General features: G+C 64.0%; 50 protein-coding genes and 1 pseudogene (1 of these 51 only partly in view). 29 read left to right on the forward strand and 22 right to left on the reverse strand.

All coding sequences use genetic code 11. The features are described from left to right. Positions 1–95 precede the first annotated feature (95 nt). Positions 96–743, reverse strand: a complete 648-nt coding sequence (locus XI03_RS13865) for a hypothetical protein (protein WP_038971803.1) — start codon at positions 741–743, stop codon at positions 96–98. A 449-nt stretch (positions 744–1,192) separates the two neighbouring features. On the opposite strand from XI03_RS13865, the gene XI03_RS13870 reads away from it, so the two are divergent. Further along, positions 1,193–2,176 (forward strand): Bug family tripartite tricarboxylate transporter substrate binding protein, encoded by a 984-nt coding sequence (locus tag XI03_RS13870; protein WP_271592438.1) that lies wholly within the window; start codon positions 1,193–1,195, stop codon positions 2,174–2,176. A 21-nt stretch (positions 2,177–2,197) separates the two neighbouring features. On the opposite strand, the gene XI03_RS13875 is transcribed toward XI03_RS13870, so the two are convergent. After that, positions 2,198–2,659 (reverse strand): NUDIX domain-containing protein, encoded by a 462-nt coding sequence (locus tag XI03_RS13875; protein ID WP_271592490.1) that lies wholly within the window; start codon positions 2,657–2,659, stop codon positions 2,198–2,200. A gap of 106 nt (positions 2,660–2,765) precedes the next feature. Between XI03_RS13875 and XI03_RS13880 the strand changes: the two genes are divergently transcribed. Beyond that, positions 2,766–3,893 carry a DUF1236 domain-containing protein gene (locus tag XI03_RS13880; RefSeq protein WP_271592439.1) on the forward strand — a complete coding sequence of 376 codons (1,128 nt, stop codon included), beginning with the start codon at positions 2,766–2,768 and terminating at the stop codon, positions 3,891–3,893. A 48-nt stretch (positions 3,894–3,941) separates the two neighbouring features. On the opposite strand, the gene XI03_RS13885 is transcribed toward XI03_RS13880, so the two are convergent. Next, entirely contained in the window at positions 3,942–4,901 is a 960-nt protein-coding gene (locus XI03_RS13885) for a lytic transglycosylase domain-containing protein (protein ID WP_271592440.1), read from the reverse strand. A gap of 184 nt (positions 4,902–5,085) precedes the next feature. On the opposite strand from XI03_RS13885, the gene XI03_RS13890 reads away from it, so the two are divergent. Beyond that, entirely contained in the window at positions 5,086–6,120 is a 1,035-nt protein-coding gene (locus tag XI03_RS13890) for a L,D-transpeptidase family protein (RefSeq protein ID WP_271592441.1), read from the forward strand. 6 nt (positions 6,121–6,126) lie between these two features. On the opposite strand, the gene XI03_RS13895 is transcribed toward XI03_RS13890, so the two are convergent. The 3 genes from XI03_RS13895 to XI03_RS13905 all read right to left on the reverse strand — a co-directional run bounded on the left by XI03_RS13895 (position 6,127) and on the right by XI03_RS13905 (position 8,683). Further along, positions 6,127–6,402 carry a hypothetical protein gene (locus XI03_RS13895; protein ID WP_018322685.1) on the reverse strand — a complete coding sequence of 92 codons (276 nt, stop codon included), beginning with the start codon at positions 6,400–6,402 and terminating at the stop codon, positions 6,127–6,129. Positions 6,403–6,479: 77 nt separating this feature from the next. Continuing rightward, positions 6,480–7,337, reverse strand: coding sequence for a VOC family protein (locus XI03_RS13900; RefSeq protein WP_271592442.1), 858 nt, complete (start codon positions 7,335–7,337; stop codon positions 6,480–6,482). Positions 7,338–7,480: 143 nt separating this feature from the next. Then, entirely contained in the window at positions 7,481–8,683 is a 1,203-nt protein-coding gene (locus XI03_RS13905) for a urate hydroxylase PuuD (RefSeq protein WP_271592443.1), read from the reverse strand. A 210-nt stretch (positions 8,684–8,893) separates the two neighbouring features. Here XI03_RS13905 and XI03_RS13910 point away from each other — a divergent pair, with 210 nt between their 5' ends. Beyond that, complete coding sequence (locus XI03_RS13910) at positions 8,894–10,228, forward strand: PQQ-dependent sugar dehydrogenase (protein WP_028143135.1); 1,335 nt, start codon at positions 8,894–8,896, stop codon at positions 10,226–10,228. Between the two features lie 44 nt (positions 10,229–10,272). Here XI03_RS13910 and XI03_RS13915 read toward each other — a convergent pair whose 3' ends face one another. Then, entirely contained in the window at positions 10,273–11,073 is an 801-nt protein-coding gene (locus XI03_RS13915; RefSeq protein ID WP_271592444.1) for an SDR family NAD(P)-dependent oxidoreductase, read from the reverse strand. Between the two features lie 248 nt (positions 11,074–11,321). On the opposite strand from XI03_RS13915, the gene XI03_RS13920 reads away from it, so the two are divergent. From XI03_RS13920 to cyoD, 4 genes are read left to right on the forward strand one after another with little or no spacing between them, the layout of a single operon-like run. Beyond that, positions 11,322–12,155 (forward strand): ubiquinol oxidase subunit II, encoded by an 834-nt coding sequence (locus XI03_RS13920; RefSeq protein WP_028143133.1) that lies wholly within the window; start codon positions 11,322–11,324, stop codon positions 12,153–12,155. Beyond that, complete coding sequence (cyoB, locus tag XI03_RS13925) at positions 12,145–14,145, forward strand: cytochrome o ubiquinol oxidase subunit I (RefSeq protein WP_271592445.1); 2,001 nt, start codon at positions 12,145–12,147, stop codon at positions 14,143–14,145. The genes XI03_RS13920 and cyoB overlap by 11 nt, the downstream gene beginning before the upstream one ends. Next, positions 14,145–14,786 (forward strand): cytochrome (ubi)quinol oxidase subunit III, encoded by a 642-nt coding sequence (locus tag XI03_RS13930; RefSeq protein ID WP_038946948.1) that lies wholly within the window; start codon positions 14,145–14,147, stop codon positions 14,784–14,786. Before cyoB ends, XI03_RS13930 begins: the two co-directional genes overlap by 1 nt. Next, the gene (gene cyoD, locus XI03_RS13935) at positions 14,783–15,169 is read left to right on the forward strand and encodes a cytochrome o ubiquinol oxidase subunit IV (protein ID WP_018322693.1); all 387 of its coding nucleotides are present in this window, start codon (positions 14,783–14,785) and stop codon (positions 15,167–15,169) included. Before XI03_RS13930 ends, cyoD begins: the two co-directional genes overlap by 4 nt. Positions 15,170–15,389: 220 nt before the next feature. On the opposite strand, the gene XI03_RS13940 is transcribed toward cyoD, so the two are convergent. Then, positions 15,390–16,178: a thermonuclease family protein gene (locus XI03_RS13940; RefSeq protein ID WP_028143129.1), complete on the reverse strand. Its 789-nt coding sequence runs from the start codon at positions 16,176–16,178 to the stop codon at positions 15,390–15,392. A 200-nt stretch (positions 16,179–16,378) separates the two neighbouring features. Between XI03_RS13940 and XI03_RS13945 the strand changes: the two genes are divergently transcribed. The 4 genes from XI03_RS13945 to XI03_RS13960 all read left to right on the forward strand — a co-directional run bounded on the left by XI03_RS13945 (position 16,379) and on the right by XI03_RS13960 (position 21,327). Then, a complete protein-coding gene (locus XI03_RS13945; protein WP_271592446.1) occupies positions 16,379–17,977 on the forward strand; it encodes a GMC family oxidoreductase in 1,599 nt (532 codons plus the stop codon). A 7-nt stretch (positions 17,978–17,984) separates the two neighbouring features. After that, positions 17,985–18,431, forward strand: coding sequence for a hypothetical protein (locus tag XI03_RS13950; protein ID WP_038946952.1), 447 nt, complete (start codon positions 17,985–17,987; stop codon positions 18,429–18,431). 92 nt (positions 18,432–18,523) lie between these two features. Continuing rightward, positions 18,524–19,543: a S1C family serine protease gene (locus XI03_RS13955; RefSeq protein WP_212476180.1), complete on the forward strand. Its 1,020-nt coding sequence runs from the start codon at positions 18,524–18,526 to the stop codon at positions 19,541–19,543. Between the two features lie 59 nt (positions 19,544–19,602). After that, positions 19,603–21,327 carry an FAD-dependent oxidoreductase gene (locus XI03_RS13960; protein WP_271592447.1) on the forward strand — a complete coding sequence of 575 codons (1,725 nt, stop codon included), beginning with the start codon at positions 19,603–19,605 and terminating at the stop codon, positions 21,325–21,327. Positions 21,328–21,520: 193 nt separating this feature from the next. On the opposite strand, the gene XI03_RS13965 is transcribed toward XI03_RS13960, so the two are convergent. Then, positions 21,521–24,997 (reverse strand): indolepyruvate ferredoxin oxidoreductase family protein, encoded by a 3,477-nt coding sequence (locus XI03_RS13965; RefSeq protein WP_271592448.1) that lies wholly within the window; start codon positions 24,995–24,997, stop codon positions 21,521–21,523. 165 nt (positions 24,998–25,162) lie between these two features. Here XI03_RS13965 and XI03_RS13970 point away from each other — a divergent pair, with 165 nt between their 5' ends. The 3 genes from XI03_RS13970 (at position 25,163) to XI03_RS13980 (ending at position 28,802) form a co-directional block, all read left to right on the forward strand. Next, positions 25,163–26,116, forward strand: coding sequence for a hypothetical protein (locus XI03_RS13970; RefSeq protein ID WP_271592449.1), 954 nt, complete (start codon positions 25,163–25,165; stop codon positions 26,114–26,116). Positions 26,117–26,425: 309 nt separating this feature from the next. Then, entirely contained in the window at positions 26,426–27,124 is a 699-nt protein-coding gene (locus XI03_RS13975) for a cysteine hydrolase family protein (protein ID WP_271592450.1), read from the forward strand. A gap of 10 nt (positions 27,125–27,134) precedes the next feature. Next, positions 27,135–28,802, forward strand: coding sequence for a regulator (locus XI03_RS13980; RefSeq protein WP_271592451.1), 1,668 nt, complete (start codon positions 27,135–27,137; stop codon positions 28,800–28,802). A 52-nt stretch (positions 28,803–28,854) separates the two neighbouring features. Here the strand turns inward: XI03_RS13980 and soxA are convergent, their stop codons facing one another. The 7 genes from soxA to XI03_RS14015 are packed head-to-tail and all read right to left on the reverse strand — an operon-like array spanning position 28,855 to position 34,841. After that, entirely contained in the window at positions 28,855–29,634 is a 780-nt protein-coding gene (gene soxA, locus XI03_RS13985; RefSeq protein ID WP_271592452.1) for a sulfur oxidation c-type cytochrome SoxA, read from the reverse strand. Next, positions 29,631–29,948: a thiosulfate oxidation carrier complex protein SoxZ gene (soxZ, locus tag XI03_RS13990; RefSeq protein ID WP_212429097.1), complete on the reverse strand. Its 318-nt coding sequence runs from the start codon at positions 29,946–29,948 to the stop codon at positions 29,631–29,633. Before soxZ ends, soxA begins: the two co-directional genes overlap by 4 nt. Continuing rightward, positions 29,948–30,415: a SoxY-related AACIE arm protein gene (locus tag XI03_RS13995; protein WP_028143118.1), complete on the reverse strand. Its 468-nt coding sequence runs from the start codon at positions 30,413–30,415 to the stop codon at positions 29,948–29,950. Before XI03_RS13995 ends, soxZ begins: the two co-directional genes overlap by 1 nt. Before the next feature lie 8 nt (positions 30,416–30,423). Beyond that, positions 30,424–30,876, reverse strand: a complete 453-nt coding sequence (soxX, locus tag XI03_RS14000; RefSeq protein WP_271592453.1) for a sulfur oxidation c-type cytochrome SoxX — start codon at positions 30,874–30,876, stop codon at positions 30,424–30,426. After that, positions 30,869–32,140: an NAD(P)/FAD-dependent oxidoreductase gene (locus tag XI03_RS14005; protein WP_271592454.1), complete on the reverse strand. Its 1,272-nt coding sequence runs from the start codon at positions 32,138–32,140 to the stop codon at positions 30,869–30,871. Before XI03_RS14005 ends, soxX begins: the two co-directional genes overlap by 8 nt. A gap of 52 nt (positions 32,141–32,192) precedes the next feature. Next, entirely contained in the window at positions 32,193–34,379 is a 2,187-nt protein-coding gene (locus XI03_RS14010) for a xanthine dehydrogenase family protein molybdopterin-binding subunit (protein WP_271592455.1), read from the reverse strand. A 12-nt stretch (positions 34,380–34,391) separates the two neighbouring features. After that, complete coding sequence (locus tag XI03_RS14015; RefSeq protein ID WP_028135089.1) at positions 34,392–34,841, reverse strand: (2Fe-2S)-binding protein; 450 nt, start codon at positions 34,839–34,841, stop codon at positions 34,392–34,394. Between the two features lie 332 nt (positions 34,842–35,173). Here XI03_RS14015 and XI03_RS14020 point away from each other — a divergent pair, with 332 nt between their 5' ends. Then, positions 35,174–36,790: a B12-binding domain-containing radical SAM protein gene (locus tag XI03_RS14020; RefSeq protein WP_271592456.1), complete on the forward strand. Its 1,617-nt coding sequence runs from the start codon at positions 35,174–35,176 to the stop codon at positions 36,788–36,790. 260 nt (positions 36,791–37,050) lie between these two features. Continuing rightward, a complete protein-coding gene (locus XI03_RS14025) occupies positions 37,051–39,246 on the forward strand; it encodes a hypothetical protein (RefSeq protein ID WP_271592457.1) in 2,196 nt (731 codons plus the stop codon). Between the two features lie 39 nt (positions 39,247–39,285). Here XI03_RS14025 and XI03_RS14030 read toward each other — a convergent pair whose 3' ends face one another. Beyond that, positions 39,286–40,674, reverse strand: a complete 1,389-nt coding sequence (locus XI03_RS14030) for an MFS transporter (protein WP_028143111.1) — start codon at positions 40,672–40,674, stop codon at positions 39,286–39,288. A 172-nt stretch (positions 40,675–40,846) separates the two neighbouring features. Here XI03_RS14030 and XI03_RS14035 point away from each other — a divergent pair, with 172 nt between their 5' ends. Both XI03_RS14035 and XI03_RS14040 read left to right on the forward strand, forming a co-directional pair. Next, positions 40,847–41,908 carry an isocitrate/isopropylmalate dehydrogenase family protein gene (locus tag XI03_RS14035; RefSeq protein WP_271592458.1) on the forward strand — a complete coding sequence of 354 codons (1,062 nt, stop codon included), beginning with the start codon at positions 40,847–40,849 and terminating at the stop codon, positions 41,906–41,908. A 177-nt stretch (positions 41,909–42,085) separates the two neighbouring features. Then, entirely contained in the window at positions 42,086–42,259 is a 174-nt protein-coding gene (locus XI03_RS14040) for a hypothetical protein (protein WP_157158376.1), read from the forward strand. Between the two features lie 11 nt (positions 42,260–42,270). Here XI03_RS14040 and XI03_RS14045 read toward each other — a convergent pair whose 3' ends face one another. The 3 genes from XI03_RS14045 to XI03_RS14055 all read right to left on the reverse strand — a co-directional run bounded on the left by XI03_RS14045 (position 42,271) and on the right by XI03_RS14055 (position 43,385). Next, positions 42,271–42,546, reverse strand: coding sequence for a hypothetical protein (locus tag XI03_RS14045; RefSeq protein WP_028143109.1), 276 nt, complete (start codon positions 42,544–42,546; stop codon positions 42,271–42,273). Positions 42,547–42,560: 14 nt separating this feature from the next. Continuing rightward, complete coding sequence (locus tag XI03_RS14050) at positions 42,561–42,992, reverse strand: pyridoxamine 5'-phosphate oxidase family protein (protein WP_271592459.1); 432 nt, start codon at positions 42,990–42,992, stop codon at positions 42,561–42,563. Between the two features lie 216 nt (positions 42,993–43,208). After that, positions 43,209–43,385, reverse strand: coding sequence for a hypothetical protein (locus XI03_RS14055; protein ID WP_018322718.1), 177 nt, complete (start codon positions 43,383–43,385; stop codon positions 43,209–43,211). 1,034 nt (positions 43,386–44,419) lie between these two features. Between XI03_RS14055 and XI03_RS14060 the strand changes: the two genes are divergently transcribed. From XI03_RS14060 to XI03_RS14075, 4 genes are all read left to right on the forward strand, one after another. Beyond that, positions 44,420–46,006, forward strand: a complete 1,587-nt coding sequence (locus XI03_RS14060) for a hypothetical protein (RefSeq protein ID WP_271592460.1) — start codon at positions 44,420–44,422, stop codon at positions 46,004–46,006. 122 nt (positions 46,007–46,128) lie between these two features. Further along, positions 46,129–47,112 carry a TAXI family TRAP transporter solute-binding subunit gene (locus tag XI03_RS14065; RefSeq protein ID WP_442869720.1) on the forward strand — a complete coding sequence of 328 codons (984 nt, stop codon included), beginning with the start codon at positions 46,129–46,131 and terminating at the stop codon, positions 47,110–47,112. Next, positions 47,109–47,738: a hypothetical protein gene (locus XI03_RS14070; RefSeq protein ID WP_028143104.1), complete on the forward strand. Its 630-nt coding sequence runs from the start codon at positions 47,109–47,111 to the stop codon at positions 47,736–47,738. The genes XI03_RS14065 and XI03_RS14070 overlap by 4 nt, the downstream gene beginning before the upstream one ends. Positions 47,739–47,761: 23 nt before the next feature. Then, a complete protein-coding gene (locus XI03_RS14075) occupies positions 47,762–48,379 on the forward strand; it encodes a DsrE family protein (protein WP_271592461.1) in 618 nt (205 codons plus the stop codon). 60 nt (positions 48,380–48,439) lie between these two features. Here XI03_RS14075 and XI03_RS14080 read toward each other — a convergent pair whose 3' ends face one another. After that, the gene (locus XI03_RS14080; RefSeq protein ID WP_095426400.1) at positions 48,440–49,183 is read right to left on the reverse strand and encodes an SDR family NAD(P)-dependent oxidoreductase; all 744 of its coding nucleotides are present in this window, start codon (positions 49,181–49,183) and stop codon (positions 48,440–48,442) included. 144 nt (positions 49,184–49,327) lie between these two features. Here XI03_RS14080 and XI03_RS14085 point away from each other — a divergent pair, with 144 nt between their 5' ends. The 5 genes and pseudogenes from XI03_RS14085 to XI03_RS14100 all read left to right on the forward strand — a co-directional run bounded on the left by XI03_RS14085 (position 49,328) and on the right by XI03_RS14100 (position 55,490). Beyond that, entirely contained in the window at positions 49,328–50,098 is a 771-nt protein-coding gene (locus XI03_RS14085) for a methyltransferase domain-containing protein (protein ID WP_271592462.1), read from the forward strand. A 198-nt stretch (positions 50,099–50,296) separates the two neighbouring features. Continuing rightward, entirely contained in the window at positions 50,297–51,298 is a 1,002-nt protein-coding gene (locus tag XI03_RS14090; protein ID WP_038946977.1) for a DctP family TRAP transporter solute-binding subunit, read from the forward strand. Between the two features lie 155 nt (positions 51,299–51,453). Beyond that, a pseudogene (locus tag XI03_RS40270) lies at positions 51,454–51,930 on the forward strand (TRAP transporter small permease); the annotation flags it as partial. Between the two features lie 219 nt (positions 51,931–52,149). Beyond that, on the forward strand, positions 52,150–53,430 hold the full coding sequence (locus XI03_RS40275; protein ID WP_038971836.1) for a TRAP transporter large permease: 1,281 nt from the start codon (positions 52,150–52,152) through the stop codon (positions 53,428–53,430). A gap of 128 nt (positions 53,431–53,558) precedes the next feature. Next, entirely contained in the window at positions 53,559–55,490 is a 1,932-nt protein-coding gene (locus XI03_RS14100) for an alkyl/aryl-sulfatase (protein ID WP_271592463.1), read from the forward strand. 183 nt (positions 55,491–55,673) lie between these two features. On the opposite strand, the gene XI03_RS14105 is transcribed toward XI03_RS14100, so the two are convergent. After that, positions 55,674–56,744, reverse strand: coding sequence for a glycosyltransferase family 4 protein (locus XI03_RS14105; protein ID WP_028143097.1), 1,071 nt, complete (start codon positions 56,742–56,744; stop codon positions 55,674–55,676). Between the two features lie 275 nt (positions 56,745–57,019). Here XI03_RS14105 and XI03_RS14110 point away from each other — a divergent pair, with 275 nt between their 5' ends. Beyond that, positions 57,020–57,384 carry the 5' portion of an ABC transporter ATP-binding protein gene (locus tag XI03_RS14110; RefSeq protein WP_028143096.1) on the forward strand. 1,399 nt of this gene lie beyond the right edge of the window, so 365 of the gene's 1,764 nt are visible here — the first part of the coding sequence; it begins with the start codon at positions 57,020–57,022; its stop codon lies off the right edge, out of view.

The following is a 57,384-nucleotide window of genomic DNA, read 5'->3' on the forward strand; positions in this document are numbered from 1 at the left end:
CACCGCCGGCGCGCGGCAGGCGAGGCCGCCGCGCGTGCTGGCGCCGCAGCGCGCGCTCGCCGACATCGCGCGCGTGTTGCGGATGCGATCGGCACTCATGCGGTGATGCCTTGCATGGCCTCGGCCCGTTCGCGCTCGCCGGCGTTGCCGGACGGCACCGGTCCCGCCTCTATCGCGGTGCCCGGCTCGGGAGCGATGAGATGCGCATGCTGCGCGACATTCCCCACGATCGCGCTGCCGCCGTCCTGTACCGACAGGTTCTGCACCGTGATCGGACGCTCGCCGTTGCCGCGGTGGCGGTTGAGGGCCTCCATTTGGGCTGCGAAGGTGCGGGCCAGCCGGGTCAATGTGCGCGAAATGCCCTCCTGCTGCGGGATGCCTTCGGCGAAGGCGAGACGGCAGGCAAAGCGCATGGTCGCGACGTGGACGGACACCATCTGCGCCGTCAGCATGGTCTCGAGAGAATTCCGCGGCGCGATGCCTTTCATCATCGAGATCATGAAGGCGAGATTGTCCTCATCGGGCTTCTGCAGGATCACGCTGGCTTTCGTCAATTGCTTGAGGATGCCATGCAGAGCGTCTTGATCGACGGCACCGAGCGCCTCGCCCATCAAGTGCTCGCCGGTCTCCGCGTCCGGATGCTGAATTGCGATCCGTTGTCCGGTGAGCTTGACCCGGGGGGTGGGCCTGCTGCCGTACCTGACGATTGGCGTCGTGCTGTTGCGTGTCATGGCTGTTGTCATGTCGATGTCTCCTTCGAGCCCACGGCATGCGCGAGCCGGCCCCTCTGGTGCGAGCCGACCCTCTCGGTTGCCGTGCGGCGATTGCGTTTTTAAATGTCGATGCTGGGCTTGTGCGCGATCGAAGCGAGGCCCACATGATCGTGGAGGCCGGGTGCTGACGCGGATCGCGATGATGGCATTATGCCTGTTTTGCCCGACGAGTCAAAATCGTTTCGTAACATCCGAAGCTCGCGGCCTGGCGTAAGTCCTTGTTCCGACAGGGGCCGTCTACTGTGCATGGGGTTGTTTTCGCATTTTTTGCTTGGAGGCGGCGCGCACGTGCCGTGCGGCGGAATGCGGGCGCCCGAACACGATTGCGAAATCCGGCGTGACCGCTATTCATGATCTTCACATGCGTCGCACCAACAAGCCTGCACAAGCGGCGCTGCTGATGTCTGGGGAGAGAACCAATGCAACGAACCGCCCGCCTGCTGGCCGTCATCGCCGGATTGTGCGCCGCTGCGCTGTCGACGCAGGCCTCGGCGCAGAAATATCCGGTGCGGCCGGTCAAAATCATGGTCGGCTTCAGCGCCGGTGGGCCGGTCGACGTCGTCGCGCGCATCATCGGCGATCGCCTGGGCAACAAGCTCGGGCAGCCCTTCGTGGTCGAGAACCGCGCCGGCGCCAACGGCATGATTGCGGCCGAAGGTGTCGCGCATGCGGAAGGCGACGGCTACACCATGCTCGCTTGCAACTCCTCCACCATCACGCTCAACAAGACGCTATTCAATGATATCCGCTACGATCCGGAAAAGGACTTCGCGCCGCTGACGACCGTCGTCTCGGCGCCGCTCGTGCTCGTGGTCAATCCGGAGAATCCCAAGACGGCAAACGTCAAGACTGTCGCCGATCTCGTCGCCGCGGCAAAGTCCGCACCCGGTGCGCTGGCTTACGGCTCGGGCGGCAACGGCAACCTTGCCCATCTCGCCATGGAGCTGCTCAGCCAGAAGGCCGGCATCAAGCTGATCCACGTGCCCTATCGCGGCGGTTCGGCCGCCGAGGTCGGCATCCTCGCCCAGGAGGTGCTGGCCGTGTTCGATCCGCTCTCCGCCGTGCCGCTGGTCAAGGCCGGAAAGTTGCGCGCGCTCGCGGTGTCGTCGGCCGAGCGGCTGCCGGCGCTGCCCGATGTGCCGACCGTCGCGGAAGCCGGCTTCCCCGGCTTCGACATCTCGTTCTGGGTCGGCTTCTTCATGCCGAAGTCGACGCCGGCGCCGATCCTGGAGACGCTGCACCGGGAGATCGCCGCGGCCGCGAAGGATCCGCCGGTCGCGGAGAAGCTCGGTTCGCAGGGCGTGGTCAGCGTGCTGACCCCGGCCGAGTACGCCGCGAAGATCGCGAAGGAGACCAAGGAGCTCGCCGAGGTCGTCGCTGCCGCGGACATCAAGGCGGAGTAGGGAGCGCACCTGTTTCCATCGCTATTCACCGCCGGCCAGCTGCGCCAGCCGATCGAGCAGCGGGCGTTGTCCTGCGTTGATCTTCTCCCGCGCCTCTTCGAGCGTGAACCATTCGGCACGGTCGACCTCCGGGAAGACTTGCCGTTTGCTGCTGCGCGGCGGCCATTCCAGCTCGAACGTGTTGCTGTGGATGCTGTGCACGTCGATATCGAGCTCGGCGGCGAACGCGGTGACGAGCTTGCCGCCGCGCTGCTTGACCTCGCCAAGCGCGATCAGCGGCACGGACAGCTCGAATCCCAGCTCCTCGGCAAATTCCCGTCGCGCGGCGGTCTCCGCATCTTCTTCGTCCGCATACTCGCCCTTGGGGATCGACCAGGCGCCGAGATCCTTGTTGCGCCAGAACGGCCCGCCGGGATGAACGAGAAGGATCTCGATCGCCCGGCGTTTGCGATAGGCGATGATCCCGGCACTCTTCGATGGCATCGCAGGTTCCGTGCAGAAGCGGTCCGCTTTGTCTCGGGAAAAAGTGGAACCGGCCGTTTTAGCGCAGGTTAGTAGCCAACGTTCGTTTGATAAAAGGGAGTGAACCATGATCCGCCTGTTGGCAACCACCGCATTAGGGCTGGTGCTGGCGAACGCCGCCTTCGCGCAATCGCCAAGCACGACCACGAAGTCTGAGCAGACGCCGCAATCCCAATCAAGTTCCACGGCGCCAGCGACGACCTCGCCATCCGGCGCGACCGGCACGCCGCAGACCACATCGCAGCCGCAGCAATCACCGTCGACAGGAACCTCGGCACAGACGACGCAGAGCACCGCGCCGTCCTCCGGGGCTGCCAATTCCGGATCGAGCACGTCCAATGCTGCGAACAGCACGGACACCTCGCGGCCGCAGAGCGGCACGGCAAGCTCGAACACGACCGGCAACCAGCCCGCGACCCAGCAGGGCGCCAACCCGCCGCCGGCAAACACGAACCAGGCGCAGGATCGGTCCAATCCGCCGCCGGCCAATAGCAATCAGGCGCAGCAGGCGCCCGCTGCATCCGGGACCAACCAGGCTCAGCAGGCACCGACGGCGCCAACCGGCAATCAGGCGCAGGGCGAGCGGTCTGGGACCAACTCTCAGGCGGCTGCGCAGACCAACGTCAATCTGAACCGCCAGCAGGAGACGAAGATCAGCGCCTCGATCTCGCATCTGAACGTCCGGCCGCTGACCAGCGTCAATTTCTCGCTGAATGTCGGCACGGTGGTGCCGCGCGATGTGCACCTCTCGACCCTTCCGCCTGATGTCGTCGAGATCGTGCCGCAGTATCGCGGCTACAGCTTCGCGCTGGTGAAGGATGAGATCGTCGTGGTGGATCCTGCGACCTACAAGATCGTGACGGTGCTGCCGTATTCGGGGAAATCCACGGCAACGACGACGTCGACCGCCCGCGAGCGCAGCGCCAGCAAGTTCTCTGACCGCGATCGCGATGCGATCCGCAAGCATGCGAAAGCTCGTCCCGAGGGCCGGAGCGAACGGCAGACCACCGGAAGCACCGCACGCACCGAGATCCATGTCGGCGATCGCGTCCCTGATAGCGTCGAGGTCGAGGAATTTCCGAGCACGGTCTACCGTGATGCGCCCGACCTGCGGGAGTACCGCTACATCCATCGCGATACCCGGACTTATGTCATCGAGCCTCGCGAACGACGCGTGATCGAGGAGATCGATTAGTTCATCGCCGTCGGAAGCCGCCCACCGGGCGGCTTCTCGATTTGTGCGTCAGATCGCCGAACGTTCGCGTGCCGCGATACGGATGGCGCGAGCCTTGGTGCCCTTCGCCGCGCGGGCTGCAATCATGCTCCTCGCCTTGCCACGGGCCGAGGCGCTTTTGTGGAGCAGGGATACGAACCGCTTGCGCGCGCGGTTTGTCGACAGGCGCGCCGCAAGCTGTTCGGCCTTGCGAATGATGGTCGCGACCGAGGGTGTCAGGTTCACCGGGACCCAGGCGACATCCTTGGCCTTGGAGAGGCTGCCGATGCCTTCGCACGGCGCCTCGCGCGGCAGGTCGATCCTGATCGCGAGCGCCTCCGACCGCTCGGTCCAGTCCTCAGCCTTGGTGCCGGTGATGATGCGGACATAGTCGCGCGTCTCACGGGGCAGCTCGCTCTCCTTGGCGAGCCACTTCTGAACGCGGCCGGGACCGGCATTATACGCAGCCGCGGCGAGTCCGAGATTGCCGAAATCGTCGCGAAGCTTGCGCAGGAATTTTGCCGATGCGGGCAGCGCCTTCATGGGATCGAAGGGATCGTCGAGTCCGACTTCGGCGGCCGTCCCAGGCATGAACTGCGCCACGCCCTGGGCGCCGGCCTGGCTCACCTCGTTGGACTTGAAGCGGCTCTCCTGCCAGAGCAGGCGGGCAAAGAATGGCACGGGAATGCCGCTGGCCTCGGCGGCCTCGCGAAGCGCGTGGCAAAATCGCTCGGTCGGGGAAACCGGCGCCTGTGGGGCTGGCTCGTCCGCGCGGGGCGGCTCGATCACCTGCTCATAGGCGGCACGCGCGTTGGCGAGCTCGATGGCCTGCACACTTGCGAGGAAGAGTTCGACCACCGGAACAAGTGGGGAGGCCCGATTGTTTTGAATAACGGCGCGGTCGAAAGTTGATGTTTGCCGGGACGCCGACGGATCGAGGTCGCACATCAGAATCAAGAACGCGGCGCAAGCCGCGATGACAAATCGCATTTGCGGAGACAACCTCGAACTGTGGGATGAACGGCCAGCGGTGCGCCGGCGATAAGAAGTTATTAACCGTCCGATTGCGGCAAAGCTGCGGTCTCGTCGGTTCCTTCGGTGTTACTACGGTGTTCCCAAACAGAAACTTCCCGCGGTTTCGCGGACCTCTATTTTTCGAATTGGACGAGCGATCATGATGCGATGGATGCTTGGCGCGGTGATGTCGCTGTGGCTCATCTGCCCGGTGCTCGCGGGCAATCTCGATGCAAAAGCGGTGAATGATGCCGCGCGGCCCGCAAAACAGCCGGCCACCGACAAGCTCAACGCATCGGTGGTGAAGCTTCAGGTCCTGCTCGATCGTGCGCAATTCTCGCCCGGCGAGATCGACGGCAAGCTCGGCGAGAACGCGCAGAAGGCGCTGAAGGCATTTGCCGAGCAGAACGGTATCGCATCCGAGAAGGGAATTGCGCCCGAACTCTGGGACAAGCTGACGGCAGCGAGCGAGGGAGCCATTGTCGTCGACTACAAGATCGACGAGGCCGACGTAAAAGGACCTTTCCTGAAGGAACTGCCGGCCAGGCTCGAGCAGATGAGGTCGCTGAAGGCGCTGAGCTACACCAGCGCGCTCGAGGGGCTCGCCGAGAAATTCCACATGAGCGCGGATCTGCTCAAGGTGCTCAATCCGGGAAAATCCTTTGACAAGGCCGGCGAGACGATCGTCGTTGCGAATGTTTCCGCGCGAAAAGAGCTGCCTCGCATTGCACGGCTCGAGGTCGACAAGAAACAGGGGACGCTCAAAGCGTTCGACGGGAGTGGTGCTCTGCTCGCGTTCTACCCGGCTTCAATCGGTAGCCCGGATCGTCCGACGCCGAGTGGCACACTCAAGGTCACAAGCACCAACGAGAAGCCGACCTACCACTACAATCCCGAGTACAAGTTCAAGAGCGTAAAATCCAGGGAGCCGTTCGACATCAAGCCAGGCCCGAACAATCCGGTGGGATCGTACTGGATCGGGCTGTCGGCGCAGGGCTATGGCATCCACGGGACGGCGGAGCCCGACAGGGTCGGCAAGTCGGCGTCCCACGGCTGCGTCAGGCTGACCAATTGGGACGCCCGCACGCTCGGCGACAACACCAAGCGTGGTACGCCCGTCGTCTTCCTCGATGCGCCGACGGAATCTTCCTCGAAGCAGAAGGACAAGACGCCCGGCAGGCGCGCCGCGAATTAGTTCTTGCTAGTCCTTGGGGAAATCCTTGCGCATCGCCATCTCGGCGGCATCGCCCGGCGACAGCACGGTCTGATCGAAGGCCGCTTGCGGCTTCGTCATGATGTCGTAGAGCGAGATGCCCTTGATCGGCTTGCCCATGAGCTCGCGGACGCAGTCGGCGAGCGTGCCGTTGTAGACGAGATAGGGCGGACCTCGGTCCTTCTGCCTCTCGCCCTTCAGCGACGGCCACTTCTTCAATTCGGCCGGGGCGTCATAGGCGATCGGCGATCCCTCTTTGAACATGCGTCGGGTCCCGGTGGCTTGGATTGCAGGGAATCCTAGAGCCGCCGGGTAAACACGCGTTAAAGAATTAGTTCAAATCAGGCGGCAATGAAGGCGAGCAGGGTGCCGTTGGCCTTGGCCGGCGGCACACAGAGCGCAGCCCCGCTGCGCACGGCGGCGGACCCCAGCGCCCTCTCGGTCGCGGACAGATCGCCGCTGACGAGCACCAGCGCAGCGCCGCCGCGGTCGGAAAGGCCCGCGAGCGGCACGCCCGGATAGCGTTTGGCGAGCTGGTCCAGCGTCAGATAGACGAAGTCGGCCCGATCGCCGCCGGAGGGCACCGTGACCGCGCCGTCGGCCTCCGCCTTCGGTTCGCGGTCGATCAGCCTGCCGAGATGCGCGGCGTCCTTTGCCGGCTCCGGCGTTGCGATCAGCGTCTGCCTGATCCGCTTCGCCGCATTGGCGTGCTTCATCAACTCGGGAATCCAAACCGTGTCACGCGTCTTGTGCTGGCAGGCGAAGATGCGTACCCCGCCGGGCGCTTCCGCTGTCGGCCACATGAAAGTGCGGAATTTGGCCGCCGAGACCGTGCCGTTGGGCAAGGTTACCGGCCGCTCGAAATCGGTCGGGCCGATCGGCGTCAGGCCGCGTGCGCGGATCTCCTCCGCGCCTTCAGCGGAATCGACCGCGGTGAAGGCGATACGCTCGATGCCTTCGCCGCGCTTGTCGAGGAAGGCGCGCGCCGGCACATTGTGCTCGGTCGCGACGAGCACGCCGAGCAGCTCCATATAATCGGGGTCGAACATGATGGTGTAATTGCCGGTGCCCATATGCGCGCTGTGGGTGCCGCGCGGCGACACGGTGAAGCCGAGCTGGCGGTAGTTCTCGGCAGCCTTGTCGAGGTCCTGAACCATGACCACGGCGTGGTCGATACCGATGATGTTCTTGAGGGCCACTGTTCTTTCCCCGCGCATGCAAATGACTTTGGGCCGCGTCGGCGGCCGCTGGTCCTGTCTACGCCGGATAGGCGGTCAAGTCATTTTCAATTCAGCAGGAGATGCGGAATTTCATTCCGCGGATCTGTCGACGCACGGCAGCATCAGCGAGCCTGCTCGAGATAGGCGGCAAGGATCGCACGTTCCTGGCTGGTCATCTCGGTGATGTTGCCCGGTGGCATCGCGCTGGACCAGGCCGCGACCCGGCCGATCAGGCGGATGTTGCGATGGATGTGCTCGGGCGCATCGAGCAGGATGCCCTTCGGCGCGGTCACGATGCCGGCCCAGACCGGCTCGGCGGCATGGCACATGCTGCAACGGGACATCACGATCTCCTCGACCGCGGCAAGGGTCGGCTGTGTCGGCAGTGCGCCCGACTTGACCTCGCGCGGTCCTGCGGCGGAGAGGAAGAGGATCGCAATCACGCTGATTGCTGCGACGCCCCACACCCACCATGGCGATTTCCGCCCCGCGTGGCGCTTGTTGAAGAAGTGGCGGATCACGGGGCCGAGCGCCAGGATGATCGCGACGATGACCCAGTTGAAGCGCGTGGCGTAGAGCAGGGGATAGTGGTTGCTGATCATCAGCACGACCACGGGCAGCGTCAGGTAGTTGTTGTGGACCGAGCGCTCCTTGCTGGCTTTGCCGAGCCTTGGATCCGGCACCTGTCCCGCGATCAGGCTGGCCACGATCTTCTTCTGGTTCGGGATGATCAGCGCGAAGACGTTGGCGACCATGATGGTGCCGATGATGGCGCCGATCTGGTTGAAGGCGCCACGGCCGCTCAGCACATGGGTGAAGGCATAGGTCAGCGCGACCAGGAACAGATAGCCGCCGATGGCGAAGGGCAGCTCGCGCTGGGCAAGGCCGGTACGGCAGGCGGCTTCATAGAGCAGCCACGCCAGTGCCAGGCTCGCAAGGCTGAACAGGCCGGCCTGGAACGGCGTGAGGTAGAGGATCGATTTGTCGATCAGGAACAGATCGGCCTCGAGATAATAAACCACCACCATCAGCGCGAAGCCGGACAGCCAGGTGGTGTAAGCCTCCCATTTGAACCAGGTGAGCTCGTCCGGCATCTGGGAGGGTGCGACCAGATATTTCATGATCCGGTAGAAGCCGCCGCCATGGACCTGCCAGGCTTCGCCCTGGACGCCGTCGGGCAGGTCACTCGTTCGGTTGCCCTTGGGCCTGAGGCTGAGGTCGAGGGCGATGAAATAGAAGGAACTGCCGATCCAGGCGATCGCCGCCACCACGTGGAGCCAGCGCAGCAGCAGGCTCGCCCATTCCGATATGATGGATCCCCACATGATCATCCCGTCAATTGCGACAGCGATGCCGCAGCTTTGATGACCGCAACCCCCGCCCTTACAATGTGTCGCACCTATCGGCGGGGTTTTCCAGTACGATGGGCGCAGCTGATGCACATCGTGCGGGCATCAGGTGACGTGGGATGCGGCAGAGCTTCGACGTGTCGCGGTGGTATCGATGTTCGAGAGATTGCAGGCCGGGAGGACAATTTGAAGAGCAGAATTTTGTCCGTCGCGATATCCGCGGGGCTACTGATTGCTACCGGTGCGCAGGCCGAGCCGGTGTTGCAGGGCAAGGACGCTTATGGTGATTGGCAAGCCGACAAGCCAGGCACGGTCAGGCTGATCCGGCCGCAGGATCTGGTCAGGCCCGGCGCCACGCGCTCGGTTGCGAGCTCGTCACGCGTGGTGCCGCGCCCGGCCGAGGCTGCGCTTCAGGTGCCGGCGGGGTTCAAGATCGAGCTGTTTGCCGAAGGCCTGCGCGCGCCGCGCATCGTGCGGGTGGCGCCGAACGGCGACGTCTTTGTCGCGGAGACGCGGGCCGGCACCATTCGCGTGCTTCGTGCCGGGGAGGGCAACAAGATCGCGACCAATGAAGTGTTCGCCAGCGGACTGAGGCAGCCATTCGGCATCGCCTTCTTCCCGAACGGTGACAATCCGCAATGGGTCTATGTCGCCAACACCGACAGCGTCGTCCGCTTTCCCTATCAGGCCGGCGATCTCAAGGCGCGCGGCAAGGCCGAGACGATCGTGCCGAGCCTGCCGCATGACGGCGGCCATTCCACCCGCGACATCGTCTTCACGCCTGACAACAAGCGCATGCTGGTCTCCGTCGGCTCGCTCAGCAACGTTGCGGAAGGTTTGGGCACGCCGCCGGGCGGGATGGAGGCGTGGTCGAAAACGCAACCGCTCGGCGCGGCCTGGGCAAGTGAGACCGAACGCGCGGCGGTGCTGGCTTTCAATCCCGATGGCAAGGAGCGGAAGATCTACGCCACCGGCATCCGCAATTGCGTTGGTCTCGCAATTCAGCCGCAAACCGGTCTGCCCTGGTGCTCGACCAACGAGCGGGACGGCCTCGGTGACGATCTCGTCCCCGACTATGTGACCAGCGTGAAGGAAGGCGCATTCTACGGCTGGCCCTGGTTCTATATCGGCGCCAACGAGGACCCGCGCCATGCCGGTGCGCGGCCGGACATCAAGGACAAGGTGACGGTCCCCGACGTGCTGGTGCAGCCGCACTCGGCCTCGCTCGGCATGGCCTTCTATCAGGGCACGCAGTTTCCGCCCGAGTATCAGAGCGACGCCTTCGCGGCCGAGCATGGCTCCTGGAACCGGTCGAAGCGCACCGGCTACAAGGTGATCCGCATCCGGATCAAGGACGGCAAGCCGACGGGTGAGTACGAGGATTTCGTCACGGGTTTTGTCGTGAGCGACACGGAGGTGTGGGGCAGGCCGGTGGGAGTAGCCGTGGCGAAGGATGGATCGCTGCTGGTGTCGGAGGACGGCAACGGCACGATCTGGCGGGTGACGCACGCGCCGCAGTGACGGTGCACCCCTCCAGGGGAGGGTAAGAAAGGCGCTCGCCTGACCTACCCCCGTCTCACGCTGGCTCCACCATCCACCGGCAGCGTCACGCCCGTAATGAAGTTCGCCTCATCCGACGCCAGAAACAGCGCGGCGTTGGCGACATCCCATCCGGTGCCCATCTTCCGACGCAGCGGCACCTTGCCGTCGCGTTCGGCTTCGACCTCGGCGCGGGTCTTGTGCCATTCACGGGCGCGGGTGTCGACGGCCATCGGTGTGTTCATCAGGCCGGGCAGGATGACGTTGGCGCGGATGCCGAATTCGGCGTTCTGGTAGGCGAGCTGTTCGGTGAAGGCGATCATCGCCGACTTCGTCGCCTTGTAGGCGACATAGGGATAATTCGTGATCGCCGCCATCGAGGAGATGTTGATGATGGCGCCGCTGCCCTGCGCGCGCATGATCGGGATCACCTCTTTCGCCGCCAGAATGCAGCTCTTCAGATTGATGGCGACGACGCGGTCGAACGCTTCCTCGGTCAATTGCAGCAGCTCGGCATCGCCGCCGGACAGGCTGACGCCGACATTGTTGTGCAGCACGTCGATCCGCCCCCAGCGCGACTGCGCGTCCTTAACCATCGCCTTGATGTCGGCCGACTTCGTGACGTCGGCCTTGAAGGCCGCGGCGGTGCCATGTTTCGCGGTGATCAACGCCACCGTTTCCTGCGCCGATTCCAGATGATGATCGACGCACAAGACCTTTGCGCCCTCGCGCGCGAAGGTCAGCGCGGTGGCGCGGCCATTGCCCATGCCTTCGCCGGGGCTCTGTCCGGCCCCGACGACGATGGCGACCTTGTTCTTCAAGCGCATTTCGGTTCACTCCCTGATCCGGACTTCCCATTATTTTCGTGCAGATTAGCAATCGCCCCGACCGGAGAGAAGGGCGCGGCTTTTGCGTTCATGTCATTGACATCGCATGGATTTGCATGTTGCGCCGGCCCAACGCGCATGGCTGGCCCTCGCGGTTCAGGAACCGTTCTGAGGTCGCCGCGTTTGTTGCGGAGCCTTTCCCGCGCTAGGCTCTGTCTTGGGGCTTCCCAACCGCCAGTGGCTTGCCGATGAATCTGCTCGACCCACAAGGGCCCGTGGCTGCGGCCAACAGCACGATTCTGGTCGATTCCGTCTTCATCATGCTCGTGATCGTGGTGCCGACCATTTTCGCGATTCTCGGTTTTGCGTTCTGGTTTCGCGCCTCGAATCCAAAAGCGCGCTACCAGCCTGACTTCGTCTATTCCGGCCGCGTCGAGATGGTGGTGTGGGCGATCCCTGCGCTCACCGTCATCCTGCTCGGCGGCGTCGCCTGGATCGGCTCGCATCAACTCGATCCCGCAGCACCGGTGCCGGGGACTGGAAGCCCGGTGCGCATTCAAGCGGTCTCGCTCGACTGGAAATGGCTGTTCATCTATCCGGACCAGCGCATCGCCACCGTCAACACGCTGACGGTGCCGGCCGGCGCCGAGCTGAACTTTCAGCTGACGTCGTCGAGCGTGATGAACACGTTCTTCATCCCGCAGCTCGGCAGCATGATCTACACCATGAACGGCATGGTGACGAAGCTGAACCTGCGCGCCGACAACGAAGGCAAGCTGCAGGGGTTGTCCGCGCATTTCTCCGGCGACGGCTTTCCCGACATGATGTTCGACGTCAACGTGGTCTCGCCGCTCGCCTTTCCGGAATGGGTGGCGACCACGGCGAAGACCGATGCCGTGCTGAATGAGGACAGCTACAAGAAGCTGATGCAGCAGGGCGTCGAGAAGGGCAGGCCGACCTACCGTCTCGACGATCCCCGGCTGTTCGATCTGATCGCAACCCAGCACATTCCGCCGGGACCGGGGCCGGAACTGCTCTCCGATGCAGGCCGTCCGCACAGTGGAGGCCACGATGCTCGGTAAGCTCGATTGGTCGGCCATTCCGTTCGATCAGCCCATCCCGCTGGTCGCGGGCGCAGTGGTGCTGGTCGCGATCCTGGGCGTGCTGATCTGGGTCGTGGCGAAGGGGCATCTGCCCTATCTCTGGAGCGAATGGATCACCAGTGTCGATCACAAGCGCATCGGCGTGATGTACATCCTGCTGGCCTCGGTGATGCTGCTGCGCGGTGGCAGCGACGCCATCATGATGCGGATCCAGCAGGCCGTCGCCTACCAGTCGCAGGGCTATCTGCCGCCGGAGCACTACAACCAGATCTTCTCGGCGCACGGTACCATCATGATCTTCTTCGTGGCGATGCCGTTCGTGATCGGGCTGATGAACCTGATCGTGCCGCTGCAGCTCGGCGTGCGCGACGTCGCTTTCCCGACGCTCAACTCGGTCGGGTTCTGGCTGACCGCGACCGGTGCGCTGCTGGTCAATCTCTCGCTCGTGGTCGGCGAGTTCGCGCGCACCGGGTGGCTCGCCTTTCCGCCGCTGTCGGAGCTGTCCTATTCGCCGGGCGTCGGCGTCGACTATTACGCCTGGTCGCTGCAGATATCCGGCGTCGGCACGCTGGTGGCCGGCATCAACCTCGTCACCACGGTGCTGAAGCTACGCACCAAGGGCATGAATTACCTGCGCATGCCGATGTTCTGCTGGACCACGCTGGCCTCGAACCTCCTCATCGTTGCAGCTTTTCCGATCCTTACCGCCACGCTCGCGATGCTGCTGCTCGACCGCTACCTCGGCTTCCATTTCTTCACCAACGAGGCCGGCGGCAACGTCATGATGTTCATGAACCTGATCTGGGCCTGGGGACATCCGGAGGTCTACATCCTCGTGCTGCCGGCCTTCGGCATCTTCTCCGAGGTGGTCTCGACCTTCTCCGGCAAGGGGCTGTTCGGCTATCGCTCGATGGTGCTTGCGACCATGGCGATCTGCGTCATTTCCTTCATGGTCTGGCTGCATCATTTCTTCACGATGGGCGCGGGGCCGGACGTCAATGCCATCTTCGGCATCGCCAGCATGATCATCGCGGTGCCGACGGGCGTGAAGATCTACAATTGGCTGTTCACGATGTATGGCGGCCGCATCCGCTTCGCGACGCCGATGCTGTGGGCGGTCGGCTTCATGGTGACCTTCATCGTCGGCGGATTGACGGGCGTCCTGCTCGCGGTGCCGCCGGCCGACTTCATGCTTCACAACAGCATGTTCCTGGTGGCGCATTTCCACAACGTCATCATCGGCGGCGTGCTGTTCGGCGCCTTTGCCGGCTTCGAATACTGGTTTCCGAAGGCGTTTGGTCTTCGTCTCGACGAACGCTGGGGCAAGCTGGCGTTCTGGTTCACCTTCCTCGGCTTCTTCATCACTTTCATCCCGCTCTACATTGCCGGCATGCTCGGCATGACCCGGCGCATGCAGCATTACGACGTCGCGGCGTGGCGGCCCTGGATGATCGTTGCAGCAATTGGCATGGCCGTGCTGACGATCGGGGTGATCTGCCAGATCGTGCAACTCGTGGTCAGCATCCGCAACCGCGAGTCGCTGCGCGACCGCACCGGCGATCCCTGGGACGGCCGTTCGCTGGAATGGGCGACCTCGTCGCCACCGCCGGTGTTCAACTTCGCCTTCAATCCCGACGTGCGCGGCGAGGACGCCTATTGGGACATGAAAGTCCATGCCCAGCAGCAATCGCTCGAACGCGACAGGCCGGAATACCAGGACATCGAGATGCCCCGGAATTCCCCGACCGGCTTCGTCTGCGCGTTCTTCGCCACCATCATGGGCTTTGCGCTGATCTGGCATATCTGGTGGATGGTGATCCTGGGCGGGATCGGCGCGTTCGCGACCTTCGTCGTGTTCGCCTGGCGCGACCACGACGAATACGTCATTCCCGCGCAGGAGGTCGCCGCGATTGACCGCATCAATATCGAGGAACGACGCAGCCTCGTCAGCGTGGCGGGGCCGGTCTGATGGCGATGACCGCGACCGCCGGCCATGCGCATGCCGATCCCCATCACATCGGGCTCGTCATCGAGCATCCCGGACCCGCTTCGAAGCGGATCGTGACCGCCTACGGCTTCTGGGTCTTCCTGCTGTCCGACATCGTGATGTTCTCCTGCTTCTTCGCGGCCTATGCGGTGCTGTCTGGGCAGACGGCCGGCGGCCCGAAGGGCTCGGAGATCTTCGAGCAGAGGAATGTCGCGATCGAGACGGTCTGCCTGCTGTTGTCGAGTTTTACCTGCGGCATGGCCAGCATTGCCGCCGATGTGCGCAACCGGTTCTGGTTCTATCTCGGCATGGGCGTGACTTGTCTGTTGGGACTCATATTCCTGACGATCGAATTCCGCGAATTCGCCGACCTCGTCGCGCGCGGCTATGGCCCGTCGCGCAGCGCGTTCCTGACCGCGTTTTTCTCGCTGGTCGGCTGCCACGGCCTGCATGTCTCGGCCGGCGTGCTGTGGCTGCTCACCATGATGGCCCAGGTGTTCGCGAAAGGCTTTCGCGCCGATGTCCTGCGCCGGATGATGTGCTTTGCGCTGTTCTGGCACGCGCTCGACATCGTCTGGGTCGGGGTGTTCTCCGTCGTCTATTTGCTTGGGAGTGCCGCATGAGCGATCAGAGCCACGCGCGGAGCGACCACGACCTCGCGCCGGGCGAGGAAGAGCAACACAGTGTCGGCACCCGTATTCTTGGCTACGTCGTCGGCCTTGTCCTGGCGCTGCTGCTCACGGCGACGTCGTTCTTCATCGCCGGCACCGATCTGGTCTGGCAGCCCTCCATCCCGGTTGCGTTGATCGTGCTGGCGATCGCGCAGATGGGGGTCCATCTGGTGTTCTTCCTGCACATCACGACCGGTCCCGACAACACCAACAACGTGCTGGCGCTGGCCTTCGGCCTGCTGGTGGTCTTCCTGGTGGTGGGCGGCACGGTCTGGATCATGGCGCATCTGAATGCGAACATGCCGCCGATGGACCAGATCATGCGGATGCAGTGATAGAGCCGCCCAAAAAAGAAGAGCCGCTTGTTGTGACAAGCGGCCCAAGTCTAGGGAGGAAACGCCCAAGCAGGGCAATCGGGCCGGAGCCGGATTGCTGCCAAGGAAACGCTCGCGCAAGCGCTTGCGTTACCTTTATGAGTGCAGCAACTCGCGAAGGAGTTCAATTCCGGATCAATACGGTCCCGGTCTACTACTCACGGATGCGTGAGGAAATTATTCACTTCGGCCGGCGGCAGTTATAGGCCTTGCGGAAGCCGGCCGCCTGGGCGTCGTCCTCCGAACAGAACCAGCGGTCCGGCTTGGTGGTCGCCGGGTAGCTCGGGCAACCCCGCAAATGATAGATGCCGATATTGCCGGTGACGCGTGCGCGCACCGCGAGCTTTCCCTTGATGCTGCAACTCGGCGGCATCGTCAGCTCCTCCGGGAACAGCACGGCCCGAATTTCCTTGTCGCGGTCCGGGCGGCAGGCGGCGCCCAGCAGTGCGCCGTCCTTCTTGCCCGCGCGGAAGTCTTGCGGTGCAACAAAACAGCCCTTCCAGATCCCGGCGGCAGCTGACTTGGCCTCGGCCACGGCCGGCTTGACGTTCGCCTTGATCGGCTCCCGCGCAACGGCAAAGCCGAGCTTGACCAGCTGTTCGTTCAAGCTGGCCTTGTCGCCCTCAGCCGTGCAGATCGCGCGGTGCCGTTTGCCAAAACTCTTCTCCGGCCCGACATCGTCACAGCGCACGGAGCGCTTGTTGATCAGCTTCGCCAGCTGGTCGCGAGCCTCGATGCCGCAGGTCCAGGGATCGGCGTGGTCGTCGATGCAGACCTGGTCGAGCTCGGGCGCGTCGACGCCGTCGAGCCGGTAGGTAACGTCGCCAAGCTGGATGGAGTTGCCGTCGCGGACTGTCGCGGCGGCGGTCAGCGCGGAAGCCGGCTCGGAAGACGCCAGGACTCCGGACAAGGCGAAAAAGAAAACGAGCGCAAAGGCGCGGGCGGCGGCAAAGACATTTCGGAAGGACATACGGTCTCGCTATCGATTGCTCGTGCGCCTGTTCCTAGCATCCGGATGTGGCGATACCAATGGTCTGCACCCTGCGAAGTGCGACATTCCGGCCCCGCGGCTTTACTCCCCGCCCGCTCTGACCCTATCGTTCGCGGGCCTTGCGGACCGTGCAGGCCGAATCGCCCGGGAAGCGGCGAGGGCGGGAGGAAAAGGTTGCGATGAAAGACCCCGTGGACGTGCTGATCATCGGCGCCGGCGCTTCGGGCGCGGCGGTGGCGTGGTCGCTGGCCGAGACCAAGATGCACATTCTCTGCCTGGAGCAGGGCGGCTGGATGAACCCGGCGGAATATCCCAGCACCGGCCGCGACTGGGAAGCCAAGTTCTACGGCGAGTGGTCGTCGAGCCCGAATATCCGCGGCCGGCCCGAGGACTATCCGATCAACGACGACAATTCGCCGATCAAGGTCGTGAACTACAATGCGGTCGGCGGCTCCACGGTGATGTACACCGCGCACTGGCCGCGGCTGCATCCCTCCGATTTCAAGGTGCGGACGCTGGACGGCGTCGCAGACGACTGGCCGATCGACTACGACGCGCTGACCCCGTTCTTCGAGGAGAACGACCGGATCATGGGCACGTCGGGCTTGTCAGGCGATCCGCTCTCGCCGCTGACGCATCCGCCGATGCCGCAACAGCCGCTCGGATTGTCCGGCGCCATCATCGGCAAGGCCATGAACAAGCTCGGCTGGCACTGGTGGCCGTCAGACACGACGGTCGCGACGATGGATTATGAGGGCCGGGCGCGATGCATCAATCTCGGCCATTGCACGCCGGCCTGCGCGCAGGGCGCGAAATCCTCCACCGACATCACCTATTGGCCGCAGGCGATTCGCGCCGGCGTCGAGCTGCGCACTCATTGCCGGGTGCGCGAGATCACCACCGACGAGAACGGTATGGCTTCGGGCGTGGTCTATTACGACAAGGACGGCATCGAGCAGTTCCAACCCGCGCATGTCGTCATCATCGCCTGCAACGGCGTCGGCACGCCACGGCTATTGCTGAATTCAGCGTCTTCGCGTTTTCCGAATGGCCTTGCCAATTCGTCGGGCCTCGTCGGCAAGAACTTGATGTTCCATCCCTACGCGCAGATCTACGGCTATGTAAAAGAACCGACCGATAGCAACCGCGCGCCGCCGACCTGCCTGTGGAGCAAGGAGTGGTACGACACGGACCCCTCGCGTGGCTTCGTGCGCGGATATGGCGTTCAGTTCGTGCGCGGGGCCGGGCCGGTGTTCGAGGCTGTCGTCAGCGAGCAAAAGGGCATTCTGCCCTGGGGCGAGGATCATCACCGCGTCTTCCGCAAGCTGAACGGCCACCGGCTCGGATTTTCCGCGATCTGTGAGGATCTGCCGGAGGAGCATAATCGCGTCACGCTCGATCCCGCCCTGAAAGACAGCCACGGCATTCCCGCGCCGAAGATCGACTACACGATCAGCGAGAACAGCCGGAAGATGATGGAGCATGCGCTGGCGCGTGGCCGGGAGGTTTTGGAGACCGCGGGCGCCACCGATATCTGCGTCAACTCGCCGATCCCCTGGGGCGGTTGGCACCTGCTCGGCACCGCGCGGATGGGGACCGATCCCAAGAGCTCCGTGGTCAATGAATGGGGCCGCACGCACGACGTCAAGAATCTCTTCATCGTCGACGGCAGCATTTTTGTCACGTCAGGCGGCGTGAACCCGACCTCCACCATCCAAGCCCTCGCGCTCTACATCGCCGACCAGATGAAGCAGCGCCTCGCCAATTTGTTTGATTAAGGCCGCCATGTCCGCAGACAATCTCACGCGCACCCAACGCGACGACCTCCGCAGCATCGCCGCGATGATCGTTCCCGCCAGCGACGAGTACAAGGTGCCCGGCGCCGACGATCCCGCGATCCAGGCAGATATGCTCGCAACGCTTGGCCGCGATACCAAATTGGTCGCGGCCGCGCTGGATGATCTGGCGCGGCTGGCAGGAGCGCCGCTCGCCGAGCTCGATGCCGCCAGGCGCGATGCGGTGGCGCAGGAGTTTCGCAAACACGGCGGCGTCGCCGCCGCGACGCTCGTCCGCGTCGTGCTGCAATGCTACTACCGCGACGACCGCGTGCTGGGTTCGCTGGGGATCGAACTGCGGGCGCCATTCCCGAAGGGCCATGTGCTTCCGGATGGGGACTGGTCGCTGCTCGACCCGGTGAAGGCGAGGGCCGGTACGCTCAGGCGGGCGCCCTAGCCATCTGGGCAGTCCAGCCCTGCGCGCCCGGCTGGCACCTTGCGCGGCCGGGCATAGGCCACCATCTGTGTGAGCCTTCAAGGACTCTTGCCATGCTGGATTTCACCTCAGATATCGTCGATGACGCCGCGTCATCGCGAACGACGGCATCTGCGCCGGCCGATGACCGGGCTTTGCTGGACGCCTATTCCAATGCCGTGATCGATGTGACCGACCGGGTCGGCCCCGCGGTCGTGCGTGTCGAGACCGGACCGAAAGTGCCGAACGGCCGTGAGCGCGGCGGACTCGGCTCGGGCATCGTGATCTCGCCTGATGGCCTCGTCCTCACCAACAGCCACGTGGTCGGCACGTCGAAGGAGATCCGGCTGCGCGACGTCGAGGGCCATGTCGGCGAGGCCCAGGTGCTCGGCGTCGATCCCGACACCGACCTCGCGTTGCTGCGCGCCAATGGCGTGCGCGACTTACCCTATGCCGCGCTCGGCAACTCCAAGACCTTGCGCCGCGGGCAGCTCGTGATCGCGATCGGCAATCCGCTCGGCTTCGAATCGACCGTGACTGCCGGCGTGGTCTCGGCGCTCGGCCGCTCGATCCGCTCGGTCAGCGGCCGCACCATCGAGGACGTGATCCAGACCGATGCCGCGCTCAACCCCGGCAATTCCGGCGGCCCGCTGCTGTCGTCGAATGCCGAGGTGATCGGCATCAACACCGCCATCATCAACGGCGCGCAAGGCATCTGCTTCGCGGTCGCCAGCAATACCGCGCAATTCGTGCTGTCGGAGATCATCCGCCACGGCTATGTCCGCCGCGCCTATATCGGCGTCGCCGGACAGACCGCGCCGGTGCCGCGGCGGCATGCGGTGCTGGCCGGCATCGAAAACAAGATGGGCGCGCTGCTCGCGCAGATCGAGCCGGACGGTCCGGCGGCGAAGGCGGGACTGTTGCCCGGCGACGTCGTGATCAGGCTCGACGGCGTCGAGATCAACGGCGTCGACGATCTGATCCGCGTGCTCGATCGCGACCGGATCGGCCGGCGGCTCGCCATGGATGTGCTGCGGCTCGGCCGCCTGCGGGCGATCGACATCGATCCGATCGAGCGGAAGCCTGCGCGCTAGCGTCGGCCCCTCCGGGCGAGGTATGACGGTGTCATGCCTCGTCCCCGGAAACCCGCCGCATGATGCCGGCGCATGAGACCTACGACGTCATTGTCATCGGCGCCGGTGCCGGTGGCATGACGGCGGCGGCCGTTGCCGCTGCGCAGGGCCTGCGCGTGCTGGTGATCGAGAAGACCGCGTTTGTCGGCGGCACCACCGCCCGGTCTGGCGGCATGGTCTGGATCCCCGCCAATGCCAGGATGAAGGAGGCCGGGCTCTCCGACAGCGTCGCGGATGCCGTCCAATATCTGTCGAGCACGGTGCCCGAGCCCGCCAATGCCGGTCTGCGTGCCGCCTTCCTCGCGCGCGGGCCCGAGGCGATCGCCTATCTCGAAGCCAACACGGAAGTTCGCCTCCAGCCGGTGAAGACCTGGCCGGATTGTTATCCGGAGCGGCTGGGCGCAACGTCTGGCGGCCGCGTGCTGGAGCCGGCTGCTTTCGATGGCACGCGGCTCGGCGCCGCTTTTGCGCGATTGCGGCCACCGCTGCCGGAGTTCACCCTGTTCGGCGGGATGATGGTCGATCCACTCGACGTTCCGCATTTGCGCAGCGTTGGAAAATCGCTGCGCTCGACCATGCGCGCGGCGCGGCTGGTCTCTCGATATGCGCTGCAGCGGCTGCGCAGCCCGCGCGGAACGTCGCTGCATCTCGGCAACGCACTTGCCGCGCAGCTCTATGCTTCGCTGCTGGCGCGGCAGGTCGAAGTTCTCTTCAGCGCCGACGTCGAAGACCTCTCGATGCAGGGCGAACGCGTCAGCGGCGTGGTGATCCGTCATGGCTCCCGCGACCGGCCGATCGCAGCGCGCCGGGGCGTGGTGCTGGCGACCGGCGGCTTTTCGCACGATTCGAGCTTGCGCAAGCGCTTCTTCCCGGCGGCGGCTGGATTTGTCTCGGCGACCAACCCCTCCAGCACCGGCGACGGACTTCGGCTCGCGGCAACGACTGGTGCCGCGCTCAATACGGACGCGACCAGCCCGGCCTATTGGGTGCCGGCCTCGCTGTTCCGCCGCGCCGACGGCAGCCGCGGCGTGTTCCCGCACCTTGTGACCGACCGCGCCAAGCCCGGTGTGATCGCCGTCAACGCGGCGGGCCGGCGCTTCGTCAACGAGGCGCTGTCCCACCATGAATTCGTGCTCGCTATGCTCCGTCATGGCAATGGCGAGCCGGACCGGCCGTTCTATTTGATCTGCGACCGCCGGTTCCTGTGGGCTTACGGCCTCGGCCGCATCAAGCCGTTCACGCGCAGCTATCGGCGCTATGTGGCGAGCGGCGAGTTGGTCGAGGCGCCTGATATCGCGGCGCTCGCGGCGAAGATCGGCGTCCAGCCGCCGGTGCTGGCGGCGACGGTCGCGAGCTACAACGAAGGCGCGAAGGAGGGGCGCGATGGCGAATTCGGCCGCGGCAGCACCATCTACCAGCGCCATCTCGGCGATATCAGCCACAAGCCCAATCCCTGCGTTGCGCCGATCGTCCGCGCGCCGTTGTTCGCGATGCGCATCCATCCGGCTGATCTCGGCACGGCCATCGGCATGAAGGTCGATGCGCAAGCCCGTGTGCTGCGCGAGGACGGCACGCCGATCGCCGGCCTCTACGCCTGCGGCAACGACATGGGCTCGATCATGAACGGCAATTATCCGGCGCCGGGGATCACGTTAGGGCCGGCGCTGACGTTCGGGTATATTGCGGGGCGGCACCTGGCGGAGGGGGCGATGATAGCGCCGAGTGCTGCGAAGGCGGTTGTCTGAGGAGCGCACCCGCTATATCCGCGCCATTGCGAGCGTAGCGACTTGTCCGCCGAAGCCTTGGCGAAGGCGGAAGCAATCCAGAATCCTTCGTGGAGGCAGTCTGGATTGTTTCGTCGCATCAGCGCAAAATTGCTGCGCAATTTTGTCGCGAGCTCCTCGCAATGACGCGTGGAGAGAGCTTGCGTCCTCACCGCTACTCCGCCGCCGCCGCAAAACGGCTGTTCTCCAGCTCCGCCTCCAGCCGCGCCGTCTCGGCCGCTGCCAGCTTGATATTGGCCTCCTTGACATGACCGAAGCCGCGGATCGTCTCCGGCACGCGGGCGAGGCGCGCCAGCAGCGGGAGTTGCTCCGCCTTCAGCCCGGCGATCCGCTGATCGATCATCGCCAGATAATCCGCCATCAACTTCCGCTCGGTCCGGCGCTCCTCGGTGCGGCCGAACGGATCGAGCGCGCTGCCACGCAGGAATTTCAGCTTGGCGAGAACGCGGAAGGCATGGATCATCCAGCCGCCGAACTCCTGCTTCTGCAGCCGGCCTGTCGTCTTGTCGCGCTTCGCGAAGATCGGCGGCGCCAGATGGTATTTCAGGGTGAAGTCGCCGTCGAATTTTTCGGACAGCTTGTTAGCAAAGCTGCCGTCGGTGTAGAGCCGCGCGACCTCGTACTCATCCTTGTAGGACATCAGCTTGAACAGGTTTTTCGCGACGGCCTCGGTCAGCTCGGTTGACGCTGGCGAAGCCGCACTCTCGGCTTGGCGCACCTTGGCAACAGCCGCGAGGTAGCGGCCGGCATAGGCTTTGTCCTGATAGCTGGTCAAGAACGCCGCGCGGGTGGCGATGATGTCGTTGAGCGACTTCACGGGCGCGGATGCACGGCTCTTGAACTGGAGCACGCTGCGCACCCGCGACATGTCGTGGGCGGCCAGGCGCCCCCAGGTGAAGGCGAGCTTGTTCATCTCGATCGCGGCGCCGTTGATTTCGATGGCGCGCAGCAGTGCTTCGAGCGACAGCGGGATCGCGCCCTTCTGGAAGGCAAAGCCGAGCATGAAGGGGTTGGTCGCGATGCTGTCGCCCAACAGCGCGGCGGCAATGCCGGTGGCATCGATGATATCGAGGTTCTTGTCTCCGACGGCGTCGCGCAGCACCGTCTGCATCGTGCCCATCTCGAAGTCGAGATCGGGATTTTGCACGAAGCTCGCGGTCGGCTGCAGATCGGCGTTGATATAGGCTTTGGTCACGCCGCGTTCGGCGCGGCTGAGCGCGGTGGGGCCGGCCGAGACGATCATGTCGCAGCCGAGGATCACGTCGGCGCCGCCCGTGGTGATGCGGACCGCGGAGATATCCTCCGGCCTCCGTGCGATGCGGACATGGCTCATCACGGCACCGTTCTTTTGCGACAGGCCGGTGAAGTCGAGCGCCGAGCAGCCGCGGCCGTCGACATGGGCGGCCATGCCGAGCAGCGCGCCGATGGTGATGACGCCGGTGCCGCCGATGCCGGTGACGAGGATGTTGTAGGGCGCGTCCAGCTCGCGTGCGGGCGGCAGCGGCAGGTCGGCGAAGAGCTGGCCTGAATCGACGGCCGAAGTCTTCATGCGCTTGAGCGAACCGCCATGGACGGTCACGAAACTTGGGCAGAAACCCTCGACGCAGGAAAAGTCCTTGTTGCAGTTCGACTGGTCGATCTGGCGCTTGCGGCCGAACTCGGTCTCGAGCGGTTGCACCGAGACGCAGTTGGAGGCCTGCGAACAGTCGCCGCAGCCTTCGCAGACCAGCTCATTGATGAAGGCGCGCTTGGCGGGATCGGGATAGAGCCCGCGCTTGCGGCGGCGGCGCTTTTCCGCCGCGCAGGTCTGGTCGTAGATGATGACCGTGAGACCCTTGATGTCGCGCAGGTCGCGCTGCACGGCATCGAGTTCGCGGCGATGGTGGATGGTCGCGCCTTGCGGGAAGTAGTTTCCTTGCGGGTACTTGCCCGGATCGTCCGAGACGATCGCCAGGCGCTTGACGCCCTCGGCCCAGACCTGATGCGCGATCTGCGCGACATTAAAGGCGCCTTCGGCGGGCTGGCCGCCGGTCATCGCGACGGCGTCGTTGTAGAGGATCTTGTAGGTGATGTTGATGCCGGCGGCGGAGGCGGCGCGAAGGGCGAGAAGCCCGGAATGGGTGTAGGTGCCGTCGCCGAGATTCTGGAAGATGTGCTTCTCGCTGGTGAAGGGCGATTGCCCGATCCAGTTCACGCCCTCGGCGCCCATATGCGAGATCAGATCGGTGCGGCGGGTCGGCATGCTCAGGGCCATGCCGTGGCAGCCGATGCCGGCCATGGCGCGGCTGCCTTCGGGCACGCGCGTCGAGGTGTTGTGCGGGCAGCCTGAGCAGAAGAACGGCGTGCGCGCGAGCTTGATCTGCGTGTTGGCGGTGACCGGATTGTCGAAGGCCTCCAGCCGCGCGAGCCGCTGCTCCAGCACCGGGCTGTGATGGCCGAGCTTGCGCAGCCGTGCCACCAGCGCGCCCGCGACGATGGTCGGCGTCAGTTCGCCTTCGCTCGGCAGCAGTGGCGCGCCGCGCTCGTCGCGTTTTCCAGTGACGGTCGGGCGTCTGGACGCATCGATATTGTAGAGGATGCGCATCAGCTGGTCTTCGATGAATCCGCGCTTCTCCTCGACCACGAGCACGTCTTGCAGACCCTCGGCGAAACGCTTGGCGCCGCTCTCCTCCAGCGGCCAGGTCAGCGCGACCTTGTAGATGCGAAGGCCCAGATCCTGCGCGTCCTTGTCGGTGATGCCGAGATCAGCCAGCGCCTGGCGCAGATCGAGATAGGCCTTGCCGGTCGCGACGATGCCGAGCCGCGCCGGCTTTGATTCGAGCACGATGCGGTCGAGCTGGTTGGCGCGCGCGAAGGCCTGCACTGCGGCCATTTTCGGGCCGAACAGGCGCCGCTCCGCCTCCAGCGGCGGATCGGGCCAGCGGATGTTGAGGCCGCCGGGTGGCATCTCGAAATCGTCGGGCAGCACGATCCTGATGCGTTCAGGGTCGCTGTCGATCGACGCCGAGCTTTCCACGGTCTCGCTGATCGCCTTGAAGCCGACCCAGCAGCCGGAGAAGCGCGACAGCGCGAACCCATAGAGACCGAGATCGAGATAATCCTGCAGCGTCGCCGGATTGATTACGGGGATCAGCGCCGCCGCGAACACCTGCTCGCTCTGATGCGCCAGCGTCGAGGACTGGCAGCCATGGTCGTCGCCGGCCAGCGCGAGCACTCCGCCATTGAGTGACGTGCCGGCCGCATTGGCGTGCTTGAGCGCATCGACCGAGCGATCGACGCCGGGGCCCTTGCCGTACCAGATGCCGAACACGCCATCGACCTTGGCGCCGGGAAACAGCCCGACCTGCTGGCTGCCCCAGACCGCGGTTGCAGCCAGATCCTCGTTCAGGCCAGGGACGAAGGCGATGTCGTGCTGTTGGAGGTGCGACTTCGCGCGCCACAACGCGTGGTCGTACATGCCGAGCGGGGAGCCGCGATAGCCGGAGATGAATCCGCCGGTGTTGAGACCCTGGAGCCGGTCGCGTTCGCGCTGCAACATCGGCAAGCGAACCAGAGCCTGTGTACCGGACAGGAAGATCCGCTTCGATTCGAGCCGGTATTTGTCGTCCAGCTCGACCTGCAACAGCGTCATGTCGGGGATCCTTGTTGTCCTGGTCCGGCGAGGGATTTTGCGCCGCGGGAGATTTGCGGCCTTGCGAAGCGGAAGCTCGCAGTCAAGAGCATGGGCCGGCGAAGTCAATATCGCTGGCCGCATCCGTGGCGCTCCTGCTAGTCATGGCTTCCAGTGGAGAACATCATGGCTGCAAAGGCATTCGACACCGAGATCACAGCGACGGCTGAGGCCCTGATCGGGCCGTGGCGCCAGCCGCGTCAGATGCTGCAAGCGCAAACCTACGACGCGCACGCGTCCATTCACGACGACGCCACCGCGCAGAAGCTCGGCTTCAAGGGCGGTACCATCGAGGGCCCGACGCATTTCAGCCAGTTCGCCCCGCTCGGCGCGCAGCTGTGGGGACGCGTCTGGTTCGAGACCGGCTGCCTGTCCGCGCATTATCGCAGCGTCTGCTATGAGGGTGAGGAGGTGCAAGCGATCCTGTCGAAGCCACTGCCCGGGACGAGCCAGTGCCAGATTCAAATGGTCAAGCGCGATGGCACGGAGGTGCTGCGCGGCACGGCCTCCGTCGGCGAACCGCACGCCGCGACCGCGCTGGAGGCGCGCCTCGCCGAGCTCAAGCCGCTCGCCGATCCCGTCATCCTGCGCGACGTCAAGGTGGCACAGACCGGCAAGCGGCAGACGGTCCGCATGGCGTTTGATCAAACCATGGGCGACCTTTATCCCTTCTCGCTGCGGCAGAAGCTCGCCGTCATCACCGAAAACTCGCCGTACTATTCGGGCGTCGACAACCCCTGGGGCAGACCGATCATCCCGATAGAGATGCTGAGCGTGCTGTTCCAGTATCGCTCGAAGGACGATCCGCTCCCGGCCAGGGGCCCGGCCGTCGGCCTGTTCGCCGATCAGGAGATCCGTCTGATCAAGGGCCCGCTCTTCGTCGACGAGGACTACGAAGTCGAGCGCGAGGTAGTCGCGCTCTCCGGCAGCCGCCGCACCGAAAGCGCCTGGGTCAGGACGCGCGTGTTCGACACGGCGGGCACGATGGTGGCCACCATGCTGCTGAACATGGCGACGATGAAGGACTCCTATGCGCCGTACGAGGAAGAGTATCGGCAGCTGTATGGGGCGGGACGGTAGCGCCACTCCTGTCATTCCCGAGCGCGCGTAGCGCGAGTCCGGAATCCATCTCGCCTCGCGTACTGCCGCCCAGTGGATTCCGGGCTCGACGCTTCGCGTCGCCCCGGAATGAGGGCGGAGGCCGCCCATCCTCTAGGCAAATGCCCGCCGCGAAGCCGTCGCACAGGGAATATGCAGACGCCGATCGCCGACGTAACCTTCTGACCACACAACGAATTCCCTCGCGTCCGGCGCGCCATCGCAATTGTACACAATGGCACGGCGCTTGCAGAACTCCGGCAAAGAGAGTTCTCGCGAGGGGCGGGCGTCATGCTGGACTCGAGCAAGCCGACATTGGGCGTCATCAACGCCGAGCCCGAGCCGATCAAGCTCGACTGGCCGAGCACCGCGCTTCTCATCATCGACATGCAGCGCGACTTCATGGAGCCCGGCGGCTTTGGCGAGACGCTCGGCAACGACGTCAGCCAGCTCGCGCGCGCGGTGAAGCCGATCGGCGCGGTGCTGACGGCGGCGCGGGACACCGGCATGCTGGTGATCCACACCCGCGAGGGCCATCTGCCCGATCTCTCCGACGCGCCGCCGGCGAAAGTCGAGCGCGGCGCGCCGAGCCTGCGCATTGGCGATCCCGGCCCGATGGGCCGCATCCTCATCCGCGGCGAAGCGGGCCACGACATCATTCCTGAGCTCTACCCGCTCGACAGCGAGATCGTGATCGACAAGCCCGGCAAGGGCGCGTTCTACGCCACCGAGCTTGGCGACGTGCTGGAGAAATACGGCATCGAGAATCTGCTGGTGTGCGGCGTCACCACCGAAGTGTGCGTCAACACCACGGTGCGCGAGGCCAATGACCGCGGCTACCGCTGCGTCGTCATGTCGGACGGCTGCGCGTCCTACTTCCCCGAGTTTCACGAGATGGGCCTGAAGATGATCAAGGCCCAGGGCGGCATCTTCGGCTGGGTCGCAACCTCGGCCGCGATCCTGGAGGCAATGAACGTTTCGACCACATAGGGGTGACATCATGAGCACATTGACGGGGACGGCCGGCAGTTCTGATCTGAACAAGTCCGCTTTCAAGCCGGCACTATGGACATCGGGCGACTGGAATGCGTTTTTCGGCTTCGGCACCAACATCCTCGTCAACATGCTGGTGCTCACGGGCCTGTTGCGCTTCGTCCTGAAGATGCCTGATAGTCTGGTGTTCGGCCGCATCCTCCCCGCGCTCGGGCTGATGATGTGCCTCTCGACCTTCTACTACGCCTACCTCGCCTATCGTCTGGCACAGAAGACCGGCCGCAACGACGTCTGCGCGTTGCCCTCGGGCGTCAGCGTGCCGCACATGTTCATCGTCACCTTCGTGATCATGCTGCCGATCACGCTGAAAACCGGCGACCCGCTCAAGGGCTGGTCGGCGGGCTTGGTCTGGGTGTTCTTCCAAAGCTTCATCCTCATGATCGGCGGCTTCATCGCGCCGTTCATCCGCAAGATCACGCCGCGCGCGGCGCTGCTCGGCACGCTCGCCGGCGTCTCCGTCACCTTCATCTCGATGCGTCCGGCGCTGGAAATGTACATGACGCCGCAGATCGGCCTCGTCTGCTTCGCCATCATCTTGGTGAGTTGGTTCGGCGGCGTGAAATATCCGCGCGGTATTCCCGCCGGTCTTGTCGCGATTGCCGTCGGCATGATCATCGCATGGGGCTCGAACCTGTTCGGGCTCGGTCTCGGTGGACTAAGCGTCAAGGGTGTCGGCGATGCCTTTGCCAATTTCGGCTTCTCGGTGCCGCTCCCCGCCGTAGGCTACGTCTTTTCCGGCTTCGAATTCCTTGGCATCATCCTCGTCACCGCCATTCCGTTCGGCATCTACGACCTCGTCGAAGCCATGGACAATGTCGAGAGCGCGGAAGCCGCCGGCGACGAATATCCGACCACGCGGGTGCTCACGGCCGACGGCGTCGTCAGCCTGATCGGTTGCCTGATGGGCAATCCCTTCATCAACGCCGTCTATATCGGCCATCCCGGCTGGAAGGCGATGGGCGGCCGCATCGGTTACTCCGCGGCAACCGGCATCATGGTGATCGTGCTGGCCTGGTTCGGCATCATCTCGGTGCTGCTGGCGCTGGTGCCCGTGGTCGCGATCTCGCCCATCCTGCTCTATATCGGCATGCTGATCGGCGCGCAGGCGTTCCAGACCACGCCGGTCAAGCACGCCCCCGCGATCGTGCTGGCGCTGACGCCGCATCTGGCCGCCTGGGCCAAGCTGCAGATCGACACGATGCTCGGCTCGACCATGAATGCGGCGGCAACCGTCGGCGGCATGGCCGCCGACAAGGCGGACGCGGTGAAGGCTGCCGCGATCGCAGCGTTGCCGCAGCAGGGCGTGTTCTACCACGGGCTCGAAGTCATGGGCGGCGGCTCCATCCTCGGCGGCCTCATCCTGGGCGCGATCGGCGTCTTCATCATCGAGCGCGACTTCGAGAAGGCATCAGGCTTCGCGCTGGTCGGTGCGGTCCTGACCTATTTCGGCTTCATGCATGGCGAGGCCGTCGGCATTGGCGGTGGATTCGGTGTCACGCCCGCTGTCGCGCTGGCCTACGCTGCGATGGCCGCCGGCCTGTTCGCGGCCGGCAAGCTCGGCGCCAGCGAACACTATGCCGCGCATCCGGAGATGTCGGCCGCGCCGGCGGAGTAGGTAACGGCGCGGACTTCCGTAAGGCGGCCGGCCTATGCCGGCCGCTTTTGTTTCAGGGCCGCACGGCCGGCGTTTCCATCGGCAAGCCGCGCGCCCGCGACATCAGATAAAGCTCGAGCGCGACCAGCTCGGGCGAGCCGTAATCATAGGCCTGGGCGCGGACGCCGCTCATGCAGCTGCGCAGCCGCCGCTCCAGCGATCCCAGCGTTTGCCATTCGAGGCGGTAGAGCGGATAGCCGGTCGGCTGTCCTTGCGTGATCGGCGCGCCCGCAAGGCGCTTGTCGAAATTGTCGTCGTGGCAATTGGTGCAGGCGAGGTTGAGTTGGCCCTCCCGCTGCATGAAGAGGTCGCGGCCTTGCGCCACGAAGGGCTTTGCTTGCGGATCGTCGCCGGCGGTGATCGCGACACCGCGCGATTGATGGGCAACGAAGGCGGACAGCGCCAGGAGGTCGCGGCTCTCGTAAGGCAGTGGCGACGCCTGCTGATGATTGGCGCGGCAGAGATTGATGCGCTGGTCGAGCGTGACGGGGCGACTGAGCGTCTTGTCGATGGCCGGATAGCGCGCAGCGACGCCCTTCATGCTGCTGTGCGCATCGCCATGGCAATCCGCGCAGGCTTTCTCCGCGCTGCCGGACTTCTTCGTCCAGAGCTGTTCGCCGTCGAGCACGAATAGCATGCCAGGATTGGAGGTGTCGTCATCCTGCATGGAGCGCGTGTCCGGGCCCATGAACGAGTAGCCGGACCGGCGCGCATCGGGCGGGATTTCACCGGCGAGCAGGGCTGGGGCCGCGGCGAACAAGGCCGCTGCTGCTATCGCGTGCCAAACGCTCATTCGACAGTGATCGACGCCGACGCAGTGGACGAATAGCCGTTGTCGCCGATCCATTCGAATTCGAACTTGCCGCTTTCCCTGGCGACCGTGAAGAACGACAGATAAGGATTGGCTGCGATCGCCGGAAACAGGTCGGCGCGAAAGACCTCGGCGCCATTGTAGCGGCAGGTGAAGCTCGTGATGATGTCGCGCGGCACCAGCTTGCCGTCCACGGTGTGGCGGAAGCCCGTCTCCATGATGTGCGAGGTCAGCGTGCGGATCTCGATGACGTCGCCGCGCTTGGCCTTCGCGGGAACGTTGATGAGCGCGGCCATCAGTTCATCTCCTCGGTGCAGGCGGCCAGCGTCACGACCACGTCGACGGCGACCTGCCAGAACGTGTCGTCGGACAGGCGCGCGATCGCAACCACCTTCTGGGTGTCTGCGAGGCGGATGCGGGTCGCGACCTGGGCGCGGCCGCAGGAGGGGCCGAGATAGAAATTGCCGATGTTCGGCTGCGGGTTCTTCTCGTTGAAGATGTGGATGCTCTTGACGTGGTCGTCAGCGGTCATCGGGCTTGCAACGCTCACCATCATCGGCACGGTGTTGCCGTTCTCGACCAGCGGCGGAATGTCGAGCTTCACCCTGCCGGTGCGAATCGGCGCTTCGCCGACGACGTTGCGGATCGCGGTATTGAGCATCGCTGGGGTCGCGTGAAGCGGACGCAGGGTGACGATCGGGATCGTGCCGGCGGCAGTGACGCCTCCGGCGAGGCTCAAGAATTGTCGTCGCGTGGTTGGCATGAACAGTCCTAGTCGCGAAGCGTTGCAAGAAAAGCCACGATGTCCTCGATCTCCGCCGCCGACAATATCGGCTTGCCGGTGAAGTTGCGCCCGACCCGCACGAAGCCGTCAATGCGATAATAGGACGGCATGATGGTCACCGGGTTGAAGCGGGCCGCATCGACCAGCCGAAGCCGCAACTGGCTCACCGACCAGCGGTTCCCGGCACCTGTGAGGTCAGGTGCGAGATCGCCCTGGAACCGCGTTTCCGGGAAGGGACCGGAATGGCAGAGGATGCAGGTCGTGGTGCGCGCCAGCACCAGCGCGCGGCCGCGCACGGCATTGCCTGGCGTGCCCGTGAGCGATTCCACTATGCCGTCGCCGGCTACCTTGTAGGAGGCGAGTTCGTCTGCGCGCGCAACGCTGACGAAGGCGAGACTGGCGGCGATCAGCGCCACGCCATGGACGGAGGATTTAGCCAAAGGTGTCCGCCGTGATGGTTTGAAACCAGCGCTCGGCTTCGGTCGCCTCGCGGGCGCGCAATTCGCGCGGGGCATCGACCGGGCTCGTCGCGCCGCCTTCGACCTCGGCGAAGATGTCGCCTTTCGGCTGGTAGTTGCCGGCGAGGGAGAAGCCGTAACCAGGTGCCACGGTATTGTAGCAGACGCCTGTCAGCCGCGGCATTTCCGGCGCGCGGCCCGCGAGCAAAGCGACGATGGCAGCGGCGCAAGCCTTGCCTTGCCCGCTTGCGGCCGAGGCCGATTTGGGGATGCCGCCGCCGAGACAGGCGTCGCCGATGACGTGGATGTTCTTGACGAGCTTCGACTCGAAGGTCACGGGGTCGATCGGGCACCAGCCGGTCGCATCCGTAGCGCCCGCGATCGCGGCAATACGACCCGCGCGCTGCGGCGGGATGACGTTGGCGACATCGGGCGTGTAGTTGCCGAACTCCGTGATGATGGTCCTGGTTGCAGGATCGACCGAGGTCACGCGGCCGCCTTGCGACAGCGCGACGCGCTCGATCATGTCGCCGTAGAGCTCCTTCCACGCCTTCTCGAACAGCCGCTGCTGGGAGAAACCGTCCTTGGCGTCGAGCACCAGCACTTTTGAGCGTGGCTTGTTCGTCTTCAGATAATGCGCGATCAGGCTGGCACGCTCGTAAGGTGCGGGCGGGCAGCGCGAGGGATTGGCCGGGATTGCAATGGCGACGGTGCCGCCGTCAGCCATTGCCTCCAACTGCCTGCGCAGCAACAGCGTTTGCACGCCGGCCTTCCAGGCGTGCGGTATTTTCTCCGATGCAGCGTCGTCATAGCCGGGCAGGGCTTCGAAGTGGAAGTCGATGCCGGGCGAAATGACGAGGCGGTCATAAGCAAACGTGGCGCCATCGGCGGCCGTCACGCTGCGCTTTTGCGCGTCGACGGCCGTAGCGGCCTGAGCGGCGACGGTGATGCCCTCGGCGGCGAGCCTGTCATAGCCGAACTGCTGCGCTTCGATCTCGCGCAGGCCGGCGATCACCTCGTTGCTGAAGGGGCACGACGTGAAGGTCTTGTTCGGCTCGATCAGCGTCACCTGCAAGCCCGCCTGCGCGCGTTTGAGCGCCCGCGCGCAGGCCGCGCCGCCAAAGCCGCCGCCGATCACGACGATGCGGCCTGCCGATTGCGCGCGCAGGATGGAGGGGACGGCGAACGATGTGGCCGCGGCGGTGATGCCGAGAACGGCATTCCGCCGTGTCACGGGCGCATTCATGAATTTTGTCCGCAAAATGCCGCGGCGGTCGATAGGGCCGCCGCGGCTGCTCTTAGGCGAAGGTGATGTTCTGGTCCCGCAGCGGCACCGAGCGGATGCGCTTGCCGGTCGCGGCGAAGTACGCATTGAGCACCGCCGGCGCGGCGACGCCGATGGTCGGCTCGCCGACACCGCCCCAGAACCCGCCGCTCGGCACCATCACCGATTCCACCTTCGGCATCTCGTTGATGCGCATCGAGTTGTAGGTGTCGAAGTTGGTTTGCTCGATCTTGCCGTCCTTGACGGTGCAGCCGCCGTAGAACAGCGCGGAGAGGCCATAGACGAAGGAGCCCGCGATCTGCCGCTCGACCTGCGCCGGATTGACGACGTAGCCGGGGTCGGTGGAGGCGACGATGCGATGCACCTTGATCTTGCTGCCGTCGGTCACCGAGATCTCGGCGGCGCCGGCGACATAGCTGCCATAGCCCATGACCTGGGCGATGCCGCGATAAACGCCCTGCGGCGCGGGTGTGCTCCAGCCGATCTTTTCGGCAACCGCATTGAGCACCGCCAGATGCTTGGGATGGTTGCCCATCAGCTTGCGGCGGAATTCGAGCGGGTCCTGGCCTGCGGCCTGGGCCAGCTCGTCCATGAAGCATTCCATGTAGATCGCGTTGTGATTGACGTTGACGCCGCGCCAGAAGCCGGGCGGAACGTGCGGGTTGCGCATCGCGTGCTCGACCAGCAGGTTGGGCACCGAATAGCCAAACGCTGCCTCGCCGGATTGGGCGACGCCCTGGAATGCCGCCGGATCCATGCCGTTCTGCAGCGCTTCGGGGCGCAGCGAGAACAGGATGGACTGCCCGGACAGGCGGTAGTGCAGCGCGACCAGGTTGTTGTTGGCGTCGAACGCGCCGGTCATCTTGCACTGGGTGATCGGGTGATAGCGGCCGTGCGCCATGTCCTCTTCGCGCGACCACAGCAGCTTGATCGGCGTGCCCGGCATCTGCTTGGCGACCATGACGGCCTGGCGGACATAGTCGGTCTGGCCGCGCCGGCCGAAACCGCCCCCTAACATCACCTTGTGCACGTCGCACTTGTCGGCCGGCAGGCCGGAAGCCTCCAGCACCGCTGCGAACGCCGCCTCGCCATTCTGCGTGCCGCACCAGACCTCGCATTTGTCCGCCGTGTAGAGCGCGGTGGCGTTCATCGGCTCCATCGTGGCGTGGTTCTGGTAGGGATAGGAGTAGACGGCCTCGACCTTCTTTGCCGCACTCGCAATCGCCGCCTTGGCGTCGCCGTTCTTGTTGCCGACATAGGCCGGCTGGTCGTTGTTGAGGCCTTCGGCCAGCCACTTCGCAATCGACTCGCTGGAGACTTTTGCGTTGTCGCCCTCGTCCCAGACGATCGGCAACGCCTCCAGCGCGGTCTTGGCGTGCCACCAGGTGTCGGCAACGACCGCGACCGCGGTATCGCCGACCTTGACGACTTTCTTGACGCCTTTCATGCTGGCGATCTTGGCTTCGTCAAAGCTCTTCAGCTTGCCGCCGAACACCGGGCAATCCTTGATCGCGGCATTCAGCATGCCCGGCAGCTTGGTGTCGGCGCCGTAGATCATGGCGCCGGTGGTCTTGTCGACGGTGTCGAGCCGCTTCACACCCTTGCCGATCAGCTTCCAGTCCTTCGGATCCTTCAGCTTGACGTCCGCCGGCGGCGTCAGCTTGGCGGCGGCTTCAGCGACCTTGCCGTAGGTCGTGGTCTTGCCCGATGGCGTATGGGTGATGACGCTGTTCGCGGCCGCGCATTCGGAGGCCGGCACCTTCCATGCGTCGGCGGCGGCCTGGATCAGCATCACGCGCGCGGTGGCGCCGCCCTTGCGGACATAGTCCTGCGAGGAGCGGATGCCGCGGCTGCCGCCGGTCGAGAAATCGCCCCAGACACGCTTGCGGGCAACGCTCTGGCCGGGTGTCGGATATTCGGTCGTGACCTTGGTCCAGTCGCATTCGAGCTCCTCGGCGACGAGCTGGGCGAGACCGGTGAGCGAGCCCTGGCCCATCTCCGAGCGGGCGATGCGGATCACGACGGTGTCGTCGGGCCTGACCACGACCCAGGCGCCGATCTCGGGCGAGCCGTCGGCCGCACGGACCACGGCGGGCCCGCCGAAGGGGAGGTCGAGGCCGATGGCAAGGCCGGCGCCGAGCGTGGCGCTGCCGATGACGAAGGCGCGGCGGTTGAGCCGCGGCGAGATATGCTTATTCATGTGGGGATTTCCTTACGCGCTTGCGATCGTGTGGATCGCTTCGCGCACCTGCTGGAAGGTGCCGCAGCGGCAGATATTGGTGATTGCCTCGTCGATATCGGCGTCGGTGGGCTTCGGCTTCTCGTTCAGCAGCGCCGCCACCGCCATGATCATGCCGCTCTGGCAATAGCCGCATTGCGGCACGTCCTGGGCGATCCAGGCCTCCTGTACCTTGTGCAGCGTATCCCCGGAGGCGAGCCCCTCGATGGTGGTGATCTTCTTGCCCTCGGCTTCGCTGACCGAGACGCCGCAGGAGCGGGTGGCGACGCCTTCGATGTGCACGGTACAGGCGCCGCATTGTGCAATGCCGCAACCATATTTGGTGCCCGTCAGGCCGGCATTCTCGCGAATCGCCCAGAGCAGCGGCGTATCCGGCTCGACGTCGAGTGTGAAGGTTTTTCCGTTGATTGTTAGGTTTGCCATCGCAGTCCCCTGATTGGCCCAATCCACCGATTGAACTCAGGGGCGCAATGTGTCCGGCAAACTGGAACTGTTCAAATCAACAGTCCGAGGGGTCAAATGCGAAGAATTACGCCGCCGAGGGAAGATTGTGGGGAGGGTGGTGTTTTGTCTCGCCCTCCATCATGGTTGATTCGGTCGACCTTCCGCGGGCGCCAATCCGTGGGTCTGAGGCGACGCCCGGCTGTGAAGGCCGGTTCCATGGCCGGTCGAGGCCACGGCGACAGTTTGTCCCTTTTGCCGGGGTGCAAGACGCAGGCGCTTTGGTACACTGCCCCGACGCCAGAAGGAGTTCCATGAACGTGCCGAGTCCCAACGTACTGATGCTGTACCCGCTGTTCTCGGCAGAGTCCTTCTGGACCTTTGGCGAATCCTGCAAGGTATTGGGCGTAAAGCGCCCGGCCGCTCCTTTGGGCCTGATCACCGTTGCCGCGATGCTGCCCGAAAGCTGGACGGTCCGGCTGATCGATTGCAACACGGCGTCCTTCAACGACGAGGATCTCGCCTGGGCCGACGTCGTCTTCACCGGCGGGATGATGCCGCAGCAGGCCGACACGCTGCGCCTGATCGAGCTCTGCCGCGCGGCCGGCAAGCCGGTGGTCGTTGGCGGTCCCGACCCGACTTCCAGCCCCCACATCTATGAGCGGGCCGACTTCCGGGTGCTCGGCGAGGCCGAGAGCGTCATCGACGAGTTCATTGCGGCCTGGGAGGGTGGCGCACGGAGCGGCGTCTTCACGGCGCCGAAATTCCAGGCGGACGTGACCAAGACGCCGGTACCGCGTTTCGACTTGCTCAAGTTCGAGGACTATCTCTATCTCGGGGTGCAATATTCGCGCGGCTGTCCCTTCACCTGCGAGTTCTGCGACATCATCGAGCTCTATGGCCGCGTGCCACGGACCAAGACGATCGAGCAGATGTTCGTCGAGCTCGAGAGGCTCTATCAGATGGGCTATCGCGGCCATCTCGACTTCGTCGACGACAATTTCATCGGCAACAAGAAGTCGCTGCGGCAGTTCCTGCCGCAGCTTGCCGAATGGCAGCGCGCGCACGGCTATCCTTTCGAATTGTCCACCGAGGCCTCGGTCAATCTCGCCGACGATCCTGAATTGCTCGAGCTGATGGGAGCCGCAAATTTCTTCGCCATCTTCGTCGGCATCGAAAGTCCGGATCCGGCGACGCTCGTCGCGATGCGGAAGAAGCAGAACACGCGGCGCAACATCGCCGAGAGCATCCACAAGATCTACGCCGCCGGCATGCTCGTCACCGCGGGCTTCATCGTCGGCTTCGACAACGAGAAGGTCTCCATGGCGGACGCCATGATCGACTTCATCGAGGAAGCGGCGATTCCCGTCAGCATGGTCGGACTGCTCTATGCCTTGCCGAACACGCAACTGACGCGCCGCCTGGAGCGCGAGGGCCGGCTCCACACCGGCCACGATGTGGCGCCGACCATCGGCGCCGATCAGTGCACGGCCGGGATCAATTTCGATCCTGTGCGCCCGCTGCGCGACATCCTGACGGACTACAAGCGCGTGCTGGAGCACGTCTACAGCCCGGCCGCCTATGCGGGACGGGTCGATCGCTTGATGACGCTGCTCGACCGTTCGCGGCAGCGCCACGAACTCGCGGAAGGGGATATCCGCGCCAAGCTCGGTGCGATGGAGACCGTGCATCGTGTCGTCTCCGCGCTTCCCGAAGCGCGCGGGCCACTGTGGCAGACGTTCATGAACTGCGCCAAGCGCGACACGTCATCGGCGCGCATTGCGGTCCAGATGATCGCCGCCTATGCCCATCTCGGACCGTTCTCGCGCAAGGTCATCGCCGCCATCGATGAGCGGCTGGCGGCGCTGGACGAACAGATTCCGAGTCCAGCCGTGGCTGCAGGCGCGATCGAGGCTCGACATCTGGCCTGACATCCGGAGAGTCGATGGAACCGTCGACCCTTTGATGCTCTGCCCGGCGTGCCGTCCGGGGCGCAAACTGGCTGTCATGTGTGAGATCCCGGCTTGACAGCAGGACAACCTCAAGCTGATCGTCATCAGGACGACACCGCGCCTGCCGCGATTTCGGCGTCTGGACGTTCCGCGGGCATTTGAATTGGCCCGCAAGGCTCAGTGCTCGTCTGCCGTTGCGACCGACGTCATTGCCGGAAAAGCTTTAGCGGGGTTGGGCCATGTTCAGGAAGGTGATCCGCTGGTCGGTTGCGCTGATTGTCGTGGCGGTGCTGGTCCTCGCGTATCTGCCTTCCTTCATCGCCGATTCCATCTACAAGAACGTCGACGACATCACCGATGGTGAGATGCCCGCCACCGTCACGGCCTTTCAATCGGGGCCGGACGTCGTCAGTACCATCGGTGGCAGCGGCGAGGGCTTGAACTGCAGCCTGCCGCCCTGGGCCAACATATTTTTCGACGGCGGCAGGGATTCCAACCAAAAGCGCCATCTCGTCCTGCAGCGCTTCAGGCAGGCATGCGTCTTTCACGACCTGTGCTATCGCCATGGCCTTGCGACCTATGGCTATAACCAGAACGATTGCGACCGCATTCTGCAGAACGCGGCTTTTCGACTCTGTCTCTACATACGAAACGGCAGCCAGGAGAGCAGCGCGGCGCGCTGTCAGACCGACTCCAAGATGGTTCTGGCAGGCGTGAGCCTCGGCGGATACGACGCCTATCGCGGCTGGGACCGATCGACCTATTTCGAATTCGATTCGGACCCGTCGCGGTCGAACGGGTTTCTGGTCAGCCGCGTGGTCAATCATCCGTTCAAGGCGGCCGCGCCGGCCAAATACGGCAGCGACCCCGATCAGGTCATTCTCATGTTCGAGAACATCCGTTCCAATCTTGCGGTGACCTGCATCACCTGCGCGAGTGTTCCCGTTCTCGACTGGACGACCGATCCCAACGCCGTCAGCGCCGAGTTGCGCTCGGTCGGTGTGATGCGCTTGCCGGAAGCGCTGCTCAAGCGCGAGCCCATGCTGTCCGAAACCATGCCGGTCTGGTTGCCGCCGCGCCGTCGACACGCGGCGCCGCATCTCCTGGTCGACGGAGCGGGCAAGGACCATCTGATCTGGATGAGCCGGAACAACCCGCAGGACAGCATGTCCTGCATCGTCGGCGCCGATCCGGCGCGTCTCCTCACCAATACCCTGCCGGCACGGGATCTCTGCTCGGTCGATGCCGGCCCGTCGCTCAGCAGGGTGGAGGTCGACATGTTCGCGACCTCTCCGCTTCCGATGGAGGTGCCCGGAAGTTCGGATCTCGTCTACGCGACGTCGATCAGCACACAAAAGACAAAGGAGCAGCATCTGAGCTTCTGCTCCCGCTCCGCGTCCAGGAAGGTCGAGGACTCCGGAGGCGACGACCAGTCCAAATGCGTCACCTTCCCCGAACCGGAGGTTCGCAAGGGCGCGGCGCTCGGTGCATTTCAGAACTTTCCGCTGGTTCGCGCCGGACAGCAGATCTATTTCGCGCGGGACATCGATCAGCGGACGGATTCGCTGCTGACTGCCGCCTGGCAGCGCGCCTTCGGCAACAGCTTTTCGCCCGACGGTGCCCTGCTCGTGATCGACGTGGCGCCACCGCTTGCCGCCAAAGGGTCCCTTGCGGCCAAGCTGAAGAAGATCGTCCGGTTCAACATCGACGATCGTTTCGATCCGATGATGCCGATCACGCGCAAGGTGGACGATCTGCGATTCCTGAGCCTGGAGGCGTCGAAGTCGAGCGTGCACCTTCGCACGATCGATTTCGCCAGGGACAACCCCTCCGTTGGCAATGCGCGGCTGACGATGGGCAATGGTGACGTGGAGCTGGACCGCTCGTGGGCGGAGAGGCCCGTGCTGGTGCTGGAGACCAGGGAGGCGCGACCGAGGACCAAGCTGGTGTTCTCGCGTGGGGAGATAGCGGTCGAACCGGGCAGGCCCGACGTGTCCCGCGCGACGACCGAAGTGTTGACGCTGCAGACCCTGGTTTTCGAACGCGATGCGGCCGCGCCGTCGGATGCACCATTCGTGAAATCGGCTGGCGCGGCATGCCGGATCGTCTATGAGTTCGAAGCGAACCACACCGATTGGCCGTGCTATCGCGCGTTCGACCCCGACCGTACGATGCGGGCCTCGCCGGCGACGCGGATGCAGGCTTCCCAGACGCTGGTTGGACGGTTCAGCCAAGGCGGCGGCCATGGCCTCGCATTTCCCGATCTCTGCCTGAAGTCGGAGCCGATCATCCTGACGCCGCAAGGGGGCACGTTTGTGCCCCTGAGCGAGACTGCGGGCTGGAACGGTCCGCCAAGGCTGACGCGGACGATCAAATGCGAGCCGCTCGATGCCGCGGCAATCGTGAGCCGTCCCATCGCGCAGAAGGCTCCGTGAAGGCGGGCCGGTCGATTGAGGCGCGGACGCGCGTTCGGTCTACTTCACCGCCAGCCGCAGGAAGCTCATCACGCTGCCAAGTGCGGCAAAGCCGGCGCCGAGCGCCAGCGCGACGGTTGCGCCGTCGTGGCCGGCGAGCGCGAAGCAGAGTGCCGCGAGGGCCGCCCCCGTCGTCTGTCCCGTCAGGCGCGCGGTCGCGACGATGCCCGAGGCGCTGCCGCTGCGATGCGGCGGCGCGCTCGACATCACCGCCTTCATGTTTGGCGCCTGGAAGAAGCCGAAGCCCATGCCGCAGATCACCATCCGCCAGATGATGTCGGCAATGGCGGGGTTGGCCGGAAGCGTCGCAAGCAGCGCCATGCCGAGGCCGAGCAGCACCAGGCCGATGCCGCCGAGCAGGCCGACCGCGTGGCGGTCGGACAGGCGTCCAGCGATCGGCGCCATGATGCCGACCACCAGTGGCCACGGCGTCATGAAGAAGCCGGTCTCGACCTGCGAGCGGCCGAGCACGTCCTCGAAATAGAACGGCAGCGAGACGAAGGCGAGCCCCTGCACGGCGAAGGAGCACACCGCGGTCGCGGCCGACAGCGCGAACATCGGCCGACTGAACAGGTCGATCGGCAGCATCGGCGCCGGGTGGTCGGCGTGGCGGCGCGTCAGGATGACGCCGAGCGCGAGGGCCGTGACCAGCTCGATGCCCACGACGACCGGCGACAGATTATGGGCGGCACTGCCGATGCCGGTGATGAACAGGCCGAGGCAGGCCGACGCCAGCACCGCGCCGAGGAAATCAAAGCCGTGATCGGCGCGCGGCGTCTTCGGCAGCATCGCAAAGCCGATGCCGATCGCGACGAGGCCAAAGGGGATGTTGACGGCGAACAGCCACGGCCATGGGCCGATGGCCAGGATGGCGGAGGCGATCGTGGGCCCGAATGTGAAGGCGGTCGCGACCACCAGCGCGTTGTGCCCAAAACCGCGGCCCAGCATCCGGCCGGGATAGACGAAGCGCACCAGCGCGGTGTTGACGCTCATGATGCCGCTGGCACCCAGCCCCTGCAGCGTGCGCGCGACCAGCAGGCTCTCCAGCGACCACGCCACCGCGCAGAGCAGTGAGGCGATGGTGAACAGGATGAGGCCGCCGAGATAAATGCGCTGGTGCCCGACGATCTCGCCGAGCGCGCCCAACGGCAGCAGCGTCGCCACCAGCGCGATCTGGTAGACATTGACCACCCAGACCGACTGCTCCGGCGAGACATGCAGATCGGCGGCAATGGCGGGCAGGGCGATGTTGGCGATGGCGGTGTCGAGCGAGGCCATCGCCAGCGCGGTGAAGATCGCGGCGATCGCCCAGCGCCGCTGCGCGGCGGGGAGGCCGTCAGACGTGGTGTGGTCGGGCTCGCGCGCGGCGGCAGGTAACGTGATCGTCATTGCGTTGGCGCGTGGCTCCGGCGGCGCGGCTCAAATCGGTCATTTCGCATGTACTACGGTGGGGCCGCGTTCCACAGGCATATGCTTGCATGCTGTGTATGCGTGAAGGTGGGGCGATGCCGCCTCGCGCTGCCTTATGATCGCGCCGCTGCTCCAAAATCAGGGGATCGCCATGCAAATCGTCGTTCTGCCCGGTGACGGCATTGGACCTGAGATCACAACCGCGACAACGGGTGTGTTGCGCGCCGCCTCCGAGCGCTTCCAGCTCAATTTGCGCCTGGAGGAGCACGCGGTCGGGCATGCGAGCCTGAAGCTATCAGGCTCGACCGTGCGCCCCGAGATGCTCGACATCGTCCGCGCCGCTGACGGCCTGATCCTGGGCCCGACTGCGACGTTCGACTTCAAGGACGAGGCGCATGGCGAGATCAATCCGTCGAGGTACTTCCGCAAGAACCTCGACCTCTACGCCAATATCAGGCCCGCGCGCACCTATGCGGGGCGGCCCGGCCGCCTCGGTGATTTCGACCTCGTCGTGGTTCGCGAGAATACTGAGGGGTTCTACGCCGACCGCAATCTGGAGCAGGGCAATGGCGAGATGCTGGTCACGCCCGACGTGGTGATCTCGCTGCGAAGGATCACACGCCTATGCTGCGAGCGCATCGCGCATGCCGCATGCCGGCTCGCCATGAAGCGGCAGAGGCACCTCACGATCGTGCACAAGGCCAATGTGCTCAAGATCGGCGACGGCATGTTTCTCGAGATCTGCCGCGCGACGGCGAAGGCCTATCCAGGACTGAGCGTCGACGACATCCTGGTCGATGCCATGATGGCGCATGTGGTGCGCAGTCCCGATCGTTTCGACGTCATTGTGTCCACCAACATGTTCGGCGACATCCTGTCCGATCTTACCGCCGAACTTTCGGGAAGCCTCGGCCTCGGCGGCTCGCTCAATGTCGGTGAGCGCTACGCGATGGCGCAGGCCGCGCACGGCTCGGCGCCCGACATTGCCGGACAGGACGTCGCCAATCCCGTCTCGTTGATCCTGTCGACCGCGCTGCTGCTGGTCTGGCACGGCGAGAAGACTGGTGCGGTCCGCTATGAAGAGGCCGGCCACGCGATCGAGGCGGCGGTGGCGAAGGCGATTGGCGAGGGCAGGGCGACGCGGGACGTCGGCGGCAAGCTCGGCACGATCGCGGCGGGGGCGGCGATTGCGGAGATCCTGCAGGCGGAGTGAGCGGTGCTTGCACATTTTTCTCGGGGCCCAAGACAAAAGTCCGAAAAACAACCCCGTGCACAGTAGAAGTCACCTTGATTGACAAGGGATTTTCGAACCGCATTGCGACGGCAGTCGCGGCTGCGATCAGGTTGACCCGTCGGGCAAAAACGCTGGCCCAGCGATCCTGAAAAAGACTTGGATGCCGGTGAACGTGCGACGCCTATCAAGGCGGGTCACTTATCGGCTTGGCAAGCGCTGACCTACGATATCGGGCCAATCGCTGTGCCGCTGCCCGGCCAGCCCGCCAAGGCTCTTGACCTCGTGATCGCCGAAAGTTTTCTGATCGGCGCCGATCAGGTGATGGACTGAAGTACGTGGGTTCACGGCAGAAGTGTCATGAACTCATAGACGACTACGGCAGCGCCGAGACAGCGCCGCCAGGGATTCACGCCGCGGAAGACCTCGTCGGCGCCCCAGACGACGAGTCCGCCCTTCACGACGATCGTCAAGCCGACGCTGACGTTGCCTGCGGAAGGCCAGATCCAAAGCAGAAGGCCCGCAACGATAACGATCCAAAGAAGAAGATTCGGCCACTGCGCGATGGTGATGGCACCTGTTTCGCGGCTCCGGAAGAACCAATCAACGAATCGCCGCACCGTCACGGAGCCGATCAGAGCGCAACTTGACCCTCTTCACGGCCCTTCCAATAAGTTATGCGGTTGGCTTTGACCTTGATCAGCACGATGCCCGGCGTATCGATGCCGTGGTCGAACCATTTGTCGAGATCGCTCGTCCAGTGCTGCTGGAAAGCCGCCTTGTCCCGGATCAGTTCGGCCGTCCCCTCGACGGCGACGTAGATCCCCTTCGAGAAGAGGCCCGCTTCCGACGAAAACCCGAGCGCGACTTTCGGATTTCGTTGGATGTCCGATACGGTGCGGGTCTGTTCATAGGCGAAGTAATAAGACGTGCCGTCGTAGGCGACATCGCCGTTGTTGCTCATGGGACGGTTGGCGATTTCGCCGTTCTCGGTGTGGGTCGAAAGAATGGCGATGTCGATGTCGGCCATTTCCTTCGCGATCTCGGCGAGCGATGTCTTGGACATGAACTTTCCTCCAGTGGGGCTGGAGCAACGGCGAGATGCAGGCCGTGTTCCCTGATGAATAGAGCGGGGGTCCATGCCCACCGGCCATTACTTCGCTGATGCAGGCTTGGCGGGTTTGAAGGAAAGGGCCGTCGGCGGTCTGATTGACGCGCTCTTTCTACCTCGAAATAAAACCGCCCCCGACATCAGCCGGGGGCCGGTTTGGATGAGATCGTATCAGTGGCCGGTGCCGGGCTTGGTGGTCTTCGGGGGCTTACCGTCTTCCATGCGGCCCTCATTGCGAAGATCGCGTCCCTCTTGAGCCTTGCGCTGGCTCTCGGGATCCTTGCCGTGCTCGTTCATCTCTTCCTTGATGTAACCGGCGCCTTCCTTGATCTTGCCTTCAACGCTCATGATCTTCTCCTTCGATATTGGAGATAACGCGTTGGCGGATTTGGCGTTCCGGCATCAGAACGGCGCAGATTTGCGGGGAACCGAGTTGTGCCTTCCCGAGCGTCTAACGCGCAGAATGGCAGAGCATTTGCGAAACTCATCGTGCTGAGTGCTGAACGGTCGTCGATGGGCTTCGCTGCGCGTTCATGGCGTGGCTCGGACTTTCCGAGCTGTGGCGGTGGTGCACGACAGGCGCGCTGCTCACTTATTCCCGCGGTATGGATCACGTCACCAGATGGCAGCTCATCACATGCGAGAGCCATTTCGTTTCGCTCTTCATCATCTACGGAGTGGTTGCTGCCACGGGAGTGACGATTTGCACCATGCAGTGCCTGTTGATCCGCAGGTGGGGGTTGAAGAAGCTGGCGGCGGGTCAGTGATCGTGCGCGCGCCTCTCGCGAGCACGATTGACCGCATTTGAAGGCCAGGAAGATGCTCGGCGCGCTATCGCCGACATTGTTCCGGCGCGAGGTCGCGGCAAGACGGCTGGTAAGAAGCCAGCGGGCCAAGTGACGTGGAGATCAACGCTCGTTGTGGAAAACCGTCACTCGAATACAAGCCCTAACGCCAACCAGGTCGCAAGAGACAAGCAGACGCCAATTCCCAAATAGGGCAATGCAAGGCGCATCGGTCACTCCTCAGCTCCGAGACGCTGCGAAAACGCCGTCAGCTTCGCATGTTCGCCGTGCCCTGCCCATATTCCATACGATGTACGAGCTTTGGTTCACCGTGGACGGCAACGTACCCGACTGCACAATGAAGACGATGCCAACGCGCCTGATTTGACGCCCCCCTTTGCCGTACCAGGCTGATTTAATTTGACTTCGCATTTGGTTCAAAATATATAATTTATTTAATTATTTAATTGTGGGTATGGTGCCATGCCGAACTGCGAAACAGGCGGAGCAATCGCGCCGTTCTAGCTGTTATCTAAAGAGGCGTGATCAATGCGCCGACCGATTGATACTGCACCCAGGGACGGAGAAGACATCTGGGTGGAAGATGCGACCGGGGTTGTTGACGTCGCTCGCTGGTCGCCTCAAGCAGGCAAATGGGTCTCCAAAGACGGCGCTCCAATCAACGCCGAGCCGACCCATTGGTCTCCCGAAACTGAGGACATTGACCCAGAGGGCGGGCCATTGGGCATTCCGCTCGCAGCGGCTGTCATTTTGCTTCCCGCGATCCTGATTGGAGCGGCCTTACTGGGTGTGTTCGACACTTTCGGCGCACGAGCAATTCCGGAAACGACGCAAATCGGCGGCGAGAGTGCCCTCAGCTTCGAGCAACGGCCGGAGATAGGGGCGGGGTCGCAAGCGCTCCTTCAGCGCGAAGCGGACGGAGCCCTGACGTACACGGTGCCGGCAGGCATGGTGCAGCCTGAACCATGGCCGGATCGAGATGCTTTGCACGCTAATGCGCGCGCCAGTGAACTGGACGGGGCGCGCAGGGAACTTGACGAGGCGGCCCAGCACGCGCACGCGGCAAAAATTGCGGCGGACGAGTTGCGGCAGTCGCTGCAACAGGAGCAAGCGCGCAACGCTGCGCTTGCGAACGAAGTCGCGGAATTTCGCCGCGAGATCGATGCCCGCGACGCAGGATCGCGGAAGGCGGAGGATGTGGCCGCGCAGCAGAGAGAGGCGGCGCAGCGGGAGATCGCAGAACTAGAGCAGTCCCTGCAGCGCGAGCGGGAAAATAGCGCCGTCCGCGCAAGGCAGGTGAACGCCGCACAGGCAGCAGCGGCGAGCGCTGAGCAGGAACGCCACGAGGCGCAGTCGCGCGCCGCCGCGCTCGCGAGCGAACTCGCCGGAATGCCTCGCCGCTTGCCTATGACGGAAGCTGCGACCGCGGAGCAAAGCCAGGCGGCGGGGCTGGAGATTGCGGAACTGCGGCAGTCCCTGCAGCAAGAGCAGGAAAAGAACGCCATTCTCGTCACGGAAGCCAAAGCAGCACAGGCAGCAGCTGCCGATGCCGATCAACAACGCCGCGCTCTGGAAAAGGCTCAGGCGCACGCCGCTGCGCTGGAGAGCGAACTTGCCGAAGTGCGCCGGGAGATCGAAGCCCGCAACGTGCAACTGCGCGAGGCCGAAAATGCGACCTGGCAGCAGGGCCAGGCCGCGAAACAAGAGATCAGCGAACTGCGACAGTCGCTGAAACAGGAGCTGAGCAAAACCGAGGCCAGGGAGAGAGATCTTGCACCGGGGTGGCGCTCGACCCATGAGCGCGTCCTCGCCGAGCAAGCAAATGACGCCCCGGTCTTGCCGGCGACGCGGAGCGTGGAAGTGGCGGAGCCACCGACCGCTGCCGCCCAGAACGAGGCGGAGGCCCGTTTGATCCCGCGTGCCAGGGCGCTCCTCGATCAGGGAAATATCGGTGCAGCACGCATTGTACTCGAGCTCGCGGCTGAGAAAGACGTTGCGCAGGCAAGTTTCATGCTCGCCGAGACCTACGATCCGGCGGTTCTATCCGCCTGGGGTACTTATGGAACTCGCGGCGAAGCGGCCAAGGCGCGCGAGCTCTACGCGAAGGCACACAGGGCCGGTATTCGCGAAGCGAAGGAACGGCTGGATGCGTTGCGACCCTGAGAATGGGCTTCTTGCAGTCCGAGAGACGAAAGCTTGCGGTGGCTGAGCCGGAAGGGAACGACATGAACAAGGCGCCAAAGTTACGCTCATTGCTCCTGCTCACTTGGTTGGTGCCGGTCGCTATGATGCTTCAAACTGCCTGCCTGGATGCGCAAACGGCGAGAAATGCCAAGGCCGATGCACAGCTCGACCGACGGCCGCTTCCGAAAGAGAACGAAAAGGACCGGATGAACGCCTGGACGGTCGGGCTCGCCGGGGGCCTGCTCGAGGGCGCGCCGATCCGCCTCGCCGCAGAAATGGCTCGCGTCGTCGACGACGGAGCAGACCTGCATCTCCTGCCGATCGTCACCCGCGGGGCCACCGACAATCTGAATGCGCTGCTCTATTTGCGCGGCGTCGATACTGCCATCATCAATTCCGACGCGCTCGAGGAGTATAAGATTCAGGCACCGCAGATCCGAAGCCGCATCACCTATCTGCTCAATCTCTTCCCATCCGAGCTGCACATTTTTGTGCGGCCTGAAATCACAAGCCTGCAGGATCTTGTCGGCAAGAAGGTGAACTTCAACACCCTGGGCACCGCGGCCGCCTATTCAGGACCACTGATCTTCAGCCGTCTCGGGATCGATGTCGAAAAGACATTCATCCCGCATCAGGTTGCCCTGGAACAGATGCGCAAAGGCGAAATGTCGGCCGTGGTGTTCATCACCTCGAAACCCGTCGACGCCTTCGTAAAGGGCCGTTGGGAGGCTGGATTCAAGTTCCTCCCGATCCGTTACGACAAGAAGTTCGAGGACTATTATCTGCCCGCGACCTTGGACGCCAACGAGTATCCAAATTTGATCAAGCAGGGTGAGCGGGTCTCGACCATCGCGGTCCCGACAGCGCTTGTCGCTTTCAACTGGCCGCTCGGCTCAAATCGCTACCAACGCGTGGCTCGCCTTGTCGAGTACCTGTTCTCGCGCATCGACCGCCTGCAGGCACCAGGCTTCGATCCGAAATGGCAGTCGATCAATCTTGCGGCATCGGTCCCGGGTCTCACCCGCTTCCAAGCCGCGCAGGAATGGCTGGATCGCAAAGCGCGCAGCGTACAGGCGAGGCCATGAAGACTGCCGCTCCTCCGCTCGCTGTCGCCTTCAACGTCGCCTGCGGTATCGCCTACGCGCAAAGTACGAGCGATCCCATGGAAACACTTAGGGCTTGTTCGGCGATGGAGGGACAAGCCCGGCTGGAATGTCTGCAAGACTTGTCGCGCAAGATTCCACCGTCCAGTCGGGGCAGCCGGGATGCTGGCTGGATCGTCAGCGAGACGACTTCGCCAGTCGATTATCTGCCGGTCGTCACCGCCACCGCCACTTCTGTCGGCAACTCGGATGGCGCCGCGATGCAGCTCGCAATCCACTGCCGCAGAGGCCGCACGGAAGTCATAGTCGCCGGACCGGCGCTGTCACGCAGCGCTAACGAATACGTCATCTCCTTTCGGCTGAATGCGGATACGCCAATGCAACTCGCAGCAGCGTCGCCGTCATTCGGATCCGGCGTCGCTTTCGGGGGCGACGTCGTAAAGTTGTTGAGCTCACTACCCGACGACGGCCACATCGTCGTGAGCCTTTTCACCCGCACTGGCCCGGTGCAAGGCGGACAATTCCTGCTCAGCGGATTCGAGAACGTGCGCAAGAAAATGGCGGCTGCATGCAAATGGCCACATGCCATCGCCAGACCGGGTAGGTGATGGTCAGGAAATGGAGACACGAGATGATCAATCCAAAGTTGGCGATGGCACTCATGGGAGGCTTGACGATACTGCTTCTGGTCGGACCAGGCGCGCAGGCGCAGCAGGACAACCAGTGGATCCCGCAGGCGCGCGAGAAGAGCCAAGCGAGCAACGCGAAGCATCCGGGTGGACAGAAGCAGGTGAGCAAGCCGCGGCAGAATCACGCGATCAGGCAGGATCCTCCGAACAGCACGAAGATGGCTCAGGCTACAAAAACCGAGAGCGCGAAAAAGTCGCACCGGCTGGTGCTGCAGGTTAATTCCAACGACCCTGCGATGATGAACCTCACGCTCAACAATGCGAGCAACGTCGCGCAGTACTATCGCGATCTCGGTGAACCGGTGTCGATCGAGGTCGTCACCTTTGGTCCTGGCCTTCACATGCTGCGCGACGACACCTCGCCGGTAAAGCCGCGCATCGAGGTACTCGCGATGAGCCATCCCGAAGTCTCCTTTAAAGCCTGCGGCAACACGCAGGAAAACATGCGCAAGGCGGAGAACAAGGACATAAACCTGATTCCACAGGCCACGATCGTCAAATCCGGCGTCGTCCGCGTCATGGAGCTGCAAGAGCAGGGCTGGAGCTACGTCAAGCCGTGAGGTCCGGCGGCAAACCGTACGTGGCGTGCGTTCGCGGGCCGTGGATTCAGGAGGCCAACCCTAGAACTGATACCGCCGCAGCCCGCCATCCACCGGGATCACCGTGCCCGTGATGTAGCGCGCCACAGGTGAGGCCAGAAATACTGCCAGTGCCGCCAGATCTTCCGGCTCGCCCCAATAGCCGACCGGAATCTCTTCCTCCGCAAAGCGCTCGCGATAGTCAGGCGCGTAGTTGCGGCGGATCTGCTCGCTCATGATGCGGCCGGGCGGGATGCAGTTGATGGTGATGCCGTGCTCGCCGATCTCGCGCGACAGGCCCTTGGCCCAGGCGTGCACGGCGGCCTTGGCGGCGAACGCCGCGTTGAGGCCTTCCGGCTCGGACTTGCCGGTGATGTTGACGATGCGGCCCCATTTGCGTTCGATCATCTGCGGCAGCAACGCATGCGCGATGCGGCGGTAGCTGGTGAAATTCAGCGCGATCGCCTCGTCCCATTTGCTGTCGGGGGCATCGACCGGCAGCGGCCGGCTGCCGCCGGCATTGTTGATGAGGATGTCGACATGGCCGAGCTCCTTCACCGCAAAGGCCGCGATCCGCTCCGCCGCGTCCTTGGCCATGACGTCCTGTTCGAGCGGCGTGATCAGCCCGGAGCCTTCCTCCTTCACCAGCTCGGCGAGAAGATCGGTGCGCCGCGCCACGCCGACGACGCGCACGCCCTCGGCGGCGAGGCCCTTGGCGATCGCGCGGCCGATGCCGATGCTCGCGCCGGTGACGACAGCGGTTTTCGATTTGAGCCCGAGGTCCATGGTGACACGCTCTCTTGTTTGGTTCTTGCTTATTGCTGTGCGTTTCCTGCCCGTCCCGCGCGCCTTAATTGCCTGAGCGGGACGAGCAGTGGTAACCAAGAGCGACGTTGAAGGAAACACGAAAAAGAAAAAGGCGTTGAGACGATGGTCTGGGATCCGCAGCAATACTTAAAATTCTCCGGCCACCGGCTCCGGCCCGCCGTTGACCTCTTGATGCGGATTCCGGATTTTGGCCCCCGCGAGATTGCCGATCTCGGCGCCGGCGCCGGCAACGTGACAAAACTCATCAAGGAGCGCTGGCAGGAGGCGAGCGTGACCGGCGTCGAGGGCTCCGCCGAGATGGTTGCCGCCGGCCGCAAGGCTGCACCCGATGTGGAATGGTCCCACGAGGACCTCGGCCATTGGCGCCCCGCCGGGCAGTACGACTTGATCTATTCCAATGCCGCACTGCACTGGCTGCCCAATCATGCGGCGCTGTTTCCATCGGTCATGGAGAAGGTGAGGCCTGGCGGCATGCTCGCGGTGCAGATGCCGCGCAACTTTCTGGCGCCGTCGCATGTGCTGATCGGCGAGACGGCGCTTGATGGTCCGTGGCGGTCCAAGGTCGAGCATCTCGTGACGCCGCCGCCGGTCGAGGGCCCGGCATTCTATCACGATCTTCTTGCGCCGATGTCGGCCAACATCGACATCTGGGAGACCGAATATCTGCAAGTGCTCGAAGGCGAGAACCCCGTCAAGGAATGGACCAAGGGGACTTGGCTGACGCCCTATCTCGACGTGCTCGCAGGCGAGGAGAAGATCGCATTCGAAGCCGCCTATGGCGCGCGGGTTGCGAGGGCCTATCCGAAGAATGCGGCGGGGCAGACCCTGTTCCCGTTCCGCCGTCTCTTCATGGTCGCCCAGCGCAAGAGCTAATGCACTGCCGCAATGCGACATAAGCGCTCGTTCCCCTGGATGAAAGCAGGTGCCGGGTTGCGTAGACAGCGCTCGTCAAGATAGCTTGGCTGCGGCAAATTGGGCTTAGGTCTAGTTGTTCGGCCTGCGGATTGCTGCCACTACTCAAACCGGAAAACAAAAAAACACCCGGTTTGTCGAGGTTGTTGGGAGGTCTTCATGCGCAAACTGCTTCTCGCGGTCGCGGCGGCCGCGCTCGTTTTGGCCCCCGTTGTTGCGCAGGCCCAAACTCCGATCGTCATCAAGTTCAGCCACGTCGTCGCCAACGACACGCCGAAGGGGAAGGGCGCGCTGAAGTTCAAGGAGCTCGCCGAGAACTACACCGACGGCAAGGTCAAGGTCGAAGTCTACCCGAACTCCACACTCTATAAGGACAAAGAGGAGATCGAGGCGCTGCAGCTCGGCTCGGTGCACATGCTTGCCCCTTCGACCGCCAAATTCGCGCCCCTTGGTATCAAGGAGTTCGAGGCGCTCGATCTGCCCTGGCTATTCAAGGACGATCAAACCTATTCCAGCGCGATCAAGGGCACCATCGGCAAGTGGCTATTCCAGAAGCTCGAGGCCAAGGGCATTACCGGCCTCGCTTACTGGGACAACGGCTTCCACATGGTCTCCTCGAATCGTCCGCTGATAAAGCCGACGGATTTCCAGGGCCTCAAGTTCCGCATCTCGGGATCCAAGGTCGCCGACCAGTATTTCCGCCTGGTCGGCACCATCCCTCAGATCATGGCGTTCTCCGAGGTCTACCAGGCTTTGCAGACCGGCGTGGTCGACGGCTGCGAGAACACCGCGTCCAACTACTTGACGCAGAAGTTCTACGAGGTGCAGAAAGACATCACCGTTTCCTATCACGCGCATCTGCAATATGCGGTCATCGTCAATTCGAAGTTCTGGTCGGGCCTGCCGCCCGATATCCGCACCCAACTCGACAAGGCGATGGCGGAGGCATCCGACTACACCAACTCGATCGCGCGCCAGGAGAACGAGGACGCGCTGGCCGAGATCAAGAAGACAGGCAAGACCAATCTGCATTACCTGACCGATGCCGATCGCAAGGCGTGGCAGGACGCGATGCAGCCGACTTATAAATGGGCAAAGGGCCGGGTCGGGCAGGAAGTGCTCGATCTCGTCGCCAAGGAACTCGACGTCAAGATGAACTGACGGCCGCGCCCTGACAAGAACAATAGCAACGGTCGGGGGTGATCGCACTCCCGGCCGTTTCGCTCTTGAATGGACGAGCCAATGCTGGGGGGACGAAGTTGCTGCGTGTGCTGAATCGTGTGCTCGATCATCTCGAAGAATGGCTGATCGCGACGATGATCGCGGCTGCGACGTCGCTCATCTTCGTCGCCGTGCTGCACCGCTACGGCGCCGGCCTGTCGATCGACATCGCCAAATGGGCGGAAGCCCGTAACCTGACCTTCCTCGCCGTCCCGGCGCGCGCTGCATTCGTCTGGCTTGCCGCGCTTGATTTGTCCTGGGCGCAGGAACTCTGCATCTACATGTTCATCTGGATGGCGAAGTTCGGTGCCGCCTACGGCGTGCGGACCGGCATCCATGTCGGCGTCGACGTGCTGGTCAACATCCTGCCCGGCGGATCGCGCCGTCGCGTCATCACCTTCGGTCTGTTGTGCGGCGCTCTCTTCACCGCCATCGTCGCCTATTTCGGCGCCGCGTTCGTGGGGCAGATGTGGCAGACCGGCCAGCAATCCAACGATTTGGAAGCACCGATGTGGATGGTGTATCTCACCATCCCGCTCGGCTCCGGCTTGATGTGCTTCCGCTTCCTGCAGGTCGCCTGGTCGTTCCATCGCACCGGCGAGCTGCCGCATCACGACATGGCGGGTGTCGAGGGCGTCGAGGCGGATCCGGTGCATCCGGCGCCGGTCACGCATAGTCAGGTCGTCCGCGACGAGCGCAGCCCGCTCGGCTGGATCCTGATGCTGCTGCCGGTCCTGATCGTCGCGCTGTGCTTCGCGCATGCGGGCCATGTCATCACGTTGCCGCAGGGCTTGCGCGTCCTCATCGTGTTCGCGCTTCTGCTCTCCTTGATGCTGACGGGTATGCCGATCTCGATCGCGCTCGGTCTCACCGTGCTCAGCTTCATGTTCACCTTGACCGACGTGCGCACGGAATCGGTAGCGCTGAAGCTGTTCACCGGCATCGAGAACTTCGAGATCATGGCGATCCCGTTCTTCATCCTCGCCGGCAACTTCCTGACCCATGGCGGGGTGGCGCGGCGGATGATCACCTTCGCGACCTCGCTGGTCGGCCATTGGTACGGCGGTCTCGCGCTGTCGGGGGTGGTCGCCTGCGCGCTGTTTGCCGCCATTTCCGGCTCGTCGCCGGCGACCGTGGTGGCGATCGGCTCGGTGATCCTGCCGGCGATGGTCGCGCAAGGCTTCCCGAAGCGGTTCGGCGCGGGCGTGATCACGACGTCGGGCTCGCTTGGAATTCTCATTCCGCCGTCGATCCCGATGGTTCTCTACGCCGTCTCCACCAACAGCTCGGTCGGCAAGCTCTTCATCGCCGGCATCGTGCCGGGATTGGTCCTGGCCTCGCTTCTCGGCGCCACGACGTTCTATCGGGCCTGGCGCAACGACTATCCGCGGATGCCGAAGGCAACGCTGTTCGAGCGCTTCGATGCCTTCCGCAAGTCGATCTGGGGCATCCTGCTGATCGTGATCGTGATCGGCGGCATCTACAGCGGCCTGTTCACGCCGACCGAAGCTGCCGCCGTCAGTGCGGTCTACGCCTTCATCGTCGCCGTGTTCATCTATAAAGACCTGAAGCTGAGCGACGTGCCGCGGGTGCTGCTGTCGTCGGCGAATCTCTCGGCGATGCTGCTTTACATCATCACCAACGCCGTCCTGTTCTCGTTCCTGATGACTTACGAGAATGTGCCGCAAGCACTGGCGCAATGGATGATCGACCAGGGCCTGGGGTGGATCGGCTTCCTGCTCCTCGTCAACCTGCTGCTGCTGCTGGCGGGCAACGTGATGGAGCCGTCCTCGATCATCCTGATCATGGCCCCGATCCTGTTTCCGGTCGCGATCAAGCTCGGCATCGACCCGATCCATTTCGGCATCCTGATGACAGTCAACATGGAGGTTGGCCTCTGCCATCCGCCTGTCGGCCTCAACCTCTACGTCGCCTCCGGCATCGCCAAGATGGGCATCACCGAGCTCACGGTCGCGGTGTGGCCGTGGCTGTTGACGATGCTGGGATTCCTGGTGGTGGTGACGTATTGGCCCGGGCTGTCGCTGTGGCTGCCGCGATTGCTGGGGATGTAGCGAGGGGAGCTGCACAGCGACCCTCCCCCTCCAGGGGAGAGTGAACCCGGCTGCGCTTCGCTCCATCAATGGCAAGCGGCTGTGAGATGCGGTTAGATGGCTCTCACCAGATCAGGGGAGCCATCTCGATGACGGACATTTCGAACAGCGAGCCGAAGGACGCGACGCCGTCCGTCATCGCGCAGCAAACAACGATGCTGAACGCGCTGCCGTTTTCCGACACGCGGGATTTCGACGACGCCGCTCGTGGCTTCCTCGGAACGATCGAGAACGCGACGATCACGAACCCGCAAGGGAGGACGGTCTGGAGCCTCGAGCCTTACGGCTTTCTGTCCACCGATCAGGCGCCGCCTACGGTCAATCCGAGCCTGTGGCGGCAGTCGCGTCTCAACATGCAGCACGGCCTGTTCGAGGTCGTGCCCGGTGTCTACCAGGTACGCGGGCTCGACATCGCCAACATGACGCTGATCGAGGGCGACAGCGGCGTCATCGTCGTCGACACTCTGACCTCGATCGAAGGCGCCCGCGCCGCGCTCGATCTTTACTTTAGGCATCGTGGCCTGAAGCCCGTTGCTGCCGTGATCTTCACCCACACCCACACCGATCATTGGGGCGGCGCGCGCGGCGTGCTGGAGGACGACGCGCTCGCCACCGGCCGCGTGCCGATCATCGCTCCGAACCTGTTCATGGAGCACGCTGTCTCCGAGAATATCATCGCAGGCCCCGCGATGCTGCGCCGGGCGCAGTATCAGTTCGGGCCGCTGCTCGCCAAGGGGACGCGGGGGCAGGTCGATTGCGGGCTCGGTAAGTCGATGGCGGCAGGATCAGTTGCGCTGCTACGCCCGACCGATTTGATCATGGCGACCGGCGACAGGCGCGTCATCGACGGCGTCGAGTTCGAATTCCAGATGGCGCCGAACAGCGAAGCACCGGCGGAGATGCATTTCTTCATCCCGGGCTACAGGCTGTTGAACCTCGCCGAGAACTGCACTCATAATTTCCACAATCTGTTGCCGTTCCGCGGTGCCGACGTGCGCGACGCGCTGGCCTGGTCAAAATATCTGGGCGAGGCCTTGCAGCTCTGGGACGGCAAGGCGGAGGCGATGTGCGGCCAGCATCATTGGCCGGTGTGGGGAGCTGACCGCATCGGCACGATGATCCGGCAGCAGCGCGACCTCTACAAATTTGCGCATGACCAGACCATCCGCCTGATGAATCACGGCCTCACCGCGGCCGAGATCGCCGAGACGATCCAGCTGCCCAAGAGCCTGGAAGGCGCCTGGCACGGCCGCGGCTATTACGGCCACATCCGGCACAATGTGAAGGCGATCTACCAGAAATATCTCGGCTGGTACGACGCCAACCCGGTCAATCTCGATCCGCTGCCGCCGGTGGAGTCAGGCAGGAAGTACGTCGAGTATATGGGCGGGGCGGATGCGATCCTCGCGCGGGTGCGTGCGGATTTCGATAAGGGTGAATTCCGCTTTGTCGCCCAAGTGCTCGGCCATCTCGTCTTCGCCGAGCCCGACCATGCGGCAGCGCGCGCGTTGCTCGCCGACACGCTGGAGCAGCTCGGCTACGCCGCCGAAAGCGCGACCTGGCGTAACGCCTATCTGTTCGGCGCGCAGGAATTGCGCCAGGGCATGCCGAAGGTGCCGGCGCGCCCCCCGATGCCGCGCGAGACGCTGGCTGCGCTGCGCACCAGCCAGCTCTGGGACGTGCTCGGCATCCGCCTCAACGGTCCCAACGCCGAGGGCAAGCGCATCGTGCTGAACTGGAGTTTTTCCGATACCGGCGAGACCTTCGTGCTCAATCTGGAGAACTGCGCGCTGACCTATAGCGAGGGCGTGCAGGCAGAGGGCGCCGATGCCAGCTTCACGCTGGCGCGCGCAACGCTCGACGAGGTGATCGCCAAGCTGACGAGCTTTCCGGAGGCGGTGGCTGCGGGCAAGGTCAAGCTGTCGGGCAACCCGATGAAGCTCGCCGAGCTGATGGGCCTGATGGACGAGTTTCCGCGCATGTTCGAGATCGTGGAGCCGAAGCGGGCGGTGGTGAGGTAGGTGCTTTCGCAACAATACCAGTGTCGTCCCGGCGAAAGCCGGGACCCATAACCACAGGATTGCGTTTTTGCGCGAGCTGGCAACTCCGAGTCTTCGCAAAACTAATGCTGCGGAGTATGGGTCCCGGATCGGCGCGCGCTTAGGGCGCGCTTGTCCGGGACGACAGTTGTGATTGTGGCTAGCCTACTCCGCGCTGCTCACCAGCTTGATCCGCGGCGACTGTTCCTCGGCGAGGCTGCGATAGGCGGCGAGGTAATCCAGTGCCATTCGCCGCGCCGTGAAACGCGCCTCGAACTGCTTGCGGATCGCAGTGCGGTCAAGTTGCGGAAGGCGATTGACGACGCCGGCTGCACTCAGGACGTCCTCGACGACGAAGCCGGTCAGCCCCTCGTCGATGATCTCCGGCACCGAGCCGCGGTTGAAGGCGACCACCGGCGTTCCGCAGGCCATGGCTTCGATCATCACAAGGCCGAACGGCTCCGGCCAGTCGATCGGCAGCAGAAGGCCGAGCGCGCCGCTCAAAAAGTCCGACTTCTCGTGATCGCTGATCTCGCCGATGAACTCCACCAGCGGATTGTTCTCGATCATCGGCCGGATCAGCTCGTCGTAGTAATCCTGGTCGGCACGATCGACCTTGGCCGCGATCTTCAGCGGAATGCCGCAATGGGTCGCGATCTTGATGGCGCGGTCGACGCCCTTCTCGGGCGCGATGCGGCCGAGCACGGCGAGATATTCCTGTTTCGCCGGCTTCGGCGTCAGCAAGTTCTCCGGAAGACCGTGATGAATCGTGGTCACCCAGTTCGCCTGCGGCACCGGCCGTCGCTGCGCATTGGAGATCGAAATGACGGGCATCTTCGAGAAGGTGTTGAACACCGGCTGATGCTCCGGCAGGTCGAGCCGGCCGTGCAGCGTGGTCAGGAATGGCGTCGGCTGGCGGTGGAACAACGACCACGGATAATAGTCGAGATGGAAGTGGAGGAAGTCGAACTCCTCGTCGTCACATTTTTGCCGCACACGCTCCAGCAGCACCATGTGCAGTGCATTGGGGTCACGTACGGAACCGTCGAGACGGAGCGCCTTGGGCCACAGCGCATCCAGCTTGGCTGATGTCTGCGAGTCGCCGCTGGCAAATAGCGTCACGTCGTGCCCGAGGGCCACCAGCTCTTCCGTCAACCAATGCACCACCCGCTCGGTGCCGCCATACAGCTTGGGTGGAACAGCCTCCGTCAACGGAGCAACCTGCGCGATGCGCATCTCACCATCTCCTTTGTGCGATCATGATCGTAGAAAGCCCCCGCTTGTCGGCACCGGCAATGCCAGCCAAGGGAACGTTCCCGCACTTGCGAAGTTCCTTCCTCCAAAGGTTACTTATTCGACACGTCCGGTGTTCGTCGCGATGCTGCCATCACATCTTCGCAGATCGTCCGCATCCGCATGTCGTGATGAGGTTGCCCGGGAACCGAGGCGAACTGGTCGATGTTCAGTCGATCAGTAACAAAATGAAGACCAGCAAACGGGGCGATAGCCATATGGATCATCTTTCTGGATACGCGCGCAGGCCATTTGCCTTTGTCTTGCGCTATCTTCGGATGCGAATGGCATCGCATCTGGTGATCCTGGCCGCGGTCGTTGCGGCGGTTGCCTGCTCCGTAGGCACCCAATACGGGGTCAAATCCCTTGTCGACGCCTTGTCTGCGGGTCCTTCGCAAGGCGGCGGCGTATGGCTGGCATTCATTTTACTCATGTCGCTGATCGCCGCTGACAACTTCCTGTGGCGGATCGCGAGCTGGACGGCGAGCTTCACCTTCGTTCGTGTCACGGGAGACTTACGACGTGACATATTTCGTCATCTGACCGGACACGCGCCGAGCTACTTCTCGGACCGGATGCCCGG

The sequence above is a fragment of the Bradyrhizobium sp. CCBAU 65884 genome, assembly GCF_028128835.1.
In the GTDB taxonomy this organism is placed as follows: domain Bacteria; phylum Pseudomonadota; class Alphaproteobacteria; order Rhizobiales; family Xanthobacteraceae; genus Bradyrhizobium; species Bradyrhizobium ottawaense.

Coding starts and splice junctions, on each gene's coding strand:
- XI03_RS13905 (WP_271592443.1), bottom strand. CDS start 8,683: ATGTGGGGATCCATCATATCGGAATGGGCGAGCCTGCTGCTGCGCTGG.
- XI03_RS14035 (WP_271592458.1), top strand. CDS start 40,847: ATGCAAATCGTCGTTCTGCCCGGTGACGGCATTGGACCTGAGATCACA.
- XI03_RS13960 (WP_271592447.1), top strand. CDS start 19,603: ATGATGCCGGCGCATGAGACCTACGACGTCATTGTCATCGGCGCCGGT.
- XI03_RS13970 (WP_271592449.1), top strand. CDS start 25,163: ATGGCTGCAAAGGCATTCGACACCGAGATCACAGCGACGGCTGAGGCC.
- XI03_RS13930 (WP_038946948.1), top strand. CDS start 14,145: ATGGCGATGACCGCGACCGCCGGCCATGCGCATGCCGATCCCCATCAC.
- XI03_RS13885 (WP_271592440.1), bottom strand. CDS start 4,901: ATGCGATTTGTCATCGCGGCTTGCGCCGCGTTCTTGATTCTGATGTGC.
- XI03_RS14100 (WP_271592463.1), top strand. CDS start 53,559: ATGACGGACATTTCGAACAGCGAGCCGAAGGACGCGACGCCGTCCGTC.
- XI03_RS13895 (WP_018322685.1), bottom strand. CDS start 6,402: ATGTTCAAAGAGGGATCGCCGATCGCCTATGACGCCCCGGCCGAATTG.
- XI03_RS13865 (WP_038971803.1), bottom strand. CDS start 743: ATGACAACAGCCATGACACGCAACAGCACGACGCCAATCGTCAGGTAC.
- XI03_RS14010 (WP_271592455.1), bottom strand. CDS start 34,379: ATGAATAAGCATATCTCGCCGCGGCTCAACCGCCGCGCCTTCGTCATC.
- XI03_RS14065 (WP_442869720.1), top strand. CDS start 46,129: ATGATGCTTCAAACTGCCTGCCTGGATGCGCAAACGGCGAGAAATGCC.
- XI03_RS14030 (WP_028143111.1), bottom strand. CDS start 40,674: ATGACGATCACGTTACCTGCCGCCGCGCGCGAGCCCGACCACACCACG.
- XI03_RS14070 (WP_028143104.1), top strand. CDS start 47,109: ATGAAGACTGCCGCTCCTCCGCTCGCTGTCGCCTTCAACGTCGCCTGC.
- XI03_RS14105 (WP_028143097.1), bottom strand. CDS start 56,744: ATGCGCATCGCGCAGGTTGCTCCGTTGACGGAGGCTGTTCCACCCAAG.
- XI03_RS14080 (WP_095426400.1), bottom strand. CDS start 49,183: ATGGACCTCGGGCTCAAATCGAAAACCGCTGTCGTCACCGGCGCGAGC.
- XI03_RS13950 (WP_038946952.1), top strand. CDS start 17,985: ATGTCCGCAGACAATCTCACGCGCACCCAACGCGACGACCTCCGCAGC.
- XI03_RS13945 (WP_271592446.1), top strand. CDS start 16,379: ATGAAAGACCCCGTGGACGTGCTGATCATCGGCGCCGGCGCTTCGGGC.
- XI03_RS13890 (WP_271592441.1), top strand. CDS start 5,086: ATGATGCGATGGATGCTTGGCGCGGTGATGTCGCTGTGGCTCATCTGC.
- soxA (WP_271592452.1), bottom strand. CDS start 29,634: ATGAGCGTTTGGCACGCGATAGCAGCAGCGGCCTTGTTCGCCGCGGCC.
- XI03_RS13955 (WP_212476180.1), top strand. CDS start 18,524: ATGCTGGATTTCACCTCAGATATCGTCGATGACGCCGCGTCATCGCGA.
- soxZ (WP_212429097.1), bottom strand. CDS start 29,948: ATGGCCGCGCTCATCAACGTTCCCGCGAAGGCCAAGCGCGGCGACGTC.
- XI03_RS13920 (WP_028143133.1), top strand. CDS start 11,322: ATGAATCTGCTCGACCCACAAGGGCCCGTGGCTGCGGCCAACAGCACG.
- XI03_RS14020 (WP_271592456.1), top strand. CDS start 35,174: ATGAACGTGCCGAGTCCCAACGTACTGATGCTGTACCCGCTGTTCTCG.
- cyoB (WP_271592445.1), top strand. CDS start 12,145: ATGCTCGGTAAGCTCGATTGGTCGGCCATTCCGTTCGATCAGCCCATC.
- XI03_RS14075 (WP_271592461.1), top strand. CDS start 47,762: ATGATCAATCCAAAGTTGGCGATGGCACTCATGGGAGGCTTGACGATA.
- XI03_RS14005 (WP_271592454.1), bottom strand. CDS start 32,140: ATGAATGCGCCCGTGACACGGCGGAATGCCGTTCTCGGCATCACCGCC.
- XI03_RS13975 (WP_271592450.1), top strand. CDS start 26,426: ATGCTGGACTCGAGCAAGCCGACATTGGGCGTCATCAACGCCGAGCCC.
- XI03_RS13980 (WP_271592451.1), top strand. CDS start 27,135: ATGAGCACATTGACGGGGACGGCCGGCAGTTCTGATCTGAACAAGTCC.
- XI03_RS14025 (WP_271592457.1), top strand. CDS start 37,051: ATGTTCAGGAAGGTGATCCGCTGGTCGGTTGCGCTGATTGTCGTGGCG.
- XI03_RS14050 (WP_271592459.1), bottom strand. CDS start 42,992: ATGTCCAAGACATCGCTCGCCGAGATCGCGAAGGAAATGGCCGACATC.
- XI03_RS13915 (WP_271592444.1), bottom strand. CDS start 11,073: ATGCGCTTGAAGAACAAGGTCGCCATCGTCGTCGGGGCCGGACAGAGC.
- XI03_RS13995 (WP_028143118.1), bottom strand. CDS start 30,415: ATGCCAACCACGCGACGACAATTCTTGAGCCTCGCCGGAGGCGTCACT.
- XI03_RS13875 (WP_271592490.1), bottom strand. CDS start 2,659: ATGCCATCGAAGAGTGCCGGGATCATCGCCTATCGCAAACGCCGGGCG.
- cyoD (WP_018322693.1), top strand. CDS start 14,783: ATGAGCGATCAGAGCCACGCGCGGAGCGACCACGACCTCGCGCCGGGC.
- XI03_RS14015 (WP_028135089.1), bottom strand. CDS start 34,841: ATGGCAAACCTAACAATCAACGGAAAAACCTTCACACTCGACGTCGAG.
- XI03_RS13940 (WP_028143129.1), bottom strand. CDS start 16,178: ATGTCCTTCCGAAATGTCTTTGCCGCCGCCCGCGCCTTTGCGCTCGTT.
- XI03_RS13870 (WP_271592438.1), top strand. CDS start 1,193: ATGCAACGAACCGCCCGCCTGCTGGCCGTCATCGCCGGATTGTGCGCC.
- XI03_RS13880 (WP_271592439.1), top strand. CDS start 2,766: ATGATCCGCCTGTTGGCAACCACCGCATTAGGGCTGGTGCTGGCGAAC.
- XI03_RS14085 (WP_271592462.1), top strand. CDS start 49,328: ATGGTCTGGGATCCGCAGCAATACTTAAAATTCTCCGGCCACCGGCTC.
- XI03_RS13965 (WP_271592448.1), bottom strand. CDS start 24,997: ATGACGCTGTTGCAGGTCGAGCTGGACGACAAATACCGGCTCGAATCG.
- XI03_RS14055 (WP_018322718.1), bottom strand. CDS start 43,385: ATGAGCGTTGAAGGCAAGATCAAGGAAGGCGCCGGTTACATCAAGGAA.
- XI03_RS14090 (WP_038946977.1), top strand. CDS start 50,297: ATGCGCAAACTGCTTCTCGCGGTCGCGGCGGCCGCGCTCGTTTTGGCC.